Raw genomic sequence first — 42807 nt, 5'->3', positions numbered from 1 at the left:
CCTCCTACGCTTCCGGCTTTTCCATGAGATCATAGATAAGATCACCGAAGAACTTAATTTCCATTCCCAGTTCATAGTAATGAACGAGATCTTCGAGTCCACCATGGCAGTTATGGCAAGGAGCGAGAATAGTATTCACGCCGGTTGCTTTAAGCTGCTCGGCTTTGATCTTGTTACCCTTCATGCGGACATTTTTGAACGGAGGACCGCAGTTAATAACACCGCCACCGGCAGCACAGCAGTAGTTGTGCTCGAGGTTAGGAGTCATTTCAACAACGTTCTCACAAATTGCATGTGCAAGCTTGCGGGACTGTTCCATCAGACCACGACCGCGGATAACGTTACATGGGTCATGAACAGTGATGGGTTCTTTGAATTTTTCACGTAATTTGATTTTTCCAGCTTCAAAAAGCTCCCAGAAAAACTCAATGGAGTGAACAACTTCAATGGGGTACATTTCCCATGCATCCCAGCGGTTACCCTGATCATAGATGGAGCGGAATGCGTGACCGCACTCACCCATTACGATGCGTTTACATTTGAGATCCAAAGCGGATTCAAAGTGACGCTTTTTGAGACGGCCCATCATTTCAAAGTCACCGGTAAACATACACATATCGGAGTTATCCCAGCCCGGTTCGGTAGGCATGGTGAAGTCAACTCCGGCTTCATTGAAAATGTATGCAGCCTGATAAATCAGCTGGGTACGGAACTTAGGTTCCGGTGCGATAACTGAATAGTAGATTTCAGCGCCTTCTTTATCGAGAGGAATGCGCAGATTAGGCATTTCGTCACGGGCTTCATCTTCCTGCCACTGCAGGGTATCCGGCCATTCATCATCTTTGAGCCACATCTGGTTCATGGTGGCGGAATGAGAGTGGGCGGTATCCTGAATGTACTGCGGAGTCACACCTAATTTATGGCACATGCGACGCACCATGCTCATAATATAACCGGTGTCGATTCCCAATGGGCAGAAATGAATACAGCGGCGGCAGAGGTTACACTCGGTGTAAGCAATCTGTGCCATCTCATACACTTCGTCAGCGGTCAGCTTGTAATTCTTACGCAGAATTTTACCCAATGTCTGGTGAACTTTACCAGCAGGAGAATACTTTGGATCCTTCTCATTGGACATATAGTAATGGCAGGCTTCGGAGCACATGCCGCAGCGCATACAAGTCTCAGCATAAAGCTTGAGTTTTGCGCCGGCTTCTCCTTCAACAACCTGCTTTAGAGTATTTTCGATACGTTCAGGAGTCAGGCGGGAAACCCCCCGCTCGAGTCCTACGTCTTCGATTTTCCTGTCGAATGTCATTTTAGTACTCCTTACGGGATTTGGTTACCAGTCCTTACAGCGACGAACACCGCCGAACTCGGAACCTATGTAAGCTCTGGTGAACAGACCGAACACAGCGTGGCTCAAACGGGTGAAAGGAATGCTGATAAGCATGATTTCACCGCAGATGATGTGCAGAATGAGCATCACCTTGGCATCGCCGATTTCATGGTAGGACAGAACACCGGTAAGGAATACGAGGGTAGGCACAGCAAGTGCGATCCAATCCTTTGCGGTAGTCAGGTAAGCAACGTCTTTCTGCAGAAAACGGCGTGCGCCAAAGTAGATGCAGCAGACAACTACCAGAATAGACATAATGTCAGCGATGGTATCCGGAAGAGTCGGCCAGCTAATGCCGAAGAACTGATCCCAGAGAACCACGTGTCCCAAAAGGAACAGGGGTACAATGACAAGACAGATATGGAAAACAAAGGTCATCATCGCAGTCCAGGGATTGCGCTGCCAACCGAGAGTTCCTACGGGGTTCATCCATGCCATGATGGAACGGAATCCCCATTTAAAGCTCATGTAATGCAGGGACGAAGCATCCTTTGCTTTAGCGAGCTGATACATTGAAACGATTCTATAAATGGAACCGAGAACGAATACACCCCAAGCGAACCACGCCAGAGGACCGACAACGAAAGCATAAGCACTATTCATTTGTAATTCCTCCGGGTTAGAATTCGCTTACATCGGCAACGATGCGGACATACTTACCAGCGTCAATGGCACGGATAAGAATCTTGGAGCTGTCAGGGCTGAATACAGGTTCCCAACACTGATCAAAATCCTGTCCATAGGGCTTACCATCAAGTACGATGGTGAAGCGGCCATTCTTTTCAACTTTGGCAGCAGCTTTTGTGCTGTCGGGGCTGAAGACCGGCTTCCATGCCATCTGGAATACACCGGGCCAGACCTTACCATCACACAGAACAGTGTAATCATATTTATCTTTGCCGAGTGCTGCTGCACGGTTGCCGTCAGGGCTGACCGCCAGATCAATAACAACAGGAGCAGTAATGGACCAGGGGCGGCCATCAACAGCAACAGTAAAGCTGCCGAAGGTAGGTGCCACGATAGCCCAGAGTTTTTCACCGTCTGCGCTGAACTGCTGGTGCCAGCAGTTGGCCATATTATTCTTCCAGATCAATTCGCCATCCTGAGCCATACCCCATTTACCACCCAGACGAACAGGAGCTACAAGAGCACCGGTTGCGGGGTTAAAACAGGGAGCCCAGACACACTGATATTCGCGCTGCCAGATTTTCCCATCAACTGCGATGGTGTAATCATAGAGAGTCTTTCTTACCTGACAGGCTACTTTTTCACACTTGGCATCAAATACCGGAGTGTAACAGTTCATGAAAACGCTATCCCATGCAGTGCCGTTAACAGCGACAGAGAAAATACCTTTCTGGAAAGTTTCAATGTCAGCCTGAGGCATGGAGTTCACCTGAACTACAGCAGCAGTTGACTTTCCATCGCTGCCTGCGATGAAATTGTTCGCGCTTTCAAAAAAGTTTTCCCAGAGGACACCGTCCACGCCCATTCCATATTTCATATCCTGCTGCACAGCGCAGATAATGGAACCTTCAGGGCCAAACATAGTCTTCCAGATGTAGCCGTAATTTTCCGGCCAGTGCTCGCCATCAACAGACAAAGTCCACTCGCCCATCTGCTGGGCGATACCGGTGAACCTGCCGTCGGGTGCGAATTTGGGGTAGAAGATCCTGTCGTATGCTTCTTCCCAAATCTCACCGTTAACGCAAGCAGTGAATTCCAATTCGCCTTTATTAACAACCGCTCCGACCTTTTCACCGTCAGGGCTGGCATGGAATTCTTCCACCCACTCAAATTTATCGGACCAAGATCCTGTGTCCTGGACCTCTCGCCTACCGGGATTCCAATCCCACGTGGACGCATCAGGCATCTCACGCCTCCTCATTCCGAAAATTCGGTCTATCCGCCAATATCCCGAATCAACTCGGTTTTCCGGGTGCTTAGCACCCCAGTTTTCTAACCAACAAAATAGTCCCGTCTTTGGTCGAAACAAACCTAGTCACACCAAGACCGGAGACCCATCCGGCCTTATAACTGCAAGTTAAGTGGCACATTTTACAAACTAGGACAATACCATCTGAGGGGTTTGGGCGAGGATTTTTTTCAAAATAAAAGGGTGAGCGGCCTCATAACACGGCAGCTCACCCTCAAATAAAACATTATATTTCGAAACCTTAGCTATCTTAAGAACACAAACAAAAAACACAAACCAGCTAAACAACTAAAAATAACTATTTTTTTATTCCTACTCTAACAGTAGGACATATTACCTACCTTTGCAAGAGGTAATCACAGGTCCAGTTCTTCATAAATGTAGTCATAATCTAATTCAGAATTGACCAGTCCGGCCCCGTGATTGATCTTGATCATATCCCTTAGTTTGTAGCTCTCCTGAATCGCCTCCATCTTTTTAGCGACGGCGTAAGTATCATCACGCACAACGATAACAGGAATTTCAAGCACTTCAGAGCGAGTTAGGATAATATCATTGGGATAAAGATTACCGGTCAGGATCAAACAGGGACAACTCCCCTCAAGAGCCACCAGCTGAACATCCGCCCTGTCACCGCCGACAATGACAGCAGAATTCTTGTGCCGCCTGAAATGGGTGATAAAGTTCTCCACCTGCATAGTGCCGATAAGGAAATTTTCCACAACCCGGTCGGCTTTAGCGTGGGCAGAAATAATCTTACCAAACAATCTTTCAGCAAGATCACTGACTTTAATGGCTCCCATAAGCGGATCGCGGGGAATTACACCCAGAACCCTGACTCCCCTCTTTTCCAGAAAAGGAACGATCAGGGAAGTAAGTTCATCCATGTAGTGCTCTGGCACATCATTAAAGACAACACCGAGAAAATCATTACCCAGTTCCTTCTTAACCCGGAGTACATAATCGTAGCGCAGCTCGCTGCTGTAGCGGTCAACCAGAATAGTCTTGGCTCCCAGTGCGCGGGAGACATCAGGTCCGCTTACCCCGCAGTAGGTGCCGGAACTAAGATAGCTGCCGGAACCTCCGATGATCATCACATCTTTATCACTACTAAGTTCTTTATATGAATCAACAATAGACGGCATGAGATCACCCATGTCTTCGGAAAAAGCCTTGATGGTAAAATCGCGGGTAACCAGAACCGGAGTAACTTTGCCGGGGTCCTGTTCTAGATCAAGAACCTGCTGGATAAAAGCCGCATCCGCGTCACCGGGTTTATCACCGTCCATATGCGGGACTGCACCCACAGGCTTCATGTACCCTACATTAAATCCGCTGTTGCGGAACTTAAGCCCCAGGGACATGGCCAAAAGGTTCTTACCGGAATACCCGGTGGTGGAACCTATATATAAACCTACCATTTATGCCTCCTTATTCACGCCCGTCCGAATCGTTGGACGCGCCTGCGGAAATATCAACAACTGTCATCCGGGCATCAGCAACAAGAGCCTCTTCCGAATTAACAAGCACAGGATTGAATTCTGCTTCATAAATTTCAGGGAAATCACTGGCAAGGCACGACATCCTTATCAAGACATCGGTGATTGCCTCGAAGTCAACAGGCTCGCCCCCCTTGACTCCTTTCAAAAGCATGTAGGACCGGATTTCCCGCACCATATCCCCGGCATCCTCTACAGACAAAGGAGCCAGACGGAACGAAATATCCTTTAAAATCTCAACATAAACCCCGCCCAGCCCGAACATAAGCAACGGGCCGAACTGTTTATCCCTGCGGAATCCGACTACAACTTCACGTGATTGCGGTGAAGCCATCTGCTGCACCAGACACCCCGCCACATAAGCATCCGGGCGCAAACGCTGGGTACGGGCAGCAATATCCCAGAAAGCCGCCCTCACCTCTTCTGCGGAATTTAGTCCCAACCGGACACCGTCCACATCGGATTTATGGGAAACTTCAGGGGAAGCAATCTTCAGTACAACCGGATACCCGAGTTGTTCTGCAATTGCCACCGCCTCATCACCGGACCGGGCCAGATCGGCTTCCGGAGTCGGCAGACCATAGGCAGTGACGATATCACGGGCCTGAAACTCTACCAGTTCCGAACGACCGGACTTGATCGCATTCTCAACAACCCTCCGCGCTGCTTCGAGGTCATGTTCCGGTGTAATGAAAGTACGCGGGGGACGCCCTTTCCAGACAGCATACTTATGCATGCAGTCCATGGCCCGGACTGCCTGTTTGGGAAAGTCATATACCGGAATCCCGGCTTCGGCAAAAATATCACGGGCCGCAGCACTGTTATTGCGTCCCATAAGACAGCAGAAAACAGGCTTGCTTACCTCAGCCATACCTTCAACTACAGCCTTGGCCACTGAGGTCAAGTCCAGATTGACCATTGGAGCAATGATCACCAGCAGACTGTTCACCGCCGGATCATGGCCCACGACACGAACAGCGCGCCCGTAACTTTCAGCATCAGCATCGCCAAGCAGGTCCACCGGGTTGTACAATGAAGCATATCCGGGAAGCATTCGCTGTAATTCACCGATAGTGGAAGGAGAGAACGTGGGCATACGCATGACCGACTCTCCACAGGCATCGGCGGCCAGAATACCCGGACCTCCCGCGTTGGTCACAATACCGAGATTCGGTCCCAGAGGAAGCTCCTGCACCGAGAAAGCCTTGGCCAGATTGAAAAGTTCATCCAGCTTCTCAACCCGGATAACTCCCGACTGGCGAAAAGCAGCATCACATGCCTGATCGGAGCCGGCCATGGCTCCGGTGTGCGAAGATGCGGCCCGCGCCCCGGCTGGGGTGGTCCCGGCCTTCATCATCAACACCGGTTTTTTCATAGATACTTTCGCAGCCTGTTCCATGAACTCCCGACCATCCTCTATGTTCTCAACATATCCCAGTATAACCTTGGTTTCCGGATCATTGCCGAGATACTCAAGCATGGACGCTTCATTGATTACCGCCTTGTTACCAAGGCTGATAAACTTGGAAAACCCTATCTTGGTTCCCAAAGCCCAGTCCAGAACAGCAACGCAAAGAGCACCGGATTGGGAGAAAAACCCCATACTTCCGGGATAAGGATTTCCTGTGGCAAAGGAAGCATTAACGCCGCCACGGGAGTTGATCACTCCTAGGCAGTTGGGCCCGAGCAGATTGATACCATGCTTCTTCGCAAGCTGGGCCAGCTCTGTTTCCAGCTGCCAGCCTTCATGGTCCACTTCCTTGAACCCGGCACTGACCACAACCACAGATCCGACTCCGAGCCTGACAAGTTCGCGAAAAACTTCAAGCACGCCGTCCCTGGGGATGGCAATAACGGCAAGATCAACAGGCTCACCGATTTCAGAAATATTTTTGCAGGCATCTAAACCGCAAATCTTTCCGCCACGGGGGTTAACCGGAAACAGACGCCCACCAAACCCTGCACTCAGCAGATTGGACAAAATAGTATTACCTATTTTACCGGAAACAGATGAAGCGCCTACAACGGCAATTGATGACGGATTGAATAAACTATCCAAACTCTCTCCCGACTATTCCCCGAAAACGACAGGGGATCATTTTTACAAAAATATGAATCGTAAAACAAACGTAACGTGCAAATATGAAATCAACAGGCATTTTTTTGTTATCAGCCTTACAACATTTAAACATAGTCCGAGTAGGGCACTAATGGCAAGTTGCTATACCCCGAGACAGAATTATATTTTTTATACCATTTTTTATACTTCAAGGCCGGGTGTCAAACATTAATCATATAACCATCCTATTTGTATGATATTTTCTTTCATAGATCCATATACATACATACACAACCGCTAACAACCCGGGATATTGCGCTTTTATCCAATTTGGTGATATGAACGTCTAAGGTCGGATTAAATTAACAGACTGCATTGGTCTATATTGGTGCGGTCATTTCGAGGTGGGTCACCCATGGGCTATACTGATGACTCCAAATTAATTGAAGAAAGCTACTGCTCCATAACAGAAGAAATCTTCAAGATACTTCCTAAAAACAAGCTTCCTTTCAGCCTGTTCAGGATGAATACAACCAATGGGAAATTTACCCCGGTCACAGTTCCGGGAAAGACCATTCTTTCCGCTGATAAACAAACTCTTGCGGAGGGCTGCAAACAGGGTCTTGTTTTTATAAAATTCACAGACATCAATAAATGCAGACCGTACTTCGTATCCCATATACCGACTCTAATCAGTGATATTTCACACTCTATCCCTGATCAGAAACTGGCCTCCCTTCTGGTCGACGGATTAAAATTAAATGCTGAGAAAATATACACAAACTCAGTAAAACTGTATTTTGATAAGTTCCGGCAAACCCTTATGTCTGTTGGGGAATTGCTGCATAAAAAACCGGAACTTCTCTGGCTGATGCTTCCCTTGCTGGATTCAAATCATTCATTAGTCAACAAATCCCTTTCCAACGGTATCATCGGTGCTTCCGTCCTCATGCACGCGCGGGAGATAAAACCGGATATTAAGGTTTTTCAAGACGCCCTATTCGCCCTCTTTCTCTGCGATATCGGACTATGCAATCTTCCTGAATTCGTTCTTGGCAAAGAATTCTGCCTATCTCTCGATGAGCAGAAACGCATTCGTCACCATCCGATCAGCTCGGTTGAAATTCTAAGCATGACCAACTCATTGAGTAAAAGTTCTCTTCGGGCAATCCTTGAGCACCATGAAAGAATGGACGGTTCCGGGTATCCAAGAGGAGTGAACAACGACAACCTCTCATGGCTGGGTAAACTCTGCGGAGCCGTAGATTCATACGTTGCCATGACGATGGGCCGTCCGGGCAAAAAAAGTATGCCCACGGTCAAAGCCCTGAAAATACTCTATAGCGAATCAACGCAATACGATCCTAATATCATCTACGCTTTGGAAAAAGTGACTTACCGTGACTAGCATGCCCAGCAAAACAGCCCAACAAAACAAACTGACACCGTGGATAGTATGGGGAATCGCTACCCTGTATTTTTTCTATGACTACATGCAGCAGGTTGCGCCCGGCGCAATGGTCACGGAACTCTCCACCCATTTTAATGCGGGAACCGCCAGTATCGGATTCATCGCCTCTGTTTATTTTTATTCCTATGCAGTCATGCAGATTCCCATCGGGATGATGGCCGACCGCTTCGGTCCCCATCGTCCTTTGGCTCTTGCCGCCATCCTTTCCTGTACTGCCGGGGCTTTATTCACATTCACATCCACTCCAGCTGAAGCAATAGGAGTCAGGGTACTGCTGGGGGCCGCTACGGGATTCTCTTTTGTTTCCTGCCTGAAGCTGGTGGATAACTGGTTTCCCCCGCAAAAATTTGCAACCATGGTCGGCCTGACCAACATCATCGGTATGTCCGGTGCGGTCATGGGCGAAGCCCCGCTTACGGAATCCGTAAACAGATTCGGCTGGCAAAACACCCTGCTCGGTATTGCAGTCTTCGGAGCGATAATCGCCCTGTTCATCATTTTCCTGATCAAGGATCAGCCTGACAACGGGCAAAAGCAAGACTCCGCCACCGACAAACCGGCCACACTTCCGGTCCTGATGCAGATCCTCAAAACCCCTTCAGCATGGCTCAATGCAGTTTATGCCGCTACCATCAACATGGTTTACACTGGATTCGGTGCTCTCTGGGGTACGGTTTTCATATCCAAACTGTATAATATTTCGACAACTGAAGCTTCTTTCATGGTCTCCATGATTTTCGTCGGAGCCATTCCGGGCAGCTTCTTTTTCGGCTGGTTTTCAGACCGCATCGGAAAAAGGGGAATCCCCATGATCATGGCCTCCACAGGAGGACTCATATGCATGGCGGCAGTCGTTTATGTGCCGCAAATCCCCTACTCACTGATGTTTGGCCTAATGCTTCTACTCGGCTTCTGCTGTGCAGGAAACGTCGTGGCCTACGCTTTTGGTAACGACATAAGCCCCAAAGGGGCTGACGGCATATCCCTTGGATTCGTGAACACTTTCCTTATCGGAGGCAGCGCACTGGCCCAGCCTATCATCGGCTGGCTGTTGCAACACCACTCCCACGGGACAGCAGGACTGGGCATTCTGGAATTCCGATTCAGCTTAAGTGTGCTCGTGCTGGCAAAAGCCCTCGCATTGGCCTCTGCTCTCATCATTCATAAATTGAAGCCGAACGAATAACCTTACTCACCGCCAATAAAAAATCCCGTTTTGAAATATTTCAAAACGGGATTTTTAGTTTAAGGCTGATCCGGTTTGTGTTCACACTTTGTAACCGGATAATGTACGGTTACTCCGTCCGCTCGCAAACCTTCATCGCTGCGCCGGAATATTTTACGGATCAACAACCGCACATCCTCAAAGATCATATAGAAAGCCGGGACAAGCAAAAGAGTAATCCCTGTGGCGAAAAGGATACCGAAGCCCAGTGATATCGCCATGGGAATAAGGAACTTGGCCTGTCTGGAAGTTTCAAGAATCATAGGCGCAAGACCGCCGAAGGTGGTCAGCGTGGTCAGCAGAATAGGCCTGAAACGGGCAGTTCCGGCCTCTAAGACAGCATCATAAGCGCAGTGGCCCTTGCGGCGTTGGATATTCACATAATCAATGAACACCAGCGAATCGTTGACCACAACCCCGCTGAGGGCAACAATACCGAACAGACTCATCAAACTGAGGCTGTACCCCAGCAGAGCATGCCCGATTACCGCCCCGACAATGCCGAAAGGAATGCAGAGCATAACGATCAAGGGCTGGAAATAACTGCGGAACGGAATCGCCAGCAAGGCATAAATCACCATCATTGCCATGAGCAGACCGGAAATAAGGCTTTCCGTACTTTCCTGCATATCGGCCTGCCTGCCTTCAAGAGAATATCCAAGTCCGGGATAATCTGCTTTGAGCTGGGGAATGACGTTAGCGACAACATCGGCAACAATCTGTGAAGTTTCCTTACGCGGGTTAACATCCGCTTCAACCGAAACAACACGGCGGCCATTACGACGATCGATGGAAGTATAGGCCCTGCCGTCCTTAATCTTAATAACCTCCCGCAAAGGCACATCTGTTCCGTCCGGTGTGCGGATTACCAACTCTTCAAAGTCATATTTAGAAGCCCGCTCCGTTTCAGGAAGACGAACCATTACCTTGATTTCATTACGTCCTCGCTGCTGACGCAATACTTCGGCCCCGTAGTATGAAGCACGAATCTGGTTGGCCACGCTGCGGGAAGTCAAACCGAGACTGCGGCCTGCCGGAAGCAGCTCAAAATCCAATTGCCTTTTACCGGGAGAGTAACCCGAATCAATATCCTTTACCTTGGGATAAGAACTCAATGCCTCAGCCAGGTCAGCAGAAGCCTTCTTCAAAACTTCAATGTCACTGTGGCTCAGCTCGATCTCAAGGGAACTACCTGAACCGGGACCGCCGCGGTCAGATTCAAACAGAACAGAATCGGCTCCGGGAACTGCTCCAAGATTACGTCGCCACTGGCGTACAAATTCATCCGTGTTGATGGGACGGATGTCGGCATCAGTTAGAAAAACCTGTACCTTGAGTACATGGCTACCGCTGGTACTGCGCCTGCCGGAACCGCCGATTTTGGCATAAATCCCTTCAACCAGTTTATCCCCGCCATTTTTTTCGGCGACTTCTTCTGCTGCATCAACGGCTATATCGAGCACCTTCTGAGTAACTTCCTTGGCCGTACCGTAAGGAAGATCAACTGTCAGGTAAGCATAGTCAGACTCAATCTTCGGGAACATGGTGAAGCCCAGACGCCCGCTTTTGATATAGGCGAAGGCAAGAATCAGACAGGCCATGCCCAAAGCGACGGTGAGATAACGCCAGTTGACCGCACGATCCAGAAAAGGACGGTATACTTTATGTACAAAACGAAGCAGGCCGCCGGATATCTTCTGCTGGTAGTGAAGCACAAAGCTCATAATCTTCCCCGGTTTGCGCTCACTGCCATGCCCAAGGTGGGCCGGGAGGACAAAGAGGGATTCCACTAATGAAATAAAGAAGACACTGCAGACGACCATGGGAATAACCTTGAAGATCTTACCCATCACACCGGGCACAAAAAACATGGGCATGAAAGCCACAATGTTGGTCAAAACACTGAAAGTAACAGGCATGGCAATACGTTTAGCCCCTTCACAGGCCGCATCAATCCAACTCATTCCCTTCTGGCGCATGGTATAGACATTTTCACCGACAACGATAGCGTCATCCACAACAATACCCAGCGAGATGATGAACGCGAACATGGAAACCATGTTGATACTTGCACCGGCAGGGGAAAGAATTAGCATGCCGCCCAGAAAAGAGATGGGAATACCCATAGAAACCCAAAAAGCCAGACGCGGCTCAAGGAAAAGTGCAAGAAAAACAAACACCAGCCCAAGTCCCATGTAGGCATTACGCAAAAGCAGGTCCATACGCTGACGGTAGATATCCGAACTGTCGTTACGCACAGCCACATGAATTCCGGAAGGAAGACTCTTGTTGAATGCTTCCAGATTTTCATGCACGGCATCCGAAACTCCTATGGGAGTCTGTTCGCCAATACGGTAGACATTAATCCTTACCGCCGGCTGACCGTCAAAGGTGGTGATGATGTCATCATTCTGGAAATCTTCCTTAACTACCGCAATATCTTCAAGCAGCACCTGAGTGCCGTCATCTCCGGTAACAATGGGAACACGGGCAAATTCACGGGCGTAATCCCGGCGTTCCTTAAAACGGACCAGAATTTCCCCCCCTTCAGTCTTGATACCTCCGCCGGGAAGCTCCACTGATGTTTTGGCCAGAGAGTCCGCAACATCTGTAAGGGTCAATCCGTAAGCCCGAAGCTTTGCCTGTGGAATCTCAATGGTAATCTGAAGTCCGCTGACCTCGGAAAGCTCCACCTGGGTAATCTCCGGATCACCGATCAGCTCTTCACGCAATTGCTCGGCAACCTTGCGCAGGGCAAGGCCATCCGTGTTTCCGTAAACCATCAGGGAAAGGACACTGCGCTGGTGGGATGCTACGCTGATAACCGGGTCCTCAGCCTCTTCAGGGAAAGAAGTTATCCGGTCAACTTCACTCTTGATATCCTGACTCAGCTTTTGCAGGTCGTAACCCTCAATAGCTTCCGCAATAACGGTCCCGCTGCCTTCCGCCGCAGTACTGGAAACTTCCTTTACCCCGTCAAGACCGATGATCGCTTCTTCAACGGATAAAACAATCCCCTGCTCCACTTCCTCCGGGCTGGCTCCGCTATAGGCAACCTGAACAGTGACGGTATCTGTTGTGAACTCGGGAAAAACTTCCTGCTTGATATTGAAGCCCATAACCAGCCCGCCGACCAGTAAAATGATCATCAGCAGGTTGGAGGCCACCGGGTTTCCGGCCATCCATGCGATCGGGCCTGTTTTTTTATTCTGCTCAGCCATTACCGTTCACCTTCTTGGAATTTGAGTCATTCTCCTTCTGATCCATGGAAACGGAACCGTTCTCACGAACTTTCATGTGCTGCAACGGTGCAGAAATATCGGTCACAACCAGCTTTTCTCCGGACTGAACACCTTCGTCGAGGTAAATGAATTCCTGATCCCTCCAGACCGGATCAACGGTACGGATATCGAGCAGCCCGTCATTATTCAGAACCCAGACAGTGTTGTTGTCCCGAAAAGCTGTACGTGGAATTGCAATGACCTGTTCCAGCATGCCGGAATCAATGAAAACGTTCACATAACTGCCCAGCAGTAACGGACGCACTTCCCCTCCTTTGAGGTTGAGGGGGTCCTTAATAGAAACAATTACACGGGCCATACGCCCTTTGGACTCAAGCGACGGCAATAGACGAAGCACTTCACCTTCACGCTCCACAGCTGCTTTGCCGCTGCCCATGACCACACGGGCCTTGGAACCTTTGAAATTATTCTGCGCCGAAGGCACGCTGATACTTCCCAGACGGTCCACAGGAACAGAAACCACCACCCAGAATTCATCTGTGCCGACCAATGAGGCAATGGTTTCACCGAGACTAAGATGCGCGCCAAGATCAGCACTCTTGCTGGCAATCATGCATGCAAAAGGAGCGGTTACACGGGTCCGGTCCAGATCAATGCGGGCCTGCTGGAGCTTGGCTTTGGAAGAAGCAAGGTCAGCCTGCGCCTTTTGCAGGTGCGGCTTACGCAGCGCAAGCTCTGCTTCCTGCATGGTTCCGCCCGAAGACTTCTTGAGCAATTTCCATTCACGCCCGGCAACACGCTGCTGCCCGCTCTCCAGTTTTAGATTGTACTCTGCTTCGGTAACAACCGCCTGCTGCTGCTTCACAGCCAGTTCATAATCAACGGGATCAATACGCAACACTTCCGAGCCCTTATCAAAATATCCACCGGGGATGAATGAGTCGCTGACAGAAATAACCTTACCTGAAACCTGCGGCTCAAGACTGATATTCCGGGCAGCTTCAACAGTACCCATAACCGGAGTCCAGACCTGAAAGTCCTGAACTTCCAACACACTCACATTTACCAGCGGCGCGGAGACCACCGGAGCTTTCTTCTTGGCGACCGGCTTGGTGGCTATCAGGGCTTTAGCCCCCATAAACGCAACGGCGACTATCAATAAAGGAAGAACTCCCTTCAAACCTATCTGCTTGATATAATACCATACTTTATTAGCCATATTTAAATACCCTCTTTCGCGGGAGCGGTTTTATTTTCAATTGTCCCAGCTGCAATAACATCAGCTTCATCGGCTTCAGACTTAAGCTCCGACCCATCATCAAGGGTATCGGTCCATGTTCCGCCAAGTGCACGGTACAGGGAAACCCGGTAACTGAGCAGATCGGCCTCATCCTGAGCAATGTTGATTTCAAGGTCATGCACACTGACCAAAGCACTGAGCACCGGCAGGTAATCTTCAAGACCCTGCAGGTAACGCGACCCGGCTTCATTGAGGTTCAGCTGTGCAGCTTCAAGCTGATTCTTACGGGCAGTGATGTATTCATGCTGCCATTTTTCCTGAACCAGCGAATCCTGAACTTCTTTAAACGCGGTATAGACTGTATCCTTATAATTGAGCATACGCTCATCAACCACGGCACGGGTCCGCTCCACCTCGGCCTTACGCTGGTAACCGTCAAAGATAGGCCCGACCAGAGAAGAAGTAAGACTCGTCATCCAACCGGAAAAAATATTGGCAAGTTCGGCACTAGAAAGCATAGCCTCTGCCGAAAGACTGAGTGTAGGCAACCGGTCGGCGCGAGCAGCACTTACAGCCCAATCAGCGGATTGCAGTTTAAGTCCCGCCGCACGAACGTCAGGACGCATGGCAAGCAGATCAAAGGGAATGCCCAGTCCCGGCAGTTCGGGAAGCCCCGGAAAATCAGCCGTGGCAACATCAACAGCCCCGGCAGGTTTCCCCAGCAGGTAGGCAAGTTCATGAAGTTTGAGTTGTTCCTTTGATTCCACGGGAGGAATCAAAGCACGGGTCCGGGCGGTGGTTTCGCGCTGCTGAAAAACATCAAGGGCGGTGGCAAGGGAGTTCCGGAAACGGAGTTCGATCAGTTCAAGGTAGGTTTCATTGGTTTCCAGCTGTTTCTGGTAAATCGCCTTTTTCTTGCGCTGCAACTGGATCTCCAGCCAGCGTTTGACGACTTCAGAAGCTACGGTCATAGCCGCAGAATTTACATCTTCACGGGACGAAAGATAATTCAATTCACCGGAAGCGGTATTGGCTTCAATCTTTCCCCAAAGGTCAATTTCATATGATGCAGCAAGCCCGAGTTTATGGGTGTCGGTGGATGTTGATCCTTTCTTGCCTTCAGTTCCATCATTACCGGACTTGGAATTGTTGTAAGAGCCTTTCGCATCCAGTTTGGGATAAATATCGGCCCGGGATTTCACCGCAGTAGCCCTCAGCTGGCGTAACTTGGCCCATGCAATGCGCACGTCAAAGTTTGCCTCAAGTGCTTCCCCAACCAACCTGTTCAACTCTTCATTGTGGAAGCTTTCCCACCACTTACCCAGCTCTCTCGGCTGACTGGAATAAAGATCATATTGCAGAGGGACGCCCAGCGTCATATTATCACGCGGGTCGGGCTGAAAAGGAGAACATGCTGAAAGCCCGAACACAGCCAGCATGCAGATCGCAGTCAATTTAAACTTGTAAAAGGACATATTAAAACTTCCTTTGAGTGGTATTTTTCATTCTAATACCCGTAAACACGCAAAAGAGTATTGAGATGATGATAAAAGTTGTAAACAAATGTAAAAAAAGTTCTTTCCCCCTTCCACCGAAAGGGGTGTAGAGGTAGGTTCAAAAAATGGAACAACAATATCCCATACTCATAGTGGACGATGATGCAAAGCTCAGGGAACTGCTCACCCAGTACCTTGAAGGGTACGGCTATGAAGTAGCCACACTGCCTTCCGGTGAGGGTCTCATTGAAGAAGTGAAAAAGACATCACCGGGAATAATCATCCTCGATATAATGATGCCCGGCAAAGACGGGCTGGAGGTTCTGCGCGACCTGCGGCCTCATTCCAATATCCCGGTAATCATGCTCACCGCTAAAGGTGAAGATACCGACCGTATTGTCGGTCTTGAACTTGGCGCGGACGACTATATTTCAAAACCTTTCAATCCCCGAGAACTGCTGGCCCGCATCAAAGCGGTGTTGCGCCGGGCACAGGAACCGGGACGCCATTCAGAACAGAACTCCGGACAGATAGAAGTTGCCGGAATCGTTCTGCATCTGGCCCACCAGAAACTGAAAATCGAAGGGCAATCCGTCGAGCTTTCATCCACTGAATTCAAACTTCTTAAATCCTTGATGGAAAATCCGGGCCAGCCCATGACCCGCGATGCCCTGATGACTTCTGTCTGGGGCAAGGATTTCAATGCCTTCGACCGCAGCATTGATGTGCATATCAGTAAACTGCGCGCTCTTTTGAAACCCTATCCTGACCACGAAGCACGAATCAAAACAGTCTGGGGAACCGGATACATGTTTGTGAGCCAATAATGAGAATAAGCCGTACCTACCTGAAAATATTTCTGTCCTTCCTGATGGTGCTGGTGGTTTCCGAGTTGGTCATCTACGGACTGCTGCATATGTCATGGGATAAAAGCCCCCGAGTTCACCACATGGAGCGACAGCTTTTCACTGTTAAAGATCTGGCAGAAATGGAGCTGGGCGGCATCCATACCTCTCCCGAAAAAGAAAAGGAAATCCTGACCCCGTTACTGGAAACATTAAGCAAATCCTTGGAAGCATATATCTGGATTACTGATCCATATGGAAAAGTAGTTGCATCATCATCACCGACAATTCCGGACATGAGAGAATTCACGGACGGAGATACCGCAAGATCGCGGGAAGGCACATATGTCTACAAGAAACGCAACGACGGAATGAAAAGTGTCTACGGCGTATACACCGGAAAATTACCTCAGGGATATCCATTCACCTACCATCTTTACCATTCCTTCCGAAAATTTGATGAAGAAAGCTGGTTTATCCGCGCCCAGATAATTTTAACCATTATTGCCGCAATTTTCCTTATTCCGGTCTCAAGACGGGTCGTCCGCCCGCTAAAGGAATTAACCGTTTCAGCCTCAAGAATGGGTAAGGGGGATCTTAAACAAAGAGTTGCCATCAAAGGTAAGGACGAAATAGCCGAACTGGGACAGGCCTTCAATCACATGGCCGAAGGTCTTGAAAAAATGGTCAAATCAAGCCGGGAATTGACCGCCAATGTCTCACACGAACTGCGCAGCCCGCTGGCACGGATGCGTATTTCCCTTGAAATGCTCAAAGAGAGAATTGAAAGTGGAAATACAGCCGGATGTGATGCTTTTGTCAACGGCATGCAGGCCGAGATAACCCACATGGATGAGCTGATCGGCAGGATTATTGAATTCTCCAAACTGGACATGCATAAACCCCCGGTCATGAATGAAACCGCAGATATGCGGGAGCTACTCACAGATCTTCTAGAGCAATACAAATGTGTTGCCGAGCGAAACAACCTTAACCTGCAAACCGGACTCGCCGACCTGAAACTTTCCAATTGCAACCGCAACGGAATCAGGATCATTCTTGACAATATCCTCGGCAATGCTTTCAAGTACACTGAATCGGGAGGTAATATTTCGGTAAATCTTGATCAATACGGCAAAGCCGTTCGTGTTCAGGTAACCAACACCCACGCCCCGCTGCCGGAAGAAGATCTTGAAGAAATTTTCAATCCTTTCCACCGCCTGAAAGCGCAGGAAATCCCCGGTTCCGGTCTGGGACTTGCCGCTGCAAAGAAAATAGTACGCATTCACGGCGGTGAAATCCGGGCCGAAAACAGCCCAGAGGGCTTTCGGATCACTATCGAGATTTAAAAAAAGGGAAATTATGAGTATCAGCCTGCACTTCACTGTGGAAAATATCGACTGGGAAAAAATCGCGGAGATATTCGAAAAAGCCCCGCTGGGAAGCCGCGAGCCTGAAAAACTGGCCCGCGCCGCAAAGAACAGCGCACTTGTCTGCTTTGCCAAGGACGGTGATAAATTCGTCGGATTCGCCCGCGCCATCAGCGACTTGGAATATCAGGCGGCCATCTACGACCTTTGCGTCCTTCCGGATTACCAATCCAAAGGAGTCGGCAAAATGATCATGACCGCCCTGAAAGAAAAACTCGGCCCGCTGAGCATCATCCTCTACGCAGTTCCGGGAAAAGAAGGATTTTACAAAAAACTGGGCTTCGTGCCCATGCTCACCGCCATGGGCATTTTCAAGGATGAATCCGGAATGATTGAGCGGGGGTATCTGGAGAGATAGTTTTACTTCTCCCCCACCAGCACAAAAGTTCCGTACTGCCTGACCACGCCTTCTTTATCCGGCTTGTTGTAGATACCGTGTTCATGGTGGCTGACGGTTGAAAAGCCTGCTTTTTCAACCATTGTTGCCAAGTCATCAGGTTTGAATCCATTGTACGGAACAACGTTATCCCCGTGAAAACTGCCGTCTTCAGGCAACAATTCTCCCACAACCAGCTTGCCTCCGCTCTTCAAAAGCCTGCCCATCTGCATTAGCACTTCCGGCAGGTCTTCCACATGGTGCATAGCCATGGAAGTAAAAATCACATCCAGTGAATTTTCCGGGATTCCCGCTTCATGCAACGGGACAGCAAGAACCTGCACATTCCCGAAATCTTCATCGGAAAGTTTTGCACGAAGCATTCCCAGCATGGCATCCGAAGTGTCAAGGGCGTAGAGAGTCTTCACACTTTTCCCAAACCGTAAACCGACCATTCCCGTACCACATCCGAAATCAAGAACTTTGCTGTCGGCGGTAAAATCAACTGCTTTTTCCACCGCAGCAGCAAATTCATCAGCAATACGCCTCCGCTCGGGGTTGCTGTCCCATTCCTTTGCCTTCATGGTAAATTCATTTTGCGACATTACTTCTTCCTATGCAAAAAAGATTAAACATTTAATGAGTCCGAAAAAATTTATCATTAAAAGAAAACGTCCGGGTAAGGAAAATTTCCTCACCCGGACATCTATTTTGCTTACTTCCAGACTTTCATGAACTCTGCGCTGCTCTTACCGGAATCAATGTGCTTGATAAGTGCGGAGCCGAAGACCGCCGCATCAACCACCCCTTCCAGTTCCTTGAGCTGGGAAGGTTCTTTCAGGCCGAACCCCAAAGCAACCGGGATATCGAAGACACCTTGAGCCTTAGCAAGACCTTCTTTTACTTCCACGGGCAGGGAAGCAGTGCCCCCGGTGGTTCCCAGAACTGAGACGTAGTAACAGAAACCGTTTCCGCCCTCTGAATACAGAGCCATACGCTCAGGTTCAGTGTTCAAACCCACCAGCGGGATAAGCGCGATGTCGTACTCGGCAAGCAGGTCACGGAATTCCACGCCCTCCTCAAAGGGCAGGTCAGCGATGATCAGTCCGTTAACCCCGGCAGCCTGCGCATCCTTGGCGAATTTTTCCAGCCCGTATTGCAGCACCGGGTTGTAGTAACCCATGAGCAGTACTCCGGCATTGATTTTGGCGCGATGCTCAGCAAGTCCTTCAATGATCCATTTCAGGTTAATACCGTCTTCAAGACATTTCAGTGATGCGGCCTCAACCACCGGACCATCTGCCACGGGATCGGAAAAAGGCATGCCTATTTCAATTACATCCGCGCCGTTTTCATCCAGTTCCAGAATTTCTTTCCAGAACTGGTCACGGTTGGGATATCCGCCGGGCAAAAACGGAATCAGACCGATACGCCCTTCTGCTTTAGCTTCATTAATTTTATCTGCAAGTTTGGTAATACTCATTTTATAGCTCCCTATTTTCCGTGCTCGGCAAGATAATCTTCAAGAATGCCCATGTCCTTGTCGCCTCGACCGGACAGGTTGACTATGACGTTGGCGTCTTTGGGGATAGAATCCCGGTTTTCCAGAACCCAGGCCACAGCGTGGGAACTTTCAAGCGCGGGCAGGATGCCTTCTCTGCGGCAAAGCATCTGGAATGCATTCAGTGCCTGATGATCATTCACTGTGCCGTAACTTGCGCGTCCGCTGGCATGCAGGTGTACATGCTCGGGACCGACACCGGGGTAATCAAGGCCGGGAGCGATGGAATGGGAAGGCAGGATCTGCCCTTCATCTGTCTGAAGCAGCAAAGTGTTCATGCCGTGCAGCACACCGGGGGTTCCCAGATTAATTGGCGCGGAGTTGGTGCAGCCCGGTTCTCCGGTTCCGGCAGCTTCAACACCCACAATCTTAACAGATTCTTCCTGCACAAATTCATGGAACATGCCGATGGCGTTGGAACCGCCGCCCACGCAGGCTACGACCATGTAGGGCAGTTCGCCTGTTTTTTCCTTGAACTGGGCTTTGGCTTCACGGCCGATGATGGCCTGAAATTCACGCACCAGCAGCGGGAAGGGGTGCGGACCGGCAGCAGTACCGAAGCAGTAGTGGGTGGTGCGCTGGTCAGCGATCCATTTACGCAATGCCGCATTAATGGCATCTTTCAGAGTCTGGGTTCCGGATTCAACAGGGACACACTTAGCACCCAGCAGTTCCATGCGGCGAACGTTGTGGGACTGGCGTTTGACGTCCAATGCACCCATGTAGATTTCGCAATCAAGATCCAGCAGGGCCGCAGCGGTTGCGGTGGCAACGCCGTGCTGTCCGGCTCCGGTTTCAGCCAGCAGCATGGGTTTGCCCATCATTTTGGTGAGCAGGGCCTGACCTACGGTGTTGTTAACCTTGTGTGCTCCGGTATGGGCAAGGTCTTCGCGTTTGAGCCAGAGGTTGAAACCCAGTTCGCGGGAAATATTCGCGCAATGGGTCAGCGCAGTTGGACGACCTACGAAATCTTTCAGCAAACGGGTGAATTCCTGCTGGAATTCAGCGGATTTCATGATCTTTTCCATGGCCTCTTCAAGCTCGAGCAGCGGCGGCATCAGCAGTTCAGGAACAAACTGTCCACCGTAATCGCCAAAATATCCTCTTTTCATTTTCTTATCCTTATTTTGATATGCCTTCGGCGACCCTGCCGGGAGTCTCTCCGAGGGCCAAAGAAACTTTTTGAAAAAAGTTTCTCTGGACTCTTCAAAAACTTTTATTGAGGCTTCGCCGACTTGTATGACGGGTCGTCATTGGGCTAAAGCCGGAGACATACGTTAATTTTTATTTTACCGGGCTATGGCTTCGAAAGCCGCAACCAGTTTATTCTCATCTTTTTTACCGGGAGCCGATTCCACGCCGGAGTTCAGGTCAACCCCGCCCGGCTTGGCTTCGGACAATGCCTCTTTTAAATTATCGGCGGAGAGGCCACCCGCCAAAAGCCACGGACCCGGAATCGTCACATCTTTAAAGACCTCGAATTCCATAGACTGTCCATGACCGCCGCCGGATTTTCCGGCATCAAAAAGCATGTAGCTGCAATAAGGTGCGAAGCGGTCGATGTCGGCCTGAAACTCTTTTACCGAGTCGTATTTCTGGGGCCAGATAACTTTTATGACCCGTTCTTTGCCTACGGCCTTGCAGAATTCTTCATTCTGCCCTCCGTGCAGTTGGGCAAAGTCGAGATTCCCGTTTTTGAGAATTTCGATCACTTCGGCCGCGCTCTGCTTCACAAAGACACCGACTTTTTTTGCCCCACCGGTTTTAATGGAGCGGGCAAAAGCCGCATCCACGTTACGCGGGCTGGAAGGATGGAAAATGAATCCCAGAAAATCCGCACCCAGTTCTTCACACATGGCTGCGTCTTCTGCGGAAGTCATCCCGCAGACCTTAACCAACAGACTCATGACTGTCCCCCGGCAACCAGCGCGGCCAACTTGGCCTGCGGGTCCGGGCTGGACATGATCGATGTACCGATGAGCACGGTGTCATAGCCGAGTTCATTCATCTGAGCGCAATCCTCAGGCTCACTGATTCCGCTGGCGCAAATCCAGATTTCACCGTCTTCTTTCTGCCTGATGAATTCAACTGAACGGTTCATGTCGATACCCAGAGTATCCAGATCGCGGTTGTTGATCTGGATGATCTTCGCCCCGGCTTTCTTGGCCCGTGCGAGATCAATTTCATCAAATGCTTCAACCACCGCGTCCAATCCGGCTGCATGGGTCTGCGCGATCATCTCTTTAAGGTAACCGTCATCTTCAAACATGCGCACGATTACCAGCAGAGCCGAAGCCGGAGTTGCAAGAGTCTGCTCAACCTGCATCAGATCGGTTAAGAAATCCTTGCGCAACATGGGCAGTCCGCTGGGTTTGATTTCATCAAGGTAAACCAGATTGCCCTTGAAGTACTCTTCCTCGGTAAGCACGGAAATAGCCGAAGCCCCCCCAGCGGCATACATTCGGGCAACATCTCCGGCACTTAAGCCAAGGTTGATATCTCCCTTGGACGGGGAAGCACGCTTGTACTCGGCAATAACTTTCAGCCCGGACTCATCCCGGCGGATGGCAGCGGCAAAGGAAGAACGTCCCCCGGCATAGGGAGTAAACTTTTTCCCTTCGCTCTGCATCTGCACGAGCATATCCAGCTCGGCCTGTTTCGCTTTTCTGAATTTATCCAGCATGGCCTAGTATTCCTTATCCACGCCTTTAGCGACTTTGGCCTTGGCCTTTTCCACGCCTTCTGCCAGAGATACGCCGTCCAGAATAGATATTGCCGCGCCGAGGTTAATGGCAACCATGTCCAGCATAGGCTGCGGAGCCTTGCCGGACAGAACTTTACGCATAGCCGCCAATGCTTCATCCCGGTCTTTTACCGCCACTTCTTCCGGCTTGGAAAGCTCGAATCCGTATTCCGCAGGATCAATCTTAACTTCTGTCAGCTTGCCGTCTTCCACCAGAATGGCATCATTGATTCCGAAAGGAGTCAGCTCGTCAAAATTGCCTGCACCGTGAACCACGTAAGCCTTCTCCACATTGCTTAACACCAGAACTTCAGCCATAAGCCGCAATATCTCCGGTCGGCCCACGCCTACTATCTGGTGAGTGGGACGAACGGGGTTCAGCAGGGGACCCATGAGGTTGAAAAGGGTCGGGATTCCCAGTTCTTTACGGATGGGAGCTATTTTTGCGAATGCCGGGTGGTAATTGGGGGCAAACAGAAACACAAATTTATCCCGGATCAACACATCACGTGCTTCGTTCACCGAAACATCCAAAGAAATCCCCATAGCTTCCAGCACGTCAGCACTGCCGCAAGTAGAAGAAACCGCCCTGTTGCCGTGCTTGGTGACAAGGTAGCCCATGTCTGCAAGGTAAAGTGAGACAGCTGTCGAACAATTAAAACTGTTGGAACCATCACCGCCGGTACCGACGGTATCGATACAGGGACTGTTAATACCCTTGACCAGCTTGGCTTCACGCAGGGCAGCGCGCACACCGGCAGCAACTTCAACCGCTTTCTCTCCCTTGGCTCTCAAGCCCATAAGCAGTGCTCCGGCCTGTGCGTTGGTCATTTCACCGGAAAAGAGTTCTTCGAATACGCCGTCCGCCTGTTCCGTGGTCAGGTCCTGCCCTACGCTCAGAGCTGTCAGTGCTTCATTTATTATCTGTGACATTTTTATTTCCTTCTATATATAATGATAGTGGCTAAATATTTCCGTCCAGGAAGTTCTTCAAAAGCTTGGGGCCATCCGGGGTCAAAATGGATTCCGGGTGGAACTGCAACCCTGTCCACGGGCGGTCTTTGTAACGCAGCCCCATGACTTCTTTCTGTTCAGTCCATGCGGTCAGCTCCAGCTTATCCGGTGCTTCATCCACATTTACGACCAGTGAATGGTAACGGCAGACATTGAAAGGGTTATCCAGTCCGCTGAAGATGCCGTCATTGTTGTGGAAAACATCGGAAGTCTTGCCGTGCATGATGCGTCCGGCGCGAACCACGGATGCCCCGGCAAAGTGGCCTAAGGTCTGGTGGCCGAGGCAAACGCCGAGAACCGGGATTTCCCTGGGCAACCGGGAAAGGAACTCAAGGGAAAGCCCTGCATTTTCCGGATTGCTGGGACCGGGTGAAAGACAGACCCGCTCCAGCTTACCGGACTCGGCCAGCTCAAGGATTTCCTCGCGGTCATTACGCAGCACCAGCGGATCAGCTCCCAGCTGCTGGAAAGCCTGAACCAGATTGAAGGTAAACGAATCAAAATTATCCACGAGTAAAAACATCACCACCCTCCGACTGCAGAATTTCCTTAAGTACCCTTGCCTTGTTATTGCATTCCTTCCATTCCATTTCAGGATCGGAATCATAAACGATTCCGGCCCCGGCCTGCCAATGGCACTTGCCGTCGCGAATCCACATGGAACGGATGGTGATACCGGTATCAAGGTTCACGGAATCCTTATCCAGTCCGATAAACCCGATACAGCCGCCGTAAGGACCGCGCGGAACTTCTTCGATTTCGGAAATGATTTCCATAGCACGGATTTTCGGAGCACCGGAAAGGGTTCCGGCAGGGAATGTTGACTGCAGTACGTCAATGGCATCATGATCATCACGCAAATCAGCTTCCACATAGGAAGTGATGTGCATGACATGGCTGAAGTATTCAATCTGCTTGAACTTTTCGACAGTCACCGTTCCGGGCTTGGCGATACGTCCAAGATCGTTGCGCCCAAGGTCGACCAGCATGACGTGTTCGGCTATTTCTTTGGGATCGGCGAGCAGTTCTTCAGCATACTTCCGGTCCCCGGCGGCATCTTTCCCGCGCGGACGGGTCCCGGCGATAGGCCGGACTTCAAGCCTGCCCTTCTCACAACGGGCCATGACTTCAGGGGAAGAACCAAGCAATATCTCCTCGCGGCTGAACTTCATATAAAACATGAACGGCGAGGGGTTTGCCTGCCGCAGCCTGCGGTAAAGATCAAAGGAGTTGCCGCTGAACGGTGCGGAAAAACGGGTAGAGAGAACCACCTGAATGCACTCGCCTTCAGCAATCAATTCTTTAACTCTTTCAACACCTTTCTTATATTTTTCCCGCCCCGGGACAGCCACCGGATCGCCGACCTTGGTCGGTTCGCAGGTCGCACCGAACACCGGAGGTGTAAACTCAACCTCGGCCTCTTTATCTATAGATAAAAAACAACAGCTGTGTTTTAGGTGATCGAAAAGAACAACCTTACCCGGCAGGGCCAGTCGTACTTCCGCATCTTCTGCGGGCAGCTTGTCTTTCAGCTTAGGTTCCAGCATCCCGGCAATTCCGTACCCCAGTGTTCCGTAAAGACCACGGGTCAAAGCAGGAAGTTCTCCTACTTCCGGCTGGGGGTTCAAATGCAGTGCTTTCATGACCGCGCGCATACCGTCCAGAAAATCCATGCCCGAATAAGTCGCCAGCCCGGCCAGCCTTGAATCCGCACACTCAACGGACAGCTTTCCGTTTACCGGTGAAAGCTTAAGCCTGAAATCCCAGGCGATAAGACTGTAACGTCCAAGTCGCCCGTCAACCTCGGCACTTTCCAGTAAAATCCCCGGCGCATCGCCAACCAAGCCTAAATACAGGCTGATCGGAGTCTGCGTATCAGCAGGCAACCATTTGCCATACTGGGTAAGTTCAATCTTCATTTTAAAAATCTCCGTTTATCCATTATTGTAACTACTCACACCAATTTTAGATATAAAAAAAAGGCCGCGTTCGGGAGAACGCGGCCTTTGAATTTCAGATGCACTTCTCCCTAGGAACTGTTTTCACGCCACCACCAAGAAGCACGGTCTGCAAGCAGATCCATGTCGCCAGCGGCTGCAAGGGAGAGAAAAGAACGGAACAGACGGGTAGCTTCCTGACTGTACTGATTGGCATCAGTAATAGTGCCGAAGAGATCGCTGTCCTGAGTAACCATCTTACGCGCTGATTCCAGTCTGCGCTTAAAAGAAGGGGTTACGAATTTTTTGATATTGGGAATTTCCCGTGAACAGGCCAGAAATGCAATTGTGGAACTGAAGTTCAGGGCCTGAATCATTGCCATGGCCTTGTCGTGCTCTTCTATGGAAGATTCGAACGCGCCGAAATTGAGCCGCTCGAAGAAATCCTTTACTGCCAGCAATGCCGGACGGTCTTCTTCGCGCTCGGCAACAAGAGCCACTGTGGGGTCGAAATCAGTGGGAATAACCGGTCCGAACAAAGGATGTGTGCCTACGACAGGTCCATCGTATGCGCGCAGCATCTGCTGCACCGGACGTCCCTTGACCGAGCCGACATCAGAAAGAATGGCACCTTTGCGCATATGCGGGATAACGATGGGCAGCACCTCGTCCATTACCGTTACCGGAATGCACAGGATAACCAGATCGGTATCGGGTAGGCGGCGCGCCATCTTCTCCTGATCGAGCGGGGTATCAAAGCGGTAGACCATCATTCCCGCCCGTTCGGCAGTGAGCGCGAGGAAACCACCCATCTGTCCACGGGACCCGATGACGGCTACGCTATGAATTTTCTCAAACTCGCACTCCATGACTAACAACCATTTCCTTTTTTGACTTTTTCCCATTCATCCCAGAATCCGGGGAAGGATTTTGCAACACAACCGGGTTCTTCGGGGATTGATTCGATACCCGCCATGGCAAAAATCGCGGTACACATGGCTAAGCGGTGATCATCGTAGGTTTTGAAAACAATGCGTTCGCCTTTTTTGAGCGGGGCCGGAATGATGGTGATGGAATCATCGGTAATCTCGGCCTTGCCGCCGGCACGCATAACTTCGGCAGCACTGGCTTCGAGACGGTCACATTCCTTGATGCGCAGGTGGGCCACATTGGTGATGGTGGTCGGGCTGTCCGCAAAAGCGGCAACCACAGCCACAGTAGGAACGAGATCGGGACATTTGCCCATGTCCACTTCAACACCGTGAAGCTGTGAGGGGTAGACAGTCACACTGTGATCATCACTCTCGATCTTCGCACCCATGGATTCAAGAATGTACATGATTGCGCGATCACCTTGAAGTGATTTTACGGACATTCCATCAATCTTAACAGGTTTGTGACCTACCGCCCCGGCAGCAAGAAAATATGAAGCATTGGACCAGTCGCCTTCAACGCGGTATTCATCACGCTCGAATTTGGAAGGCTCGACCACGAAACGGATTTCACCGGGCTCAACCTTTTCGACTTTTCTCCAGTCGGTCTTGGTCCACACACCATTCTGCTTTCTCTGGACCTCAAACTTAACCCTAAAGTCTTCCATCACATTCAGGGTCAGTGCAACATAAGGCCATGACACCGCTTTTTTACCAACTATATTAATGATAGTTGTCTCGCCGGCCAGAGGAGCACCGAGCAGTAAGCCGGAAAGGTATTGGCTGGACTCCTCAAGAGAAATGTTCATCTCTTTACCTTTAAATCCCCTCGCTTCCAGAGTCACCGGGGGATACCCCTGCTTGTCGGAAAAAGTAACCTTGGTTCCCTGAGATTCCAGTGCGCTGGTCAAAGCACCGATGGGACGGTCATGCATGCGTGGGGTTCCCTGCACCCGGAAAAGTCCCTTCCCAGCTCCGGCCAGAGCGGTTATCAAACGGCAGGTTGTGCCGGAATCACGCATCTCCAGAACGGCAGGTTCTTTAACTCCGCCACGGGGGCCGCCATCCATTCCGGTCACGGTGGTGGCAGTTCCATCAATATTGAACTGCGCGCCCATGGTGGCCAGACAATCCATGGTCCGGTTGATGTCGTTACTATCCAGCGGATCAAGGACAACAGTAGAGCCTTCGGACAATGCCCCGGCAATCAAGGCCCTGTGGGACAGGGACTTTGAAGACGGAGCTTTAACTACAATTACGTTATCAGAAGTCATTTTATATATTCCCGGCTAATGAAGCCTAGTAGAAAAATATTTATTGAAAGTGGCGAAGCCCTATTAAAAGTTTTTGGGATTCTTAAATTTTACTGCCTTCCTGTGCTCCTGCCGGGTAGCAGCCCAGAATCTTGAAAGTCAGGCAGCGCGCTTTGAGATCTTCGATAAGTGAAGCGTGTTCTTCAGCTCCGAGATCACCCTGCAAATCAACAAAAAACATGTACTTCCACTTTTCACCAAGTGCGGGCCGCGACTCAAGCTTGGTCATGTTTATGTCATGACCGGAAAGCTCGTTGAGGACCTCAACCAGTGCACCGGGTCTGTCCGGGGTAGTGAAAAGCAGCGAAGTTTTATCGCGCTTATCTTCCTGACCTGGTTTGGGTCCGATGATCAGAAAGCGGGTCCAGTTATCCGGCAGGTCTTCAATCGCTTCTGCGGTGACATGCAATCCGAAAAGGTTCGCCAGCTTTACGTGGCCTACGGCTGCTACAGATTCATCGCTTTCGGAAACCATCTGCGCGGCCTTGGCAGTGGACTCAACAGACACGAGCTCTGCACCGGGCATGTTGGCCCGAAGCCATCCGGTGCATTGCTCTAGTGCCTTGGAGTGAGAGTAGACAGTTTTGATCTCGCTGATGTCGGCACCCTTGGTCATCAGTCCGTGGCTGATACGGTGGTACAGCTCGGACTGAATGAACACCGGGTAACGCATGAACAGATCAACATTCTGTCCTACCGTTCCCTTGAGCGAATTTTCAAGGGGGATGATGCCGAGGTCGGCTTCGCCCTTGGAAACGGCAACAAAAATATCTTCAAAATTGTTTTTGGGAAGCAGATCAGCCTGACGTCCCATGTGCTGTAATCCGGCAAAATATGAAAATGTCCCTTCGGGGCCTAGATAGACCACGCGCTCAGGCCTCTGCAGCCTGCGGGAAGAAGAAATAATTTCGCGATAAATTGCTTCAAGGTGCTCGGGGGGGAGAGTTCCGGGGTTGCGCTCAATGAGACCACGCAATACTTCCTGCTCCCGGAAAGGCTTAAAAATCTGGTCAGATGATCCGGCCTTGATAGCTCCAACCGCAAGAGACGCAGCGGCACGCTTATTGAGAAGCTCTAGAATTTCACTGTCGAGTGAATCGATTTCCACACGCAGATCGCCAAGATTTTTTTTGCTGGACTGTGACATTTTTTTATTAATCCTCTGAAATTTCTTCTTTGATACGCATTCCGAAATGACGTCCTGCATCATCAATGCGGCAAAGAATCTGGTCGCCTTCTTTCAGTGTTACCACACTTACAGGCTCGCCGTCACCGCTGACTACACGAATGGTTTCCGCATTCTGGAGAAAAACCTTGCCGGCAACCGGACCTTCAGGAGTTTCAACCTCAGCGCTGATCAGCAGCATGGGGCGGACTTCAAGCTTACTGCGCCCTACTACGGCAACAGAAGTATTTCCGTCCTTGTCCACAACCAGCACCTCGGAACCGGAACGCAGTTCTTCGAGATAGGTGGTTTTATCACCGGGCAGAAGCGCGTAAGCATGGACAGCCCCGGCATTAACCCGGAAAGGACGGGCTGCAACATAGGGGTTGGATTCGGTTTCAGCATGTACGAGAAAGGTGAAGGCGGAAGAATTTCCGGTCAGAATACCCTGCCCTTTCTTGAGCTTGGAAGTGGTATCCACGCAGACGCGGTGGGCCAGTCCGGCAGATTCAATTTTGGTGATTGTTGCTTTTTGTAATTCCATCTTACCCTGCGAGAGTTTCAGTTCGGCTACTATCTGTTTAAGATCGGCAGCACCTTCGGGTGTGACTACGATGGCGTCAGCTCCACGCTCCATAACGGAAGCAGCAAGTCTTGCGCGTTCGAGAGATTCAGCTTCAAGGGCGAGGGCGTCAATCTGGGCAAGCAGGTTTTCAACCGGGATAATCTCCCAGCCTGCTGCAAGGCAGACATCTTTACCTTTTCTGTCCAGATCCACCGCCACAGCTTCATCCGCTTTCTCGGTGATGGCAACACAAGGCATGTCATCGGGAGTAATTACATTTACCCGGCCAAGAGATTCGATGGTCTCCTTGTCTTCCGGGGAAGTCAGTATCGCGTCCACACCGGACTCCAGAGCGAGGCTGACGAGATTCTTCTCGAAGGGGATAGCTTTAAAAATAATTTTTTTCATTTTTGTATTCCTGAATTTCAACCTAACACCGGCAACTATTCGCCAATGTGTGCGAGAGCGTTATCTACAGTTTCGTCTTCGTGAACAACCATGTGCAATGCTTCCATCAGCTTAACGCGATTTTCATGCTGGAAAACATTACGGCCAACAGAAAGTCCGGCACCCCCGGCTTCGATGGAATCGGAAACCATCTGCAGGAAATCGCGGGTGGAATCAAGCTTGGGACCACCGGCAATTACGACCGGGATACAGCAACCTTCAACCACGTCTTTAAAAGTTTCCATGTCGCCGGTGTAAGGAACTTTTACGATATCTGCTCCCAGTTCTTCACCTGCGCGGGCGCAATGGGCAACAACTTCAGGATCGAATTCGTCTTTGATTTTCGGGCCGCGGGCGTAAACCATAGCCAGAACCGGAACCCCCCAGTTGGTGGCTGCGGAAGCAACTTCTCCGAGATCGGAAAGCATCTGCGCTTCGGCCTCATCACCGAGGTTTACGTGAACGGAAACAGCATCAGCGCCAAGACGAAGCGCGTCTTCAACAGTACCGACCAGTGTTTTCTTGTTAGGCAGGGGGGAAAGACAGGTGGATGCGGAAAGATGAACGATAAGCCCTACGTCTCCACCCTCTTCGCGGTGGGAGCAGCGAACCAGTCCTTTGTGCATCAGCACGGCGTTGGCTCCGCCTTTGACCATATCGTTAACTGCCCGGCGCATGGAACGCAGTCCTTTGAGAGGTCCGACACTGATACCGTGGTCCATGGGAACAACGATGGTCCGGCCTGTATTACGGTTTACTATCCGCTCCATTCTTACACTTTTACCAATCTGCATTTTAATTTCTCCTGAAGTTTGCCTCTAAGTTCTCCAAGATCCGCTTCCCTTTGGCGACCCGTGCTTAAAAAAAAAGGGCCGCCGGCGATTCTTCGCCTGCGGCCCTTTCGTAGAGGTCGTTTGCTATGTCTTCTCTTCTTACTTTTTGTACAAGCAAACCTCCACCCGACCACAAGCGTGGGTGCACCAAAAATAAAAAAAGTAAAAAAAGTAAGAGAGGCCAGTGCCTAGGGTGTTGAAAGTCTGCATGGGTGTTACTTAACCGGGTCCTGAAAAAATTGTCAACAACTTTATTTATTTTTTTACCATCATTAATATTATGAACGCCATTTGTAATTTTTACCCACCGCCCACGATACTCAAAACCAACAAGTTTACCTTTTTGTAATTTTACATACGATCAAATAGAACAAAAACGTTCAAAAATACATTTTTGTAACCGTATATTCTGGATTAACCCATAATTTAATCAATCATTACAAGACATTACAGACTTGGCACAGTCCATGCTTTAAGAAAAACATCCTTGAAGCAATCAACATCCCTAAGGAGGACTGTATGACTATTAAACGTTCAATGGTAGGCCGCAAAACCACGGCTCTCGCAACTCTCATGCTCCTGGCAGCACCTTCCGCAGCATTCGCGGCAGAAGAAGCAATGTCCCAGACCCACGGTAACATTCTCTGGACCCTTCTTGCCGGTATTCTTGTTTTTTTTATGCAGGCAGGTTTCGCATGTGTTGAAGCAGGATTCACCCGCGCAAAGAGTGCCGGTAACATCCTGATGAAAAACTTTCTCGATTTTTCCGCCGGATCAGTAATCTTTTTCCTTTTTGGATTCGGCCTCATGTTCGGTATTGATGCAGGCGGTTTTGTCGGAAGCTCCGGCTTCGGCCTCGCCGGTACCGGCCTGACCGACCCTGATTCACAGTGGACCCTGACATTCTGGTTCTTCCAGTCTGTATTCGCAGCAACTGCGGCAACTATCGTATCCGGTGGTATTGCTGAACGTACTAAATTCAGCAGCTATATCCTCGTAACCGCTATTGTAACCGGACTTATTTATCCTATCTCCGGACACTGGGCATGGGGATCTCTCTGGCTGGGCGACGCCGGAGCCGGCTGGCTTGAAGGCATAGGATTCATGGATTTCGCAGGCTCTACCGTAGTTCACTCCGTGGGTGGCTGGATCGCTCTGGCCGGTGCCATGGTACTCGGACCCCGTATCGGCAAGTACACTGCGGACGGCAAAGCAAAAGCTATCCCCGGTCACAACATTCCTCTGGCATCACTTGGCGTATTCATCCTCTGGTTCGGCTGGTTCGGTTTCAACCCCGGCTCCACCACCACTGCAGATGGTTCCATCGGTCTCATCGCAGTAACCACAAGCCTCTCCGCCTGTGCAGGAACCCTTGGTGCAATGTTCACCTCATGGTTCAAATACGGCAAACCGGATATCTCCATGACCTGTAACGGTGCGCTGGCAGGGCTGGTCGGTATCACAGCTCCCTGTGCAACTGTAACCCCGGCAGCCTCCCTGCTCATCGGTCTCATCGCGGGTGTGCTGGTAGTACTCTCCATCGAGTTCATTGATAAGGTTCTCAAAATCGACGATCCGGTTGGTGCGGTTTCCGTACACGGTGTCTGCGGAGCATGGGGAACCCTGGCTTGCGGACTGTTCACCGCTCCCGCTCTTAACGACGGCGCAGGCGGCCTCTTCTACGGCGGCGGTTTCGCACTCGTTACCCCCCAGCTTATCGGCATCGCAGTCTGCTTCATCTGGGCATTCGGCATGGGTTATCTCGCTTTCAACATTGCCAAGGCAATCATGGGCATCAGGGTTTCCGCTGAAGAAGAAATGAAGGGCCTCGACATAGCAGAACACGGCATGGAGTCCTACAACGGCTTCCAGATCTTCTCCAACGAATAATCGAACCACCACAAAGAGAGGAATAAAACAATGAAACTCATCATCACATATATCAGGCCCGAATGCCTTACCCCGGTAAAGCAGGCCCTCTATGCCAAAGGAATCTACACCATGTCGGTAACAAACATTCTCGGCTCCGGCAGGGGCGCGGGATTCACAGAAACATACCGCGGTGTCGTTATGGAAGTTAACCTGCTCAAAAAAATCCGCATCGAGATAGGATTGGACGAAGACAAAGTAGAATCAGCACTGGAAGCAATTAAAACCGGAGCACAGACAGGCAAGGAAGGCGACGGAGTAATCTTCGTACAGGACCTGAACAGAACCATCAGAATCAGAACAGGTGAAGAATCACTTTAATCCACATAACTCTTAAAGCAAAATCACTCTAACCCCAATTAGTGTACAGCTGGCCGGGCTTATCTTCGGCAGACAAGCCCGGCCCACCCCAAGTCCGGTGACCACCTCAGCCGGACCTGACGGCCGGAAGGGACTTCCCACCCTTCCGGCCGTTTTTTTGGAAAACAAAAACAAGCGACTGCATTATGAATACTATTTTAGATTTCTCCATAAATGAACTGATTGAAAATGATTGCCTGACCACAGTATTGCAGCCGCTGATTTCCGTGAACCGTAAAGGCTTGCTGGGCTTTGAGGCCCTGACTCGTGCCATTCATCCCCGCACCGGGGAATGTATTCCCCCTTTTACTCTGTTTGACATGTGTGAGGACTTTGAGACCTTAACCCGGCTGGACAGAGCCTGCCGCAAGAAGGCGTTTGAAACATTTGCTCCCATTTCAAGGACAGACCGCTCCCTGCTCTTATCCGTAAATATTGATGCAGCCATCATCAATGAAGAAACCTTCGGCTATGGCATAACCAGAAAAATGGTTAAGAAATGCAATATTCCCGCTAATAATATCATTCTTGAAATCATCGAATCCAAAGCCGGAAGCGACAGGGCACTCAGTTCTTTTGTAGAAAAATCACGAGACCATGGCTTTCTTATAGCCCTTGATGACGTTGGAACCGGACACTCAAACCTTGACCGTATTCCGTCCCTTGAGCCGGACATCATCAAGATAGACCGCTCGCTGATCACCGGGATCAATGAAAGATTTTACAATATGGAAGTGACCCGTTCCCTGATCAGTCTTGCCGAACGCACCGGAAGCCTCCCACTGGCCGAAGGAATTGAAACAGTTGATGAAGCCCTTACCCTGCTCAGTCTTGGTATCGATGTTTTTCAGGGCTATTTTTTCGGCCGTCCCATGCCTGCGGCAATTGCTGCAAATCCGGATATTACTCCTATTAAATTTCTGGCTTCCCGTTTCAAGACTCATGTTCTTGAAAAAATCAACCGCCAGAAAATCATGGAAAACAGCTACAAAAGAATGGCTGGCAAGCTTCGCGAAGCACTCATGGACATCACTCCCGGAACAGCCGATTCAGCACTTTCAGCTTTCATTACCGAGAACACGACTATCGAGTGTGCCTATATCCTCGACACCAACGGGGTGCAGATCTCGGAAACCATATGTAATCCATATAAATTAAAAGAAAACCGCCGCCTTATCTATCAGCCGGCCCCGGAAGGCGCGGACCATTCCTTGAAAGAATACTACCTGACTATCAAATCAGGCAGTAACTGGCACACCACAGCTCCATACATATCACTCGCTTCCGGTAACAACTGCGTAACTGTGTCTACAAAAATTTACGACACCCCGCGTTCTTCTATTCTGTGTATCGATATCAGCATTTGATAATCAGCCGGAGATTTTAATAATTAGTATATTGCAAGCGGTTGATGATTGGCATATCTTTCCTGCCTCATTAATTCAAAAGGAACGGAAAGATGAACAAAAACACCCACGACGGACTGATGTATGCCGCAGCCGCCTTCATCATGTGGGGTTTACTGCCTATCTACTGGAAATCACTAGAAGAAGTACCCTCGCTAGAACTGCTATGCAATAGGATTGTATGGTCTCTTTTTTTTGTAGCAGCTTTGCTTTCCTGCAAAAAACGCTGGACAGAAGTTAAAGCAGCCCTTGCTGACAAAAAAGGGAAGATACTACTGACTTTGAGCAGCAGCCTGATCGGGGTAAACTGGTTTATCTACATCTGGGCAGTCAATCACGGTCATGTGGTAGACACCAGCATGGGCTATTATATGACCCCCCTGATGAACGCATTGCTTGGCTTCATCTTCATGAAAGAAAAATTGAACAGATTGCAATCCCTTGCCATCATGTTTGCGGCCTGTGGTGTAGCGTATTCTATAATTGATTACGGCCATATCCCGTATATAGCATTAACTCTGGCTGTCTCTTTCGCCTTTTACGGTCTGGTGCGCAAGATTATGAAAGTTGAATCTCTACCGGGCCTTTTTGTAGAGACAGCCGTACTGGCTCCGGCATCGGCGGCTTACCTTATCTGGCTGGCCTTTTCTGGAGAAATAAGTATATACAAAATAAGCACATTAGATAATATTCTGCTGTTTGGGGCCGGAGCGGCAACATCTCTACCGCTCATATTCTTTGCCCATGGAGCACGCAGGCTGAGGCTTGTTACCTTGGGTATGATGCAATACATAGCCCCCACTCTGGCACTACTGCTTGGTGTTTTTGTATACAACGAGCCTTTCAACTCAGCCAGACTGATTACTTTTGCCCTTATATGGAGTGGTATTGTAATCTATATTGCGGATGGGATAAGCAAAAATTTCAAGGTAGTATCAAAACTAAACGGCTGATTGAAATGACTCAAACGGACAACAATATAAATAAAGCACAGAAAAATAAGCCCGGAGCCAAACTTGATTCTCTCAGCTAAAGCAGGTAATTTTTTCAGCAAATGGATTCCTTTCAAGCTGATAATTCCCTTGATCATGATTTTGAGCATTGCCAGCTACCTTTGCCTGAAGCTCGATACCATGTCTATTCGCGACCAGGAAAGGGTCTTCAATGAACAGCAATCCCTACAGGCAAAACTGACTGCCACCGCACTGAAAGACAAACTAGACGGTGTAGTAGATTCTGCAACTACACTGGCTCGCTATTCGCTGGTTGATTTCATTGAAGGTAAACGCTCAGCCCAATCCATCAAACGCCTCTTCAAAATTAAACAGAATGACCTTGGCTCACTTATGCTCCTGAGCTTCCATACTGTAAAAAAAGACGAACCCCTTACCTCTGAAATAAACTCCAGCAAACTGATGCAGGCCCACCAGATGGCGCTCAAATGGACAGAAAAATATTTTTCCGCAGTGGAGGGTATGCGTTCTGGATTCCTAACCACTAAACCGCTCATTAATGATAAGCTGCGTTTGGCCGGACTAATAATGCCTGTATGGGTAAAGAATAAATTTGCAGGCATACTGACTGTGGTCATCGACTTAGACAAATTAACCGATAAATACATTTCATCGCTTCAGGTCGGCAAATACGGATCAGGCTACATAGTCGACGGTTCAGGCACTGTCATATTTGATCAGGAACCGGAAATTCTGGGAAAGAATATTTTTGAACTACACAAGGGCTATCAGGACCTGATTAAAATTGATTCACGCATGATGCATGAACCTTATGGCTCAGGAGAATACTCATTTACCGTCAAACGCGATAAATATGTGGAGCGCAAGCTGGTTGCCTGGGATACTGCAAAGCTGGGCGAAATGAAACTGGTGGTCGCCATATCCGCACCGGAAACAGATGCTACCAGCTCCATGGCCTCCGCTCGGGCTATACGTTCGGCAATGTTCATTTTTATCCTGCTGTTGTTTTTCGCCATTATTTTCTTTTTTTACTACCACAGATCACAACAAATCCTTCTCCGCCAAAACAAGAAATTACGAAGCAAAGACAATTTATTCGAAGCTATTGCCGGAAACGCACCGGGTATCATATATAAATGCGAAATGAGCCAGCCTTATAAAATGCATTACATCAGCTCCAAGGTTGTCCGGGTCACCGGTTACCACACCGAAGACTTCCTCAAAGACGGTAAAAGCCTGTATTATGACCTTGTGCATCCCAATGACCGCACAGCGCTGAAGAATGAAATCAGCAAGGGAATAAGCAACCACTGTTCCTTTGAACATGAATATCGCATCATCCGCAATGATGGTTCTGAGCGCTGGGTTTACGAAAAAGGAACCAAGCTCCCTGATGAAAACAGCATAGTCGGGTTCATCCTTGACATTACTGACCGTAAAAAGAAGGAAGAAGCTTTAAGACGCGCGGAAGAAAACTACAGGACCCTTTTCACAACTGCGCCGCTCGGGATATTCCAGACCACGCCACAGGGCAAATTCATCAACGCCAACAGGCGGATGGCTTCATATTACGGATACCCTTCAATGCAAGAGTTTTTTGATGAAATAAAAAATATTTCAAAAGACTGCTATGTTTCCTCTGGCGAACGAGAACGTCTTATTACCATTCTGGAAAAATTCGGTCACACAGATAACTTCGAAGCCATGCACAAGCGCAAGGACGGTTCAACCTTCTGGGCCAGTGAATCCATCATGGCCATCAAAGATGATGAAGGAAAAATCGTGCGCATGGACGGCTTCCTCATGGATATTTCCGAGCGCAAAGAGCATGAGGAAACCATGCGCCGTCTGGCCATGTTTGACAACCTGACAGGACTGCCCAACCGGGTTCTCTTCGACGACCGTCTGAAACAGGCACTTTCACACGCAAAAAGAAACCGCATGAAAGTTGCCATCCTCTATGCCGATCTCGATAACTTCAAGCAGGTCAATGACGAACTGGGGCACATGGCCGGAGATATAGTACTCAAGGAAGTTGCGGGAAGGTTCAGCGATTGTCTAAGGACAAGCGATACTCTCTCGCGAATCGGAGGTGACGAATTCATCTTCATCCTGCAGGATGTCGGGACACGCAATGAGATTGAAGTTGTTGCCCAGCGCATCATCGACTCCATGCGTCCGCCATTTTACGTTGGCGAAAAAATATACCGCATAGGTGTCAGCATAGGTATCAGTGTATTCCCCGACGACAGCAAAACGAAAGAGCACCTGATCCGCATTGCTGATGAAGCCATGTATAAGGCCAAGAACAGAGGCAAAAACAGTTTCTCATTTTAGCCAATAAAGCAGTTTCACAAAAACGGCACATTTTCAGCCAGTAATCGTATGAACAAAGAGTTCAATCAGTTGTATTGACCCCACATACCGATATGCTAAAAGTAAACAAAAAGGGTTGTAATGTGCCGGGGACTCTCCTGCGCACTTTCTCCACCCTTCACATTCTAAGTACACTACTACTCTTTGGAGAAAGAAATGAAAATTCGCATTGAGCACGACTGCATAGGACAAAAGGACGTCCCTGAAGAAGCTCTCTACGGCGCCCAGACCATGCGGGCATCCGAGAACTTCCGCATCACCGGGATTCCCATTTCCCACTATCCGCATATCATTTATTCAATGGCCCAGATCAAAAAAGCCGCAGCACTCACCAACAATGAGTTAGGCAAACTTGACGATGAAAAAACAAAAGCCATTGTCTTTGCATGCGACGAACTGCTGGCCGACAAGCACCATGACCAGTTCATTGTCGATATCATCCAGGGCGGAGCCGGAACCTCCACCAACATGAACGCCAACGAAGTAATCGCTAACATCGGCCTTGAGCATCTCGGCTTCAAACGCGGTGAATATGACAATCTGCACCCGAATATCCACATCAATATGGCTCAATCCACCAACGACGTCTATCCTACCTGCCTCCGGCTGACCCTGATTGCCAAGATGGATCAACTCATCGATTCTATGGAATATCTGCAGGAAAGCTTCGCAGCCAAGGGTAAAGAATTTTCCCATATCCTGAAAATGGGCCGAACCCAGCTTCAGGATGCAGTGCCCATGACTCTCGGTCAGGAATTCACTTCCTACTCGGTCATGGTCGGCGAGGACATTGAACGGGTACGCGAAGCAAAGACCCTGATCTGCGAGATCAACATGGGCGGAACCGCCATCGGAACCGGACTGAATGCACCGCCTAAATACGCCCAGATGGTTACAGACAAGCTCAAGGAGATAAGCGGTTTCGACCTTGAACTGGCCCCGGACCTCGTTGAAGCCACTCAGGATACAGGTGCATACGTACAGCTTTCCGGCGTGCTGAAACGCGTTGCCGTTAAAATTTCCAAAATATGCAACGACCTGCGTCTTCTTTCTTCAGGACCACGCTGTGGATTTAATGAAATTAATCTTCCGCGCATGGCTCCGGGTTCCTCAATCATGCCCGGCAAAGTCAACCCGATCATCCCGGAAGTGGTCAACCAGATTGCTTTCACCGTAATCGGCAGCGACGTCACCGTAAGTATGGCGGCAGAAGGCGGACAGCTTGAGCTGAACGTCATGGAACCTGTAATTTCCGCCAGCCTGCTTAATTCCCTGACCATCATGCGCCGGGGATTCCGCACCCTCGCCGACCGATGCATCTCCGGCATAACTGCCAATGAAGATGTCTGCCGGAGCTACGTGGAAAACAGCATCGGGCTGGTTACTGCTCTCAACCCATACATCGGCTACGAAAAATCAACCGAGGTCGCCAACGAAGCGCTCACATCCAACCGCTCGGTATACGATATCGTTATCGAGAAGGGGTACATGTCCAAGGAAGATCTCGACAAGGCTCTGTCGCCTGAAGCCATGGTTCACACGCACCCGTTGAACCTCGTTGAAACCGAAAAATAGAATTTTTAAGGCCCGCACAACCAATACTGTGCGGGCTTTTTTTTCAACTTATTTGCAACAGGAGATATGAATGACGCAGGAAAAATCAGCTTCCGCCCTGTCCATGATGTTCGTTGTTGTGGGGAACATGCTCGGAGCGGGTATTCTCGCCCTGCCTGTTAACCTCTGTGCGGCCGGGTTCTACCCTTCCGTAGCCGCAACCCTGCTTATGTGGGTGCTTATGACTTACACTGCACTGATCTACTCAGAACAAAAAAGCCTGACCACCAATGAAAACGCGGACCTGCCCACATTCTTTCACCATGAACTTGGCAATGCCGGAAAATGGGTAACAATAGTCGCCAACCTGATTATTCTTTACGGGGTGCTGGTAGCCTATCTTTGCGGAATCTCAGCCATCATAATGAGCCTGCAATCCACCCTGCCCCAATCGGTTATCATGGTTCTTTATTTCGCGCTGGTCACCGGGATGACCGCATTCGGCATGCAGATGATGAAGAAATGTACGCCTTACATGGTCACCATCATGTGGATTACCTTCGGCGCACTGGTTTTCATGGTTGTGCCCGATGTTTCCGCCCCAAACCTCGAAGCTTTTGACTGGACATATATCCCGGCAGGCCTTCCAGTCCTGCTCATGGCCTTTCATTTCCACAACATAATCCCCAGCATCTGCCGCACGCTGGGACATGACCGTAAAAAAATCCGTACCGCAATCATCGGCGGAACCACCATCGGCATGGTCATGAATATCACCTGGCTGCTGGTTGTGCTCGGTGCGCTACCGCTCTCCAATCCTGAAACACATATCGACCTGATCACCGCATTCGGCAACAACGACCCGGCTACCATCCCGCTGGAAAAACTGCTCCAGACCCCAGTATTTACCTATGTGGCCCTGATCTTTGCCGTGGTTGCCATGTCCACAGCTTTTATGGCTAACGGTACAGCACTTCTCAGCTTCATGCGAGATCTGGCCTCCAGCAACTTCGGTATTGATAACAAGATTGTAATCTGGTGTTTATCTTTCATTCCGCCGCTTCTGGTCGGGCTGCTCTATCCAGATATTTTTCTGGTGGCGATCAACCTCGTCGGCGGGGTAGGTGAGTGCATCATCTTCGGAATACTGCCCGGATTTATCGTTTGGAAATACTCACCGGAAGGGTCCATACGCAAATATTCTGGCATGCTGCTTATCATATGTTTCGCTGCGGTACTGCTGATTGAACTGGGACAGGAGTTTGGCCTGCTGCACCTCAGCCCCAATGTTGAGTACTGGACCCATCATACCAGATAGGATGCCTCCGGCGGACCTTTCTGGGAACCCTCCGGGGACTTAAACCCTTTTTGTAAAAAGGGTTTAAGATTCCCAAAAACTTTTAGTAATCTTCGCTGCATAAAATAAAAAGCGGTGGTTGACTCATTGTCATCCACCGCTTTTTATTTAAAATTCAGTTTTATTATTAACTTTCCATTCGCCGTACTCTTTCTTCAGATGGAAAAGGGAATTCTCCGTTATCTGGTGCGATTTCATATCATAAATGACCGTGTACTCGCCCTTGACCCAAAGTTCGACTTCTGTGGGGGTCAGGGTCCGGATGCTGTAGCGCAGGCCGGATGTTGAAACTACCGCCTGTTGATATTTATCAAGAACCTTACGCTTTTCCAGCATGGACCGGAAGCTCTCGAAGGTGGAGCTTTCCAGCATAAATTTATCATGCGTATGCATACGTGGATATTCTTCGTTGATGGTCACAAAATTGGTGTAGAATTTATCGAAGAATTCCTTCATTTCATCAAGCACTACCTGCTTTTTTTCCAACTCGCTCATTTTTTCATAAAGAACCTTCTTTTCTTCTGCACTCATCTTGCGAGTATTAAGCACCACCGCTTCCCCGACAACAGAGGTATCCAGAGGATCTTTCACCGGAGCTGCTGCCGCCGCCAATTCTTCCGGGGTAATACGGTGGTATTTGATCAGAATCTCCGCAAACCCTGCATGCTCAACATTCTCCTGCTGATATACTGAACGCACGTTGACTCCCAAACTTGTGGTAGGGAATTTACGGATTCTAGGACTCTGTTTCTTCGCTGAATCGATCAGAGTAAATTCCTGACGCTGACCACCGGAAAAGGAAACTGAAACATTTTTGATCCGGTTGACCTTACCCATGTTGCCACCATCAACTCCGTTCACAATCTTTACGGAATCCACAATAACCTGTGCCGGGAAGAAGAATTGCACCCATTCCCCGACTCCACTGCCATCACCATTCTCAACCCAACCGGTAGTGCTGTTTCCGTCAGTGAGATATCTGCTATCAAAAACAGTTTCTCCGTCCATTGAAACAAAAGAAGAAGTGCGCACATGAAAGGGCTGAGCAAGCGTGACGGACGGAATGCATAAAAGAAAAACAAACAATATTAATTTACGAAGCATGTATGAATCCCCGAAAAGAAAAAATAGGAAGGAACTTTGCTAACCGGAAAAGTTATATCGAAATGCTTTTGGACTGAAAACAAAAAAGCCCGTCTTTCGCAGGAAAAACGGGCTTACGAGCAATTCATTGCTCAGAAAAGACAGTCAAACTATATATTGACTACCAGCGGGGACGCGGTGCACGGGGCTTCGCTTCGTTAACCTTGAGGTTACGGCCGCCGAAGTCTTTACCATCCAGATTGTCGATAGCATCCATTGCGCCAGCGTCTTCCATTTCAACAAAACCGAAGCCACGGGGACGCCCGGTTTCTCTGTCTTCGATGAGTTTAACAGATACAACTTCACCGTAAGCTTCGAAAGCAGCGCGGACTTCGTCTTCAGTTGCAGACCAGGGCAGGTTACCGACATAGATGTTCTTGGACATTAAAAATTCTCCTAAAAAGGTGTAAAAAACTTTCACGCAAATGCGTTAGGTATAAAAAAAAGGAGCGGCGTACAGGATGCGTACACGGCTCCTTGATATACCTGATTAAACTAAAACCAACTTCCTTCCAAGAGGCCGTTGGCAACTACAGACACTGTTTTACTACTTCCACACAAAAGTCAAGAGAAATATTTAGAAAATAAATAATTTCTGCTTATAACTAAAAAGGCTTTGCAGCAAACAGCCTGATTATACTTTAGAAAAACGTGAAGGACGCCGTTTTCTTCTTGGAGGACGCCCAGCTTTACGTTTAGGTGCTTCATCCTGAGAGCTTTTAGATCCTGCTGAGTTACGCTTTTTTACTGGGCGGGAATCGCGTCTTTCATCAGAATGCTTAGTAGGACCGCCGCTCGATTTGCGCCCTGATCCGGACTTACGTCTACCTTCAGACCTACGATCTTCGCTCGACCTGCGATCTTCGCTCGACCTACGATTTTCGCTCGACCTGCGATTGTCGCTCGATCTGCGATTGTCGCTCGACCTGCGATCTTCGCTCGACCTGCGATTGTCGCTCGACCTGCGATTGTCGCTCGAC

At 49.6% G+C, this 42807-nt stretch carries 36 protein-coding genes (1 of these 36 only partly in view); 12 read left to right on the top strand and 24 right to left on the bottom strand.

Annotation, left to right across the window (positions count from 1 at the left end):
- Nucleotides 1-4 precede the first annotated feature (4 nt).
- The 5 genes from tmcB to ACNI29_RS11880 all read right to left on the bottom strand — a co-directional run bounded on the left by tmcB (nucleotide 5) and on the right by ACNI29_RS11880 (nucleotide 6893).
- The gene (tmcB, locus tag ACNI29_RS11900; protein ID WP_419778589.1) at nucleotides 5-1318 is read right to left on the bottom strand and encodes an electron transfer complex ferredoxin TmcB; all 1314 of its coding nucleotides are present in this window, start codon (nucleotides 1316-1318) and stop codon (nucleotides 5-7) included.
- 24 nt (nucleotides 1319-1342) lie between these two features.
- Nucleotides 1343-2002 carry a TmcC family electron transfer complex membrane anchor subunit gene (gene tmcC, locus ACNI29_RS11895; protein ID WP_419778588.1) on the bottom strand — a complete coding sequence of 220 codons (660 nt, stop codon included), beginning with the start codon at nucleotides 2000-2002 and terminating at the stop codon, nucleotides 1343-1345.
- 16 nt (nucleotides 2003-2018) lie between these two features.
- Complete coding sequence (gene tmcD, locus ACNI29_RS11890; protein ID WP_419778587.1) at nucleotides 2019-3272, bottom strand: electron transfer complex subunit TmcD; 1254 nt, start codon at nucleotides 3270-3272, stop codon at nucleotides 2019-2021.
- A 419-nt stretch (nucleotides 3273-3691) separates the two neighbouring features.
- A complete protein-coding gene (locus tag ACNI29_RS11885) occupies nucleotides 3692-4756 on the bottom strand; it encodes a phosphotransacetylase family protein (protein WP_419778586.1) in 1065 nt (354 codons plus the stop codon).
- A 10-nt stretch (nucleotides 4757-4766) separates the two neighbouring features.
- Nucleotides 4767-6893 carry an acetate--CoA ligase family protein gene (locus ACNI29_RS11880; RefSeq protein WP_419778585.1) on the bottom strand — a complete coding sequence of 709 codons (2127 nt, stop codon included), beginning with the start codon at nucleotides 6891-6893 and terminating at the stop codon, nucleotides 4767-4769.
- Between the two features lie 415 nt (nucleotides 6894-7308).
- On the opposite strand from ACNI29_RS11880, the gene ACNI29_RS11875 reads away from it, so the two are divergent.
- Together ACNI29_RS11875 and ACNI29_RS11870 are read left to right on the top strand one after the other, a co-directional pair.
- Nucleotides 7309-8301: an HD-GYP domain-containing protein gene (locus tag ACNI29_RS11875; protein ID WP_419778584.1), complete on the top strand. Its 993-nt coding sequence runs from the start codon at nucleotides 7309-7311 to the stop codon at nucleotides 8299-8301.
- A 1-nt stretch (nucleotide 8302) separates the two neighbouring features.
- On the top strand, nucleotides 8303-9550 hold the full coding sequence (locus tag ACNI29_RS11870; protein WP_419778583.1) for an MFS transporter: 1248 nt from the start codon (nucleotides 8303-8305) through the stop codon (nucleotides 9548-9550).
- Between the two features lie 59 nt (nucleotides 9551-9609).
- Here the strand turns inward: ACNI29_RS11870 and ACNI29_RS11865 are convergent, their stop codons facing one another.
- From ACNI29_RS11865 to ACNI29_RS11855, 3 genes are read right to left on the bottom strand one after another with little or no spacing between them, the layout of a single operon-like run.
- A complete protein-coding gene (locus ACNI29_RS11865) occupies nucleotides 9610-12810 on the bottom strand; it encodes an efflux RND transporter permease subunit (protein WP_419778582.1) in 3201 nt (1066 codons plus the stop codon).
- On the bottom strand, nucleotides 12803-14050 hold the full coding sequence (locus tag ACNI29_RS11860) for an efflux RND transporter periplasmic adaptor subunit (protein ID WP_419778581.1): 1248 nt from the start codon (nucleotides 14048-14050) through the stop codon (nucleotides 12803-12805). Before ACNI29_RS11860 ends, ACNI29_RS11865 begins: the two co-directional genes overlap by 8 nt.
- Nucleotides 14051-14052: 2 nt before the next feature.
- Nucleotides 14053-15546, bottom strand: a complete 1494-nt coding sequence (locus tag ACNI29_RS11855) for an efflux transporter outer membrane subunit (RefSeq protein WP_419778580.1) — start codon at nucleotides 15544-15546, stop codon at nucleotides 14053-14055.
- A 146-nt stretch (nucleotides 15547-15692) separates the two neighbouring features.
- On the opposite strand from ACNI29_RS11855, the gene ACNI29_RS11850 reads away from it, so the two are divergent.
- From ACNI29_RS11850 to ACNI29_RS11840, 3 genes are read left to right on the top strand one after another with little or no spacing between them, the layout of a single operon-like run.
- Nucleotides 15693-16394, top strand: a complete 702-nt coding sequence (locus ACNI29_RS11850) for a response regulator (RefSeq protein WP_419778579.1) — start codon at nucleotides 15693-15695, stop codon at nucleotides 16392-16394.
- The gene (locus tag ACNI29_RS11845; protein WP_419778578.1) at nucleotides 16394-17761 is read left to right on the top strand and encodes a sensor histidine kinase; all 1368 of its coding nucleotides are present in this window, start codon (nucleotides 16394-16396) and stop codon (nucleotides 17759-17761) included. Before ACNI29_RS11850 ends, ACNI29_RS11845 begins: the two co-directional genes overlap by 1 nt.
- Nucleotides 17762-17774: 13 nt before the next feature.
- Nucleotides 17775-18200 (top strand): GNAT family N-acetyltransferase, encoded by a 426-nt coding sequence (locus tag ACNI29_RS11840; RefSeq protein ID WP_419778577.1) that lies wholly within the window; start codon nucleotides 17775-17777, stop codon nucleotides 18198-18200.
- Between the two features lie 2 nt (nucleotides 18201-18202).
- Here ACNI29_RS11840 and ACNI29_RS11835 read toward each other — a convergent pair whose 3' ends face one another.
- The 13 genes from ACNI29_RS11835 to ACNI29_RS11775 form a co-directional block, all read right to left on the bottom strand.
- On the bottom strand, nucleotides 18203-18823 hold the full coding sequence (locus tag ACNI29_RS11835) for a class I SAM-dependent methyltransferase (RefSeq protein ID WP_419778576.1): 621 nt from the start codon (nucleotides 18821-18823) through the stop codon (nucleotides 18203-18205).
- Between the two features lie 110 nt (nucleotides 18824-18933).
- On the bottom strand, nucleotides 18934-19701 hold the full coding sequence (gene trpA, locus ACNI29_RS11830) for a tryptophan synthase subunit alpha (protein ID WP_419778575.1): 768 nt from the start codon (nucleotides 19699-19701) through the stop codon (nucleotides 18934-18936).
- A gap of 11 nt (nucleotides 19702-19712) precedes the next feature.
- Nucleotides 19713-20891 (bottom strand): tryptophan synthase subunit beta, encoded by a 1179-nt coding sequence (gene trpB, locus ACNI29_RS11825; protein ID WP_419778574.1) that lies wholly within the window; start codon nucleotides 20889-20891, stop codon nucleotides 19713-19715.
- Nucleotides 20892-21068: 177 nt separating this feature from the next.
- Nucleotides 21069-21686 (bottom strand): phosphoribosylanthranilate isomerase, encoded by a 618-nt coding sequence (locus ACNI29_RS11820; protein WP_419778573.1) that lies wholly within the window; start codon nucleotides 21684-21686, stop codon nucleotides 21069-21071.
- Entirely contained in the window at nucleotides 21683-22462 is a 780-nt protein-coding gene (locus ACNI29_RS11815) for an indole-3-glycerol-phosphate synthase (RefSeq protein ID WP_419778572.1), read from the bottom strand. Before ACNI29_RS11815 ends, ACNI29_RS11820 begins: the two co-directional genes overlap by 4 nt.
- Before the next feature lie 3 nt (nucleotides 22463-22465).
- The gene (gene trpD / locus ACNI29_RS11810; protein ID WP_419778571.1) at nucleotides 22466-23455 is read right to left on the bottom strand and encodes an anthranilate phosphoribosyltransferase; all 990 of its coding nucleotides are present in this window, start codon (nucleotides 23453-23455) and stop codon (nucleotides 22466-22468) included.
- Nucleotides 23456-23486: 31 nt separating this feature from the next.
- Nucleotides 23487-24059, bottom strand: a complete 573-nt coding sequence (locus ACNI29_RS11805) for an anthranilate synthase component II (RefSeq protein ID WP_419778570.1) — start codon at nucleotides 24057-24059, stop codon at nucleotides 23487-23489.
- A complete protein-coding gene (locus tag ACNI29_RS11800; protein ID WP_419778569.1) occupies nucleotides 24040-25455 on the bottom strand; it encodes an anthranilate synthase component I family protein in 1416 nt (471 codons plus the stop codon). Before ACNI29_RS11800 ends, ACNI29_RS11805 begins: the two co-directional genes overlap by 20 nt.
- A gap of 110 nt (nucleotides 25456-25565) precedes the next feature.
- A complete protein-coding gene (locus ACNI29_RS11795; protein ID WP_419778568.1) occupies nucleotides 25566-26342 on the bottom strand; it encodes a prephenate dehydrogenase/arogenate dehydrogenase family protein in 777 nt (258 codons plus the stop codon).
- A 2-nt stretch (nucleotides 26343-26344) separates the two neighbouring features.
- Nucleotides 26345-27679, bottom strand: coding sequence for a 3-phosphoshikimate 1-carboxyvinyltransferase (gene aroA, locus ACNI29_RS11790; RefSeq protein WP_419778567.1), 1335 nt, complete (start codon nucleotides 27677-27679; stop codon nucleotides 26345-26347).
- Nucleotides 27680-27761: 82 nt separating this feature from the next.
- A complete protein-coding gene (gene pheA, locus ACNI29_RS11785; protein ID WP_419778566.1) occupies nucleotides 27762-28865 on the bottom strand; it encodes a prephenate dehydratase in 1104 nt (367 codons plus the stop codon).
- Nucleotides 28866-28872: 7 nt separating this feature from the next.
- Nucleotides 28873-29856: a 3-dehydroquinate synthase II family protein gene (locus ACNI29_RS11780; protein ID WP_419778565.1), complete on the bottom strand. Its 984-nt coding sequence runs from the start codon at nucleotides 29854-29856 to the stop codon at nucleotides 28873-28875.
- Between the two features lie 35 nt (nucleotides 29857-29891).
- On the bottom strand, nucleotides 29892-30689 hold the full coding sequence (locus ACNI29_RS11775) for a 2-amino-3,7-dideoxy-D-threo-hept-6-ulosonate synthase (RefSeq protein ID WP_419778564.1): 798 nt from the start codon (nucleotides 30687-30689) through the stop codon (nucleotides 29892-29894).
- A 558-nt stretch (nucleotides 30690-31247) separates the two neighbouring features.
- Here ACNI29_RS11775 and ACNI29_RS11770 point away from each other — a divergent pair.
- The 7 genes from ACNI29_RS11770 to ACNI29_RS11740 all read left to right on the top strand — a co-directional run bounded on the left by ACNI29_RS11770 (nucleotide 31248) and on the right by ACNI29_RS11740 (nucleotide 40645).
- The gene (locus ACNI29_RS11770; RefSeq protein ID WP_419778563.1) at nucleotides 31248-32618 is read left to right on the top strand and encodes an ammonium transporter; all 1371 of its coding nucleotides are present in this window, start codon (nucleotides 31248-31250) and stop codon (nucleotides 32616-32618) included.
- A gap of 30 nt (nucleotides 32619-32648) precedes the next feature.
- Nucleotides 32649-32978 carry a P-II family nitrogen regulator gene (locus ACNI29_RS11765; protein WP_419778562.1) on the top strand — a complete coding sequence of 110 codons (330 nt, stop codon included), beginning with the start codon at nucleotides 32649-32651 and terminating at the stop codon, nucleotides 32976-32978.
- A gap of 185 nt (nucleotides 32979-33163) precedes the next feature.
- Complete coding sequence (locus tag ACNI29_RS11760) at nucleotides 33164-34384, top strand: EAL domain-containing protein (RefSeq protein WP_419778561.1); 1221 nt, start codon at nucleotides 33164-33166, stop codon at nucleotides 34382-34384.
- A gap of 92 nt (nucleotides 34385-34476) precedes the next feature.
- Nucleotides 34477-35376, top strand: coding sequence for an EamA family transporter RarD (gene rarD / locus ACNI29_RS11755; protein WP_419778560.1), 900 nt, complete (start codon nucleotides 34477-34479; stop codon nucleotides 35374-35376).
- A gap of 63 nt (nucleotides 35377-35439) precedes the next feature.
- A complete protein-coding gene (locus ACNI29_RS11750) occupies nucleotides 35440-37734 on the top strand; it encodes a diguanylate cyclase domain-containing protein (protein ID WP_419778559.1) in 2295 nt (764 codons plus the stop codon).
- Nucleotides 37735-37929: 195 nt separating this feature from the next.
- Nucleotides 37930-39348, top strand: coding sequence for an aspartate ammonia-lyase (gene aspA, locus ACNI29_RS11745; RefSeq protein ID WP_419778558.1), 1419 nt, complete (start codon nucleotides 37930-37932; stop codon nucleotides 39346-39348).
- Nucleotides 39349-39418: 70 nt separating this feature from the next.
- Complete coding sequence (locus tag ACNI29_RS11740; protein ID WP_419778557.1) at nucleotides 39419-40645, top strand: aromatic amino acid transport family protein; 1227 nt, start codon at nucleotides 39419-39421, stop codon at nucleotides 40643-40645.
- A 147-nt stretch (nucleotides 40646-40792) separates the two neighbouring features.
- On the opposite strand, the gene ACNI29_RS11735 is transcribed toward ACNI29_RS11740, so the two are convergent.
- The 3 genes from ACNI29_RS11735 to ACNI29_RS11725 form a co-directional block, all read right to left on the bottom strand.
- Nucleotides 40793-41788 (bottom strand): NADase-type glycan-binding domain-containing protein, encoded by a 996-nt coding sequence (locus tag ACNI29_RS11735; protein WP_419778556.1) that lies wholly within the window; start codon nucleotides 41786-41788, stop codon nucleotides 40793-40795.
- 160 nt (nucleotides 41789-41948) lie between these two features.
- A complete protein-coding gene (gene rbp, locus ACNI29_RS11730; protein WP_319778537.1) occupies nucleotides 41949-42212 on the bottom strand; it encodes an RNA-binding regulator in 264 nt (87 codons plus the stop codon).
- 249 nt (nucleotides 42213-42461) lie between these two features.
- A protein-coding gene (locus ACNI29_RS11725; protein WP_419778555.1) for a DEAD/DEAH box helicase crosses the window boundary here: on the bottom strand, nucleotides 42462-42807 show its 3' portion. The gene runs 1295 nt beyond the window's last position; the window shows 346 of its 1641 coding nt (coding positions 1296-1641); its start codon lies beyond the right edge, outside the window; the stop codon is at nucleotides 42462-42464.

The organism is Maridesulfovibrio spiralis (SeqCode) (genome assembly GCF_048571135.1).
Classification (GTDB): domain Bacteria; phylum Desulfobacterota; class Desulfovibrionia; order Desulfovibrionales; family Desulfovibrionaceae; genus Maridesulfovibrio; species Maridesulfovibrio spiralis.
The sequence above is the reverse complement of the archived record's forward strand: the minus strand, read 5'-3'. Positions and strand labels throughout refer to the sequence as shown.

Coding starts and splice junctions, on each gene's coding strand:
- tmcB (WP_419778589.1), bottom strand. CDS start 1,318: ATGACATTCGACAGGAAAATCGAAGACGTAGGACTCGAGCGGGGGGTT.
- tmcC (WP_419778588.1), bottom strand. CDS start 2,002: ATGAATAGTGCTTATGCTTTCGTTGTCGGTCCTCTGGCGTGGTTCGCT.
- tmcD (WP_419778587.1), bottom strand. CDS start 3,272: ATGCCTGATGCGTCCACGTGGGATTGGAATCCCGGTAGGCGAGAGGTC.
- ACNI29_RS11885 (WP_419778586.1), bottom strand. CDS start 4,756: ATGGTAGGTTTATATATAGGTTCCACCACCGGGTATTCCGGTAAGAAC.
- ACNI29_RS11875 (WP_419778584.1), top strand. CDS start 7,309: ATGGGCTATACTGATGACTCCAAATTAATTGAAGAAAGCTACTGCTCC.
- ACNI29_RS11870 (WP_419778583.1), top strand. CDS start 8,303: ATGCCCAGCAAAACAGCCCAACAAAACAAACTGACACCGTGGATAGTA.
- ACNI29_RS11865 (WP_419778582.1), bottom strand. CDS start 12,810: ATGGCTGAGCAGAATAAAAAAACAGGCCCGATCGCATGGATGGCCGGA.
- ACNI29_RS11860 (WP_419778581.1), bottom strand. CDS start 14,050: ATGGCTAATAAAGTATGGTATTATATCAAGCAGATAGGTTTGAAGGGA.
- ACNI29_RS11855 (WP_419778580.1), bottom strand. CDS start 15,546: ATGTCCTTTTACAAGTTTAAATTGACTGCGATCTGCATGCTGGCTGTG.
- ACNI29_RS11850 (WP_419778579.1), top strand. CDS start 15,693: ATGGAACAACAATATCCCATACTCATAGTGGACGATGATGCAAAGCTC.
- ACNI29_RS11845 (WP_419778578.1), top strand. CDS start 16,394: ATGAGAATAAGCCGTACCTACCTGAAAATATTTCTGTCCTTCCTGATG.
- ACNI29_RS11840 (WP_419778577.1), top strand. CDS start 17,775: ATGAGTATCAGCCTGCACTTCACTGTGGAAAATATCGACTGGGAAAAA.
- ACNI29_RS11835 (WP_419778576.1), bottom strand. CDS start 18,823: ATGTCGCAAAATGAATTTACCATGAAGGCAAAGGAATGGGACAGCAAC.
- trpA (WP_419778575.1), bottom strand. CDS start 19,701: ATGAGTATTACCAAACTTGCAGATAAAATTAATGAAGCTAAAGCAGAA.
- trpB (WP_419778574.1), bottom strand. CDS start 20,891: ATGAAAAGAGGATATTTTGGCGATTACGGTGGACAGTTTGTTCCTGAA.
- ACNI29_RS11820 (WP_419778573.1), bottom strand. CDS start 21,686: ATGAGTCTGTTGGTTAAGGTCTGCGGGATGACTTCCGCAGAAGACGCA.
- ACNI29_RS11815 (WP_419778572.1), bottom strand. CDS start 22,462: ATGCTGGATAAATTCAGAAAAGCGAAACAGGCCGAGCTGGATATGCTC.
- trpD (WP_419778571.1), bottom strand. CDS start 23,455: ATGTCACAGATAATAAATGAAGCACTGACAGCTCTGAGCGTAGGGCAG.
- ACNI29_RS11805 (WP_419778570.1), bottom strand. CDS start 24,059: ATGTTTTTACTCGTGGATAATTTTGATTCGTTTACCTTCAATCTGGTT.
- ACNI29_RS11800 (WP_419778569.1), bottom strand. CDS start 25,455: ATGAAGATTGAACTTACCCAGTATGGCAAATGGTTGCCTGCTGATACG.
- ACNI29_RS11795 (WP_419778568.1), bottom strand. CDS start 26,342: ATGGAGTGCGAGTTTGAGAAAATTCATAGCGTAGCCGTCATCGGGTCC.
- aroA (WP_419778567.1), bottom strand. CDS start 27,679: ATGACTTCTGATAACGTAATTGTAGTTAAAGCTCCGTCTTCAAAGTCC.
- pheA (WP_419778566.1), bottom strand. CDS start 28,865: ATGTCACAGTCCAGCAAAAAAAATCTTGGCGATCTGCGTGTGGAAATC.
- ACNI29_RS11780 (WP_419778565.1), bottom strand. CDS start 29,856: ATGAAAAAAATTATTTTTAAAGCTATCCCCTTCGAGAAGAATCTCGTC.
- ACNI29_RS11775 (WP_419778564.1), bottom strand. CDS start 30,689: ATGCAGATTGGTAAAAGTGTAAGAATGGAGCGGATAGTAAACCGTAAT.
- ACNI29_RS11770 (WP_419778563.1), top strand. CDS start 31,248: ATGACTATTAAACGTTCAATGGTAGGCCGCAAAACCACGGCTCTCGCA.
- ACNI29_RS11765 (WP_419778562.1), top strand. CDS start 32,649: ATGAAACTCATCATCACATATATCAGGCCCGAATGCCTTACCCCGGTA.
- ACNI29_RS11760 (WP_419778561.1), top strand. CDS start 33,164: ATGAATACTATTTTAGATTTCTCCATAAATGAACTGATTGAAAATGAT.
- rarD (WP_419778560.1), top strand. CDS start 34,477: ATGAACAAAAACACCCACGACGGACTGATGTATGCCGCAGCCGCCTTC.
- aspA (WP_419778558.1), top strand. CDS start 37,930: ATGAAAATTCGCATTGAGCACGACTGCATAGGACAAAAGGACGTCCCT.
- ACNI29_RS11740 (WP_419778557.1), top strand. CDS start 39,419: ATGACGCAGGAAAAATCAGCTTCCGCCCTGTCCATGATGTTCGTTGTT.
- ACNI29_RS11735 (WP_419778556.1), bottom strand. CDS start 41,788: ATGCTTCGTAAATTAATATTGTTTGTTTTTCTTTTATGCATTCCGTCC.
- rbp (WP_319778537.1), bottom strand. CDS start 42,212: ATGTCCAAGAACATCTATGTCGGTAACCTGCCCTGGTCTGCAACTGAA.